General features: G+C 57.1%; 54 protein-coding genes and 2 tRNA genes (2 of these 56 only partly in view). 24 read left to right on the forward strand and 32 right to left on the reverse strand.

The window, feature by feature from the left end; translation table 11 throughout:
• The 6 genes from ACR0JE_RS00875 to ACR0JE_RS00900 all read left to right on the forward strand — a co-directional run.
• Positions 1 to 270: the 3' portion of an ABC transporter ATP-binding protein gene (locus ACR0JE_RS00875; protein ID WP_480862777.1), read on the forward strand. It extends 561 nt beyond the left edge of the window; only the last 270 of its 831 coding nucleotides appear in the window; its start codon lies off the left edge, out of view; it ends in the stop codon at positions 268 to 270.
• A gap of 2 nt (positions 271 to 272) precedes the next feature.
• Complete coding sequence (locus ACR0JE_RS00880; protein WP_480862335.1) at positions 273 to 659, forward strand: hypothetical protein; 387 nt, start codon at positions 273 to 275, stop codon at positions 657 to 659.
• A 234-nt stretch (positions 660 to 893) separates the two neighbouring features.
• On the forward strand, positions 894 to 1,223 hold the full coding sequence (locus ACR0JE_RS00885) for a hypothetical protein (RefSeq protein WP_480862337.1): 330 nt from the start codon (positions 894 to 896) through the stop codon (positions 1,221 to 1,223).
• Between the two features lie 257 nt (positions 1,224 to 1,480).
• Complete coding sequence (locus ACR0JE_RS00890) at positions 1,481 to 2,491, forward strand: branched-chain amino acid ABC transporter permease (protein ID WP_480549175.1); 1,011 nt, start codon at positions 1,481 to 1,483, stop codon at positions 2,489 to 2,491.
• Complete coding sequence (locus ACR0JE_RS00895) at positions 2,488 to 3,801, forward strand: branched-chain amino acid ABC transporter permease (RefSeq protein ID WP_480549173.1); 1,314 nt, start codon at positions 2,488 to 2,490, stop codon at positions 3,799 to 3,801. The genes ACR0JE_RS00890 and ACR0JE_RS00895 overlap by 4 nt, the downstream gene beginning before the upstream one ends.
• A gap of 190 nt (positions 3,802 to 3,991) precedes the next feature.
• Positions 3,992 to 4,246, forward strand: coding sequence for a hypothetical protein (locus tag ACR0JE_RS00900; RefSeq protein WP_480541429.1), 255 nt, complete (start codon positions 3,992 to 3,994; stop codon positions 4,244 to 4,246).
• A gap of 95 nt (positions 4,247 to 4,341) precedes the next feature.
• Here ACR0JE_RS00900 and ACR0JE_RS00905 read toward each other — a convergent pair whose 3' ends face one another.
• Complete coding sequence (locus ACR0JE_RS00905) at positions 4,342 to 5,889, reverse strand: helicase HerA-like domain-containing protein (RefSeq protein WP_480862339.1); 1,548 nt, start codon at positions 5,887 to 5,889, stop codon at positions 4,342 to 4,344.
• Positions 5,890 to 6,345: 456 nt separating this feature from the next.
• Between ACR0JE_RS00905 and ACR0JE_RS00910 the strand changes: the two genes are divergently transcribed.
• Positions 6,346 to 6,924, forward strand: a complete 579-nt coding sequence (locus ACR0JE_RS00910) for an invasion associated locus B family protein (protein WP_480862341.1) — start codon at positions 6,346 to 6,348, stop codon at positions 6,922 to 6,924.
• A 47-nt stretch (positions 6,925 to 6,971) separates the two neighbouring features.
• On the opposite strand, the gene ACR0JE_RS00915 is transcribed toward ACR0JE_RS00910, so the two are convergent.
• From ACR0JE_RS00915 to ACR0JE_RS00930, 4 genes are read right to left on the reverse strand one after another with little or no spacing between them, the layout of a single operon-like run.
• Positions 6,972 to 8,183, reverse strand: coding sequence for a beta-ketoacyl-[acyl-carrier-protein] synthase family protein (locus ACR0JE_RS00915; RefSeq protein ID WP_480862343.1), 1,212 nt, complete (start codon positions 8,181 to 8,183; stop codon positions 6,972 to 6,974).
• 9 nt (positions 8,184 to 8,192) lie between these two features.
• Positions 8,193 to 8,450, reverse strand: coding sequence for an acyl carrier protein (locus tag ACR0JE_RS00920; protein WP_170536685.1), 258 nt, complete (start codon positions 8,448 to 8,450; stop codon positions 8,193 to 8,195).
• Between the two features lie 32 nt (positions 8,451 to 8,482).
• Complete coding sequence (gene lpxD, locus ACR0JE_RS00925) at positions 8,483 to 9,574, reverse strand: UDP-3-O-(3-hydroxymyristoyl)glucosamine N-acyltransferase (RefSeq protein WP_480862345.1); 1,092 nt, start codon at positions 9,572 to 9,574, stop codon at positions 8,483 to 8,485.
• 36 nt (positions 9,575 to 9,610) lie between these two features.
• Complete coding sequence (locus ACR0JE_RS00930) at positions 9,611 to 11,218, reverse strand: L,D-transpeptidase family protein (protein WP_480862347.1); 1,608 nt, start codon at positions 11,216 to 11,218, stop codon at positions 9,611 to 9,613.
• A gap of 351 nt (positions 11,219 to 11,569) precedes the next feature.
• Between ACR0JE_RS00930 and mepK the strand changes: the two genes are divergently transcribed.
• Positions 11,570 to 12,139, forward strand: coding sequence for a peptidoglycan L,D-endopeptidase MepK (gene mepK / locus ACR0JE_RS00935; protein ID WP_480549165.1), 570 nt, complete (start codon positions 11,570 to 11,572; stop codon positions 12,137 to 12,139).
• Between the two features lie 110 nt (positions 12,140 to 12,249).
• Here mepK and ACR0JE_RS00940 read toward each other — a convergent pair.
• From ACR0JE_RS00940 to iscR, 9 genes are all read right to left on the reverse strand, one after another.
• A tRNA-Arg gene (locus ACR0JE_RS00940) sits at positions 12,250 to 12,326 on the reverse strand.
• Between the two features lie 66 nt (positions 12,327 to 12,392).
• Positions 12,393 to 13,613: a cysteine desulfurase gene (locus tag ACR0JE_RS00945; RefSeq protein WP_480862349.1), complete on the reverse strand. Its 1,221-nt coding sequence runs from the start codon at positions 13,611 to 13,613 to the stop codon at positions 12,393 to 12,395.
• Between the two features lie 12 nt (positions 13,614 to 13,625).
• Positions 13,626 to 14,192: a YIP1 family protein gene (locus ACR0JE_RS00950; RefSeq protein ID WP_480862351.1), complete on the reverse strand. Its 567-nt coding sequence runs from the start codon at positions 14,190 to 14,192 to the stop codon at positions 13,626 to 13,628.
• Entirely contained in the window at positions 14,189 to 14,674 is a 486-nt protein-coding gene (locus ACR0JE_RS00955) for a YIP1 family protein (RefSeq protein WP_480549161.1), read from the reverse strand. The genes ACR0JE_RS00950 and ACR0JE_RS00955 overlap by 4 nt, the downstream gene beginning before the upstream one ends.
• The gene (locus tag ACR0JE_RS00960; protein WP_480541384.1) at positions 14,674 to 15,954 is read right to left on the reverse strand and encodes a SufB/SufD family protein; all 1,281 of its coding nucleotides are present in this window, start codon (positions 15,952 to 15,954) and stop codon (positions 14,674 to 14,676) included. Before ACR0JE_RS00960 ends, ACR0JE_RS00955 begins: the two co-directional genes overlap by 1 nt.
• The gene (gene sufC, locus ACR0JE_RS00965; RefSeq protein ID WP_170536617.1) at positions 15,954 to 16,709 is read right to left on the reverse strand and encodes a Fe-S cluster assembly ATPase SufC; all 756 of its coding nucleotides are present in this window, start codon (positions 16,707 to 16,709) and stop codon (positions 15,954 to 15,956) included. Before sufC ends, ACR0JE_RS00960 begins: the two co-directional genes overlap by 1 nt.
• Positions 16,710 to 16,779: 70 nt before the next feature.
• On the reverse strand, positions 16,780 to 18,300 hold the full coding sequence (gene sufB / locus ACR0JE_RS00970) for a Fe-S cluster assembly protein SufB (RefSeq protein WP_480541382.1): 1,521 nt from the start codon (positions 18,298 to 18,300) through the stop codon (positions 16,780 to 16,782).
• Between the two features lie 18 nt (positions 18,301 to 18,318).
• Complete coding sequence (locus ACR0JE_RS00975) at positions 18,319 to 19,362, reverse strand: cysteine desulfurase family protein (RefSeq protein ID WP_480862355.1); 1,044 nt, start codon at positions 19,360 to 19,362, stop codon at positions 18,319 to 18,321.
• Positions 19,363 to 19,410: 48 nt separating this feature from the next.
• Positions 19,411 to 19,869: a Fe-S cluster assembly transcriptional regulator IscR gene (gene iscR / locus ACR0JE_RS00980; RefSeq protein WP_480862357.1), complete on the reverse strand. Its 459-nt coding sequence runs from the start codon at positions 19,867 to 19,869 to the stop codon at positions 19,411 to 19,413.
• Positions 19,870 to 20,046: 177 nt separating this feature from the next.
• On the opposite strand from iscR, the gene ACR0JE_RS00985 reads away from it, so the two are divergent.
• The 6 genes from ACR0JE_RS00985 to ACR0JE_RS01010 all read left to right on the forward strand — a co-directional run bounded on the left by ACR0JE_RS00985 (position 20,047) and on the right by ACR0JE_RS01010 (position 25,736).
• Positions 20,047 to 20,700: an alpha/beta hydrolase gene (locus ACR0JE_RS00985; protein WP_170536610.1), complete on the forward strand. Its 654-nt coding sequence runs from the start codon at positions 20,047 to 20,049 to the stop codon at positions 20,698 to 20,700.
• Complete coding sequence (locus ACR0JE_RS00990; RefSeq protein WP_480541377.1) at positions 20,700 to 20,945, forward strand: hypothetical protein; 246 nt, start codon at positions 20,700 to 20,702, stop codon at positions 20,943 to 20,945. Before ACR0JE_RS00985 ends, ACR0JE_RS00990 begins: the two co-directional genes overlap by 1 nt.
• Entirely contained in the window at positions 20,942 to 22,105 is a 1,164-nt protein-coding gene (locus ACR0JE_RS00995) for an HD domain-containing protein (RefSeq protein WP_480862359.1), read from the forward strand. Before ACR0JE_RS00990 ends, ACR0JE_RS00995 begins: the two co-directional genes overlap by 4 nt.
• Before the next feature lie 375 nt (positions 22,106 to 22,480).
• Entirely contained in the window at positions 22,481 to 22,816 is a 336-nt protein-coding gene (locus ACR0JE_RS01000) for a DMT family transporter (protein ID WP_480541373.1), read from the forward strand.
• A 76-nt stretch (positions 22,817 to 22,892) separates the two neighbouring features.
• Entirely contained in the window at positions 22,893 to 24,710 is a 1,818-nt protein-coding gene (gene typA, locus ACR0JE_RS01005; RefSeq protein ID WP_480549148.1) for a translational GTPase TypA, read from the forward strand.
• A gap of 462 nt (positions 24,711 to 25,172) precedes the next feature.
• Positions 25,173 to 25,736, forward strand: a complete 564-nt coding sequence (locus ACR0JE_RS01010) for a hypothetical protein (protein WP_480862361.1) — start codon at positions 25,173 to 25,175, stop codon at positions 25,734 to 25,736.
• A gap of 71 nt (positions 25,737 to 25,807) precedes the next feature.
• Here the strand turns inward: ACR0JE_RS01010 and ACR0JE_RS01015 are convergent, their stop codons facing one another.
• The 4 genes from ACR0JE_RS01015 to recA all read right to left on the reverse strand — a co-directional run bounded on the left by ACR0JE_RS01015 (position 25,808) and on the right by recA (position 31,000).
• Positions 25,808 to 26,431: a transglutaminase-like cysteine peptidase gene (locus ACR0JE_RS01015; RefSeq protein WP_480862363.1), complete on the reverse strand. Its 624-nt coding sequence runs from the start codon at positions 26,429 to 26,431 to the stop codon at positions 25,808 to 25,810.
• 361 nt (positions 26,432 to 26,792) lie between these two features.
• On the reverse strand, positions 26,793 to 27,080 hold the full coding sequence (locus ACR0JE_RS01020) for a DUF1330 domain-containing protein (RefSeq protein ID WP_480862365.1): 288 nt from the start codon (positions 27,078 to 27,080) through the stop codon (positions 26,793 to 26,795).
• 1 nt (position 27,081) lies between these two features.
• A complete protein-coding gene (gene alaS, locus ACR0JE_RS01025; protein ID WP_480862367.1) occupies positions 27,082 to 29,754 on the reverse strand; it encodes an alanine--tRNA ligase in 2,673 nt (890 codons plus the stop codon).
• 178 nt (positions 29,755 to 29,932) lie between these two features.
• A complete protein-coding gene (recA, locus tag ACR0JE_RS01030; RefSeq protein ID WP_480549140.1) occupies positions 29,933 to 31,000 on the reverse strand; it encodes a recombinase RecA in 1,068 nt (355 codons plus the stop codon).
• A 192-nt stretch (positions 31,001 to 31,192) separates the two neighbouring features.
• Here recA and ACR0JE_RS01035 point away from each other — a divergent pair, with 192 nt between their 5' ends.
• Positions 31,193 to 31,786: a sulfotransferase family protein gene (locus ACR0JE_RS01035; RefSeq protein WP_480862369.1), complete on the forward strand. Its 594-nt coding sequence runs from the start codon at positions 31,193 to 31,195 to the stop codon at positions 31,784 to 31,786.
• A gap of 5 nt (positions 31,787 to 31,791) precedes the next feature.
• On the opposite strand, the gene ACR0JE_RS01040 is transcribed toward ACR0JE_RS01035, so the two are convergent.
• The 3 genes from ACR0JE_RS01040 to guaB form a co-directional block, all read right to left on the reverse strand.
• Positions 31,792 to 34,083: an ATP-binding response regulator gene (locus tag ACR0JE_RS01040; RefSeq protein WP_480862371.1), complete on the reverse strand. Its 2,292-nt coding sequence runs from the start codon at positions 34,081 to 34,083 to the stop codon at positions 31,792 to 31,794.
• A gap of 111 nt (positions 34,084 to 34,194) precedes the next feature.
• Positions 34,195 to 35,352, reverse strand: coding sequence for an RsmB/NOP family class I SAM-dependent RNA methyltransferase (locus ACR0JE_RS01045; RefSeq protein ID WP_480862373.1), 1,158 nt, complete (start codon positions 35,350 to 35,352; stop codon positions 34,195 to 34,197).
• 16 nt (positions 35,353 to 35,368) lie between these two features.
• Positions 35,369 to 36,817 carry an IMP dehydrogenase gene (gene guaB / locus ACR0JE_RS01050; RefSeq protein WP_480862375.1) on the reverse strand — a complete coding sequence of 483 codons (1,449 nt, stop codon included), beginning with the start codon at positions 36,815 to 36,817 and terminating at the stop codon, positions 35,369 to 35,371.
• Between the two features lie 216 nt (positions 36,818 to 37,033).
• Between guaB and ACR0JE_RS01055 the strand changes: the two genes are divergently transcribed.
• Entirely contained in the window at positions 37,034 to 39,082 is a 2,049-nt protein-coding gene (locus tag ACR0JE_RS01055; protein WP_480862377.1) for an ASKHA domain-containing protein, read from the forward strand.
• Between the two features lie 46 nt (positions 39,083 to 39,128).
• Here ACR0JE_RS01055 and ACR0JE_RS01060 read toward each other — a convergent pair.
• A tRNA-Gly gene (locus ACR0JE_RS01060) sits at positions 39,129 to 39,202 on the reverse strand.
• Between the two features lie 63 nt (positions 39,203 to 39,265).
• Positions 39,266 to 39,637 carry a VOC family protein gene (locus ACR0JE_RS01065; RefSeq protein ID WP_480827480.1) on the reverse strand — a complete coding sequence of 124 codons (372 nt, stop codon included), beginning with the start codon at positions 39,635 to 39,637 and terminating at the stop codon, positions 39,266 to 39,268.
• 39 nt (positions 39,638 to 39,676) lie between these two features.
• Between ACR0JE_RS01065 and ACR0JE_RS01070 the strand changes: the two genes are divergently transcribed.
• Complete coding sequence (locus ACR0JE_RS01070) at positions 39,677 to 40,213, forward strand: winged helix-turn-helix transcriptional regulator (RefSeq protein ID WP_480862379.1); 537 nt, start codon at positions 39,677 to 39,679, stop codon at positions 40,211 to 40,213.
• An 85-nt stretch (positions 40,214 to 40,298) separates the two neighbouring features.
• Here the strand turns inward: ACR0JE_RS01070 and ACR0JE_RS01075 are convergent, their stop codons facing one another.
• The 4 genes from ACR0JE_RS01075 to ACR0JE_RS01090 all read right to left on the reverse strand — a co-directional run bounded on the left by ACR0JE_RS01075 (position 40,299) and on the right by ACR0JE_RS01090 (position 44,753).
• Positions 40,299 to 41,360 carry a methyltetrahydrofolate cobalamin methyltransferase gene (locus ACR0JE_RS01075; protein WP_480541346.1) on the reverse strand — a complete coding sequence of 354 codons (1,062 nt, stop codon included), beginning with the start codon at positions 41,358 to 41,360 and terminating at the stop codon, positions 40,299 to 40,301.
• A gap of 9 nt (positions 41,361 to 41,369) precedes the next feature.
• Positions 41,370 to 42,296, reverse strand: coding sequence for a methylenetetrahydrofolate reductase (locus ACR0JE_RS01080; RefSeq protein ID WP_480862381.1), 927 nt, complete (start codon positions 42,294 to 42,296; stop codon positions 41,370 to 41,372).
• 26 nt (positions 42,297 to 42,322) lie between these two features.
• Complete coding sequence (locus tag ACR0JE_RS01085; protein ID WP_170533008.1) at positions 42,323 to 42,619, reverse strand: virulence factor; 297 nt, start codon at positions 42,617 to 42,619, stop codon at positions 42,323 to 42,325.
• 247 nt (positions 42,620 to 42,866) lie between these two features.
• The gene (locus tag ACR0JE_RS01090; RefSeq protein ID WP_480549124.1) at positions 42,867 to 44,753 is read right to left on the reverse strand and encodes a PhoX family protein; all 1,887 of its coding nucleotides are present in this window, start codon (positions 44,751 to 44,753) and stop codon (positions 42,867 to 42,869) included.
• A gap of 180 nt (positions 44,754 to 44,933) precedes the next feature.
• Between ACR0JE_RS01090 and ACR0JE_RS01095 the strand changes: the two genes are divergently transcribed.
• Together ACR0JE_RS01095 and ACR0JE_RS01100 are read left to right on the forward strand one after the other, a co-directional pair.
• Positions 44,934 to 46,046, forward strand: a complete 1,113-nt coding sequence (locus tag ACR0JE_RS01095; RefSeq protein WP_170533002.1) for a Ppx/GppA phosphatase family protein — start codon at positions 44,934 to 44,936, stop codon at positions 46,044 to 46,046.
• On the forward strand, positions 46,046 to 46,762 hold the full coding sequence (locus tag ACR0JE_RS01100; RefSeq protein ID WP_480549122.1) for an RlmE family RNA methyltransferase: 717 nt from the start codon (positions 46,046 to 46,048) through the stop codon (positions 46,760 to 46,762). The genes ACR0JE_RS01095 and ACR0JE_RS01100 overlap by 1 nt, the downstream gene beginning before the upstream one ends.
• Positions 46,763 to 46,764: 2 nt before the next feature.
• Here ACR0JE_RS01100 and ACR0JE_RS01105 read toward each other — a convergent pair whose 3' ends face one another.
• Both ACR0JE_RS01105 and ACR0JE_RS01110 read right to left on the reverse strand, forming a co-directional pair.
• Positions 46,765 to 46,953 carry a hypothetical protein gene (locus ACR0JE_RS01105; RefSeq protein ID WP_480541336.1) on the reverse strand — a complete coding sequence of 63 codons (189 nt, stop codon included), beginning with the start codon at positions 46,951 to 46,953 and terminating at the stop codon, positions 46,765 to 46,767.
• Positions 46,954 to 47,061: 108 nt separating this feature from the next.
• A complete protein-coding gene (locus ACR0JE_RS01110) occupies positions 47,062 to 47,928 on the reverse strand; it encodes a YihY/virulence factor BrkB family protein (protein ID WP_480862384.1) in 867 nt (288 codons plus the stop codon).
• A 144-nt stretch (positions 47,929 to 48,072) separates the two neighbouring features.
• Here ACR0JE_RS01110 and ACR0JE_RS01115 point away from each other — a divergent pair, with 144 nt between their 5' ends.
• Complete coding sequence (locus ACR0JE_RS01115) at positions 48,073 to 49,143, forward strand: AI-2E family transporter (protein WP_480541333.1); 1,071 nt, start codon at positions 48,073 to 48,075, stop codon at positions 49,141 to 49,143.
• A 67-nt stretch (positions 49,144 to 49,210) separates the two neighbouring features.
• Positions 49,211 to 50,623 (forward strand): cardiolipin synthase, encoded by a 1,413-nt coding sequence (gene cls / locus ACR0JE_RS01120; protein WP_480862386.1) that lies wholly within the window; start codon positions 49,211 to 49,213, stop codon positions 50,621 to 50,623.
• On the opposite strand, the gene ACR0JE_RS01125 is transcribed toward cls, so the two are convergent.
• Positions 50,613 to 51,068 carry a potassium channel family protein gene (locus ACR0JE_RS01125; protein WP_480541330.1) on the reverse strand — a complete coding sequence of 152 codons (456 nt, stop codon included), beginning with the start codon at positions 51,066 to 51,068 and terminating at the stop codon, positions 50,613 to 50,615. The genes cls and ACR0JE_RS01125 overlap by 11 nt on opposite strands.
• Before the next feature lie 174 nt (positions 51,069 to 51,242).
• On the opposite strand from ACR0JE_RS01125, the gene ACR0JE_RS01130 reads away from it, so the two are divergent.
• The 3 genes from ACR0JE_RS01130 to ACR0JE_RS01140 are packed head-to-tail and all read left to right on the forward strand — an operon-like array spanning position 51,243 to position 55,331.
• Entirely contained in the window at positions 51,243 to 51,890 is a 648-nt protein-coding gene (locus ACR0JE_RS01130; protein ID WP_480862388.1) for an ABC transporter ATP-binding protein, read from the forward strand.
• A complete protein-coding gene (locus ACR0JE_RS01135; protein WP_480862390.1) occupies positions 51,887 to 54,301 on the forward strand; it encodes an FtsX-like permease family protein in 2,415 nt (804 codons plus the stop codon). The genes ACR0JE_RS01130 and ACR0JE_RS01135 overlap by 4 nt, the downstream gene beginning before the upstream one ends.
• Positions 54,291 to 55,331: a lipocalin-like domain-containing protein gene (locus ACR0JE_RS01140; RefSeq protein WP_480541324.1), complete on the forward strand. Its 1,041-nt coding sequence runs from the start codon at positions 54,291 to 54,293 to the stop codon at positions 55,329 to 55,331. Before ACR0JE_RS01135 ends, ACR0JE_RS01140 begins: the two co-directional genes overlap by 11 nt.
• On the opposite strand, the gene ACR0JE_RS01145 is transcribed toward ACR0JE_RS01140, so the two are convergent.
• Both ACR0JE_RS01145 and ACR0JE_RS01150 read right to left on the reverse strand, forming a co-directional pair.
• Positions 55,332 to 55,763: a universal stress protein gene (locus ACR0JE_RS01145; RefSeq protein WP_170532978.1), complete on the reverse strand. Its 432-nt coding sequence runs from the start codon at positions 55,761 to 55,763 to the stop codon at positions 55,332 to 55,334.
• On the reverse strand, positions 55,760 to 56,197 hold the final stretch of the coding sequence (locus tag ACR0JE_RS01150; protein WP_480862392.1) for a TRAP transporter permease. 2,175 nt of this gene lie beyond the right edge of the window; 438 of the gene's 2,613 nt are visible here — the last part of the coding sequence; its start codon lies beyond the right edge, outside the window — the gene reads right to left on this strand; its stop codon occupies positions 55,760 to 55,762. The genes ACR0JE_RS01145 and ACR0JE_RS01150 overlap by 4 nt, the downstream gene beginning before the upstream one ends.

Raw genomic sequence — 56,197 nt, forward strand, 5'->3', positions numbered from 1 at the left:
GGACGCGCTTTGATGACCCAGCCCAAGGTGCTGATGCTGGACGAACCCACCGCCGGTGTTTCACCCATCGTGATGGATGAGCTGTTCGACCGGATTATCGAAGTCTCACGCACAGGGTTGCCGATCCTGATGGTTGAACAGAACGCTCGTCAGGCGTTGGAGATTGCCGACAAAGGCTATGTTCTGGTGCAGGGACGGAATGCGTATACCGGGACGGGCAAAGAACTGTTGGCTGATCCCGAGGTGCGAAAGAGCTTCTTGGGGGGATAGCAATGAAAGTTCTAGCACTCTCAGTATTTTTGCCTTTAGTCGCGAATGCGGCAACCTCTCAAGAGATCACAAAGTGTAAATTGGAATACACTTGTGCCAACATCGCCGCCTGCCAATCGACAAAGACAGGTCTCGGTGTCGCTTTCGAGTTTGAGATTTTGCCCGACAATCAGCTTCGCCTTGATCTCGGAAATGGCGAATTGCCATTGCTGCAGGTTGAACAAGTGAGCGAAGACTTGATGACCGCTCATGGATGGGATTCCACACGCTCAGCCTCTTACACCTTCAGCTTGTTTGCCGACGGGATTGTCGCTTATACGACCCACGTGTTTGTGGGTAAAGGCATAAGCTTGACCGGCCTTGGCCGCTGCGAAACCAACAATCAATAGAACTGCTCGCAAGGTACTCTGATTTCCCCCTTATTTCGAGGCGTATGGAGTCGGTTAGTTTCAATATCAGCTTCTCCCAACCCACCATCCCAACAATTCCACGCGTCGGCTGTAATCCGGTCACATTCTACGATTAGCGCGGGCTCTGTGAAGGAAACAATTTCCCGGATAAGCCGATCCAGCTCCGTGAAATCAGCGAGCCTTCTGGATAAAAACTCTATTCAGGACCCTAAAATGAAAAAATGGATATGGGTGGCGGTAACCACCCTGTGCGCGACGACCGCAATGGCCGAGGAACGTCACTTTGTCTGTGTCTCGGACCGCGACGGCAGCGAAGTCCGTCTGGACCGCTCGGCTGAGGGTGACAAAGGCAGTATCGCAACCGACAAGGTTGCGGGGGATGCGATCGTCCTCAAAGGCATTGGCAACATGACCTTTGTTCACATCGAAGGCGCGGATGTGATGACCTTTGTCGTGCATATGGACGATATGAGCTATGATCTGTCGGTAAAAGGACCACATGCGGGAACCGATCACGGGTCGTGCACAGAAACTGGTGCTTAACCCGAATACTCATAAATATCAGAACGATACAAGTCAGTCCTGACCCCCGCGAGAATTAACATGTGAGCGAGGGTCGCCAATTGCGATTGATGGGCTGGATGTTGAATCCAGTATCTGTTCCACCCTGACTCTCAACTTGTGAACACAGGGTGGAATTCCCCAAAATAACGGGGAAATAGGATAGAAAACCGTCCTCTTGTGTTGTGTCCTGCGATGGCGTCGTGCCATAAGGCCGCACCCGGTCAGAGGGAATGAATATGGACCTGTTAAATGCGCTCGTGGCGCTTTCGAATTTTGTGATCGTGCCCGCGATTGCCTATGGCAGCCAATTGGCGCTGGGCGCGTTGGGGGTGACGCTGATCTACGGCATCCTGCGGTTCTCGAATTTTGCCCATGGCGACACCATGGCCTTTGGCGCGATGATCGCCGTTCTGGTCACATGGGCATTGCAGGCGGCCGGTGTCAGTTTTGGGCCACTGCCGACAGCGCTACTGGCCCTGCCCTTTGCTATTTTAGGCTGTATCGTTCTGGTGCTGATCACAGATCGGCTGGTCTATCGCTTCTATCGCGCGCAAAAGGCCAAACCGGTCATATTGGTAATCGTTTCGATGGGCGTGATGTTCATCATGAACGGGCTTGTCCGGTTTATCATCGGGCCGGATGATCAAAGGTTTTCGGACGGCGCACGCTTCATTGTCTCGGCACGGGATTTTAAGGCGATGACCGGGCTGCGTGAGGGGCTGGCAATCAAGACCTCTCAGGGCATCACCGTGATTGTCGCTATTCTGGCCGTGGCTCTGCTGTTCTGGTTCTTGAACAAGACCCGCACGGGTAAGTCGATGCGCGCCTATTCGGATAACGAGGATCTGGCGCTGCTGTCGGGTATCAATCCCGAACGTGTGGTGATGATCACGTGGATCATCGTGGCTGCACTGGCGACCACGGCGGGCGTGCTTTACGGCCTCGACAAGAGTTTCAAGCCCTTCGTCTATTTCCAGCTTCTGCTGCCCATCTTCGCTTCGGCTATTGTAGGCGGCCTAGGCAACCCGTTGGGTGCCATCGCAGGCGGCTTCATCATCGCGTTTTCCGAGGTGACGATCACCTATGCGTGGAAAAAGGTACTGACATATGTTGCGCCGGAAAGCCTTGCTCCGTCCGGTTTGGTACAGTTCCTGTCGACTGACTACAAATTCGCCGTCAGCTTTGCGATCCTGCTGATCGTGCTGCTGTTCAAGCCCACGGGCCTGTTCAAGGGGAAAGTGATATGAGCGAGTCCGTTAAAAACACCCTGCTCTTTATCGTTGTTGGCGCGCTGATCCTACTGACCGGGTTCACACAAAGCTGGAATGCGGCGATCCTGATCCTGAACATGGGGCTGATCTCGGCTATCATGTCGATCGGAGTGAACCTGCAATGGGGCTTTGCGGGCCTCTTCAATGTTGGTGTCATGGGCTTTGTCGCGCTGGGCGGCCTCGCGGTTGTGCTGGTCTCGACCCCTCCAACACCCGGTGCATGGTCGGGTGGTGGCTATGGTGTCATCCTTGCGCTTCTTCTGGGGGCCGCCACGGTGGTCGCCGCTGTGATGGTTGCGCAGAAGATGCCGAAGGGGCGCGCGCAGACCTTAGCCATCATCGGCATTCTGATCGTCGGCTTTTTTGTATACCGCGCGATCTTTGATCCAAATGTCGAAACGATCGAGGCGATTAACCCTGCCGTCGCAGGCAATATCGGTGGCCTGAATATGCCCGTTCTGCTGGCCTGGCCTGCCGGAGGTCTGCTGGCAGCTGGTGCTGCCTGGTTGATCGGGAAAACCGCGCTGGGCCTGCGCTCGGACTATCTGGCCATTGCCACGCTTGGCATTGCCGAGATCATCATTGCCGTGATGAAAAACGAAGACTGGCTGGCCCGTGGCGTCAAAAACGTCTACGGCATACCGCGCCCTTCGCCTGTCGTTGGGTACGAGGTCGATTTGCAACAAGATCCTGCATTTATCGCTCGGGCAGATTGGCTTGGGATTGACCCGGTCACGGCTTCGACACTGTCGGTTAAGCTAGGCTATTCGCTGCTGTTCCTGATCGTTCTTCTGGTCCTGCTTTGGATGGCGCAGATGGCACTCAAAAGCCCATGGGGCCGCATGATGCGCGCCATTCGTGACAATGAAGTCGCGGCCGAAGCGATGGGCAAGGATGTCACGCGCCGCCATCTGCAAATCTTTGTGCTGGGGTCCGCGATCTGCGGCATCGCGGGTGCTATGATGACCACGTTGGATGGGCAGCTTACACCGGGTACCTACAACCCCTTGCGCTTTACCTTTCTGGTTTGGGTTATGGTGATCGTCGGTGGGTCAGGCAACAACTTCGGTGCCGTTCTTGGCGCCTTCCTGATCTGGTTTCTTTGGGTTCAGGTTGAGCCGATGGGCCTTTGGCTGATGAACCTGATCACCAGTGGAATGGCTGATGGTAGCGCGCTGAAGACACATCTGATCGATAGCGCCGCCCATATGCGGCTGTTTACGATGGGCCTGATCCTGCTGATTGTTCTCAGATTCAGTCCAAGAGGGCTGATCCCCGAGAAATAGGCCGAAATCCTCTTAAATCAGATGGCCGCGTCGGCAGGAACCGGCGCGGCGTCTTGTTTCTTAAAGGTTTTTTGACTAAACCAGCCTACCATTACCAGTAACTGAAACTGTTCGTTTTGTTGACGCTCACTCACACCGTTCATCGGGCCCGCAAATGACCAGTAAACCAGTCTAAAGAGTAGTAAGAACCATGAAAAACCCGCTAACCAAAGCTATCGTCTTGTTGCCGCTTGTTGCGATAGTCGCGGCATGTATTCCCTCACCGAAAGATTTGGAAACGACACCAGTCCAGGTCCAGACGTCCAAGGGAGTCGTGACGTGCCAGCTGTATCGCCAAGATCGCGTGACTTGGGATCGCGCCATCGATTTCCCGGCTACCAAGATGTCGGTGCCCGAGGCGGATGCCATTTGCCAGCAGGAAGGCCTGCGCCGCATCGGCAAGTAAATTGTTGCATTTGACATGAGACGCTCATGCCCCGCCGAGCCGATGGCTTCCGCGGGGCACACGCTGCACATATTTGTCTGGTGAATTCGAAGGCCTTATCTATTCCGGAACAGGCCCCCAAGAATACCGCGCACGATACGGCGGCCAGTGGTGCCTTTGAGCTCTTTGATCACAGCTTCACCCATGGCCGTGGCAAACGTGTCTTTCTTGCGCGTCACGCGCGAGGAAGATCGCCCAACACGGCTACCAGAATATCGACGGGCCGAGGCAAACTCTCGCTCCTTCGCGGATTGCATCTCTACCACCTCATCAGCTTCGGCGGCTTCCGCCTCTTTGGCGGCGGTTTCGGCACGGGCCTGAAGGATTTCAAAGGCCGATTTCCGGTCGACCGGCGTGTCATATTTTGCCGCCATCGCCGATGCTGCCATCACCGTTTGACGCTCTGCCTTGGTAATCGGTCCAAGCTGAGACCCCGGAGGGCGGATCAACGTCCGCTCAACCATCCCCGGCACGCCTTTCTTTTGCAGCATTGATGTAACGGCCTCACCGACACCGACCTCTCGGATTGCGACTTCTGTATCGAAGGCCGGATTCTCGCGATAGGTCTCGGCTGCAAGGCGCAGGTTCTTGCGATCCCGCGCTGTAAAGGCGCGCAAGGCATGCTGAACGCGGTTTCCCAACTGGCCCAGAATGTCCTCGGGAATATCGGCCGGGTTCTGCGTGATGAAATAGACGCCAACGCCTTTGGACCGGATCAGGCGCGCGACCTGTTCGACCTTGTCGACCAGAACCTTGGGCGCATCATCAAACAGCAGATGCGCCTCATCGAAGAAAAACACCAGCTTGGGTTTTTCAGGGTCACCAACCTCGGGCAGTTCTTCAAACAGCTCACTCAGCAGCCACAACAGAAAAGTTGCATAAAGGCGTGGCGACCCCATCAGTTTGTCCGAGGCAAGGATGTTCACCGTGCCATGCCCGGCCTCATCGGTGCGCATCAGGTCTGACAAATCCAGAGCGGGCTCGCCAAACAGCCGCGTTCCGCCCTGGTTTTCCAGCACCAGCAACCGCCGTTGGATCGCCCCGATGGACGAGGTCGAGACATTGCCATAGCGCAACGACAGCTGTGCACGGTTTTCTCCAATCCAGACCAGCAGCGCCTGCAGGTCCTTTAGGTCCAGAAGCGGCATGCCTTCTTCATCCGCCACGCGAAAGGCGATGTTCAGGATACCCTCTTGCGCCTCGCTCAGCTCCATCAACCGCGACAGCAGCAGCGGGCCCATCTCAGTCACAGTTGTGCGCACGGGATGGCCCTGTTCACCAAACAAATCCCAGAAGGTGACCGGACATGCGTTGTAGGAAAAATCCGAGAAGCCAATACGCGTAGCGCGATCCATGAAAGCCTGATGCAACTTATGGGTTTCGCTGCCGGGCAGTGCCAAGCCGGACAGGTCACCTTTGACGTCGGACAGGAACACCGGAACACCCGCCTTGGAAAACCCTTCGGCAAGAATCTGAAGCGTCACGGTTTTACCGGTTCCAGTTGCCCCGGCAATCAGGCCATGCCGGTTTGCATATTTCAGCGTCAGCCCTTGCGGCTGCCCATACTCGGTCCCGCCACCGCCCAGAAAAATATCTTCGCCCATGTTTTCACTGCCTTAATGTCCATCGCTCTGGGGCCAGCATACAAAGTTAACCTTTGACTGCGATAGTCAATTTGCGCGCTTTGTGGTGCCAGCTGCAAAGGCGCACTTCCTCCCTGTCGACTGGCCGTGCCTTCGGGCACGGCTTTTTTTGTGCGTTTGGTCCGATTAAAAGTGAACTAAGGAGTATATTAAAAATTCAGGTTAGCTGTTGACCGCTGCGCCCCCCTCTCGTAACGTCTGCGCATAAATAAGTCGGCCAGTCCGACGGGGAGAACCAATTCGAGAAGGGAGCTGCATCACCAGCTCCCTTTTTCTTTGGATTTCTACGCAAAATTCCCATCTTTACGGCAAGAAATTGTTCACTTTACAACCTGTGCGACGCTTAGTGACTGACACTGAGGGCGAACGGTGCTAGAGGAAGAAAAAAACTCACTCAATCATCAAACCGAGGCATTCATGAACAAGAAACTCCTCTCGATCAATACGCTCGTCGCTGCGCTGATCTGCGGTGCGGTAAATGCGCAGGACACAACCACGACAGACGCAGAAAGCGGTCTGGATCTGGGCGAAACCGGCCCGCGAGTCGGCGAGCAATATGTCAAAGAAAAAAGCGGCGATTGGGATGTCTCCTGCCTCAAAGCGCAAGAGGGCGATGACCCATGCGCAATCGTCCAGGTCCTAAACGGCGAACAAGGTGAACCGATCGCCGAAGTGTCGATTGGCAAGCTGCCCGAAGGCGGCGCGGCCGTCGCCTGGGCGAATGTGATCGTTCCGCTGGAAACCCTGCTGCAAGCGCAGCTGGCCCTGTCCATCGATGGAGCGCCGCGCAAGCTGTATAACTACCACCATTGTGTGCCTGTTGGTTGCGTCGCTCAGCTGGGGCTAAGCCAGGGCGACATCGACGCCATGAAATCGGGCAGCACCGCGATCTTTTCCCTGGTGCCGGCACGCTTTCCCGATCAGATTCTGGACATGGAGATGTCTCTGTCCGGTTTCACATCTGGATTCGACGGCCTGTCCGTTAACTTGAACTAGACGACCAATGTGCATCGCCGCAGTGCATCAACTGCGGCGATGCTGATTTAATGAACTTTTTTCAACGCAAGCACAGCGTTCAAGCCTCCAAAGGCAAAGGCATTGCTGAGCGCTACCTCAACCTTGGCCTCGCGTGCTTCGTTTGGCACCACATCCAGCGCGCATTCCGGATCAGGTTCTTCATAGCTGATAGTCGGGGCGATGACTCCGTCCCGCAGGGCCATGATACAGGCCAACAGCTCGACCGCTCCTGTACCGCCGATCAAGTGGCCGTGCATGGATTTCGTGGATGAGATCATCAGATCATCCGCATGCGGCCCAAACACATCGGCAACGGCCGCGCATTCGGTTTTGTCATTCGCAGCCGTCCCAGTGCCATGCGCGTTGATATAGCATACGTCGCTGGCGTTCAGTTTCGCATCCGCCAAGGCCCCCGCCATCGCGCGGGATGCGCCCTGTTTGCTGGGCATGACGATATCGGATGCATCAGATGACATGGCAAAACCCACGACCTCGCACAGGATGTCGGCGCCGCGTGCGCGGGCATGGTCGTATTCCTCGAATACAAAAATGCCAGCGCCTTCACCCTGCACCATTCCGTTGCGGTTGGCGCTGAAGGGGCGACAGGCATCCTTGGACATGACCCGCAGCCCTTCCCAGGCTTTCACGCCGCCGAAACACAGCATGGATTCAGACCCACCGGTGACCATGGCAGGCGCTGCTCCGCTACGCACCATCTGAAAGGCCTGCGCCATCGCATGGTTCGATGACGCGCAGGCGGTCGAAACGGTAAAGCTTGGGCCCTTAAGGTTGTGTTCCATCGACACGTGGCTGGCCGCGGCATTGTTCATCAGCTTGGGCACAACAAAGGGGTGCACGCGGTTCTTGCCGTCTTCGTAGACCGACCGGTAATTGTCATCCCAGGTCGAGACGCCACCCCCAGCCGTACCCAGAACCACGCCAGACCGGGCCGCCAATTCACCATGGAATTCGATCCCCGATTGGTCGATGGCCTCTTTCGCGGCGGTCAGAGTGAATTGTGTAAATCGGTCATACAGAGACATCTGTTGGCGGTTAAAGCGCCCTTCGGCCTCGAACCCGCGCACCTGTCCGCCGATCTTGATAGCAAGGCGGTCCACATCGCGAAACTCCAGCTCAGAGATCCCGCAACGACCCTCGCGCATGGCTTCCAGAGTGTCGGGCACTGAATGGCCCAGCGAATTGATAGTACCTGCCCCGGTAATGACGACCCGTTTCATTGTTCCGGGTCAAACCTTTTCCGATACAAGCTTTTCGATGCCCGCAATGATTGCGGCCACGTTCGAGATGTCGAAATCATTCGCTTCGGGCTCATTGGCATTGAAGGGCACCGAAATATCGAACTCTTCTTCGATGGCAAAGATGCTTTCGACCAGGCCCAGGCTGTCGATGCCCAGATCCTCCAACGTGCTGTCGGGCGTCACATCCGATGGCTCCAGCACGGCCTGCTCTGCAATGATTGCGATGACGCGGTCGCTGATGCTCATGTCGATCCCCTGGTTATCAATCTGAGGATGATTTAATCACTCGGGGCCTGTTTGGAAACAGCCTTTTTGAGTGCCTCGACGTCGCGTGCCAAACGTGGCAACCGGCGTTGTGCTTTGTAGATCTCGGTATGGGTGTCCATCTTGATCCCCGGATAGCCCATGATGACGCGCCCCGCAGGCACGTTTGATAGAATTTTGGTGCCGCCCCCCGAGATCACGCCATCGCCGATGAATATATTGTCGACAACCCCGGTCTGCCCGCCCAAGACCACGTTGTTGCCAATCTCAACCGACCCCGAAACACCAGTCTGACCACAAAGAAGGCAATCGCGCCCCACGCGCGTGTTGTGGCCCACGTGAACAAGGTTATCCAGTTTCGAACCGTCACCGATGCGTGTGTTTCGGATCGTGCCATTGTCGACGGTACAGTTCGAGCCGACCTCGACATCATCGCCGATTTCAACCGCGCCGAGCGAGTGAATACGCAGCCAGCTTTGCGCCTTAGCCTCGCCCTGATCCCCCATGGTTTTGCGCGCGTTCTCGGCACCCGAAACCTCGGGCGTGACAAAGCTGAATCCATCCCCGCCAATCCGCGCACCTGGTTGGGCGATAAAACGATCCCCGATCTGAGCACGCGCGCCGATGCTGACCATTTCGCGTAGCAGTGCCTGTTCGCCAAGAACCGCGTCGATCCCAATCGTGCAATGAGCGCCAATGACTGAGCCTGCACCGATCCGAGCGCGGGCGCCTACAACTGTCAAAGGCCCGATTGAAACATCCGCACCAATCTCGGCAGTCGGGTCAATCACCGCAGATGGATGAATGCCTGGTTCAACCCCCTGCCCGCGATCCAGCATCGATGTGATCCCGGCCATGGCCATGCGTGGGCGTTTTACAAAGATTGCGGCCTGCAATTCCATTGCCTGCCAATCAGCGCCTTCCCAGAGCACCGCCGCGCGCGCCTTACCACCGGTCAGAGCGTCAGCATATTTTGGGGACATTGCCATAGCCAGATCCGTGGATCCGGCATCGCCCGGCTCGGCCGCTTTGTCGATCGTCAAGCTGGTGTCGCCCTGACACTCCGCACCAAGGCTGTCGGCGATTTGCTGGATGGTATATTGCATGACGGGCGTTCCCTTTGGCAGGATTTGCCCCTGTGCTTATCCCTGAACGTCCGGCAGGACCACCCCTGCCTTTTGCAGCGCCGCCCAAATCTTGGCATCACGGTTATAGACGTCACGGCGATACTGAACCTCGCCTTTAGGGCCAACATAAGCCGTGCGGTAGATCAGATGCACTGGAACTTTCTGATCCAGGTCCACTTTCGTCTCTTTGCCGCTGTTCAGCACACGGTGGAAGAACGCCTTTGGGTCTTCCTCCTGTATAGCCAGCAGCGCATAGGCGAACTCGAAAGGTTGCGCCAGTCGGATACACCCGTGTGAGAACGCCCGCACTTCACGCGCGAACAGAGATTTCTGAGGCGTATCATGCAGATAGATGTTGTACTTGTTGGGGAACATGAACTTCACCAGCCCCAAAGCGTTGCTCTTGCTCGGGGGTTGCCGCATCGCAAACGGGAAGTTGCGTGCCGTGAATTGCGTGAAATCCACGGCCCCACGGTTGACCTGACGGCCACTGCGATCTGTGATCTGGATATGCCCGACAGCATTCGGGTTTGATTGCAGCTTGGGCAGATATTCCTTGGTGATGATCGAGCGTGGCACATACCAGCTGGGGTTGATCACCATATGCTCCATCTCGTCCGAGAACTCGGGGCTGCGGCGATCATGTACGTTTTTGCCGATCACGGCGCGGGTTTCGAACGTCACCTGCCCGTCATCCACGATCTTGGCTGAGAAATCGGCCTGATTGACAAGAATATGACGCTCACCGCGCTCGCGTGGCAACCACCGCTCACGTTCAAGCGCGACATGAACGGCTTTTAGCCGGTCTGATACCGGGCGGTTGATCTCGGAGATGGTACCCTTTCCGGCAACCCCGTCGGGTTCCAACCCATGATCGGTCTGGAACGCGCGAACGGCAGCAAGCATGGCATCGTCATAGCTCGGGCTCGCGGTTGGCTTCAGATACCCCATGGTCACCAAGCGGTTGCGCAGTTTGACCACTGTGGCACCCGTGTCGCCAAATTCCAGCTTGGTTACGGGAACAGTTGGCCCCCAACCGCCCTGATCCAGCAGAGCTTCCAACGCCAGTTTCTGTTTCATCAATGACCGGTATTGACGCGTTTGGGGTGCAAGCTGATCAAAATAGTCAGCCCCTTGGGCGTTTAACTGTCGCAAATGCGCTTCGGGGCTGCGGCGCTCGACCTTACGAACAAGTCCGTCATCAATGCTGGCCGGGCGCAGTGCCCCGGCATAAAGATCGTCGGCATAGTCCAAAAATAGGGTGGTTAATTCAGCTTCAAGCGCGCCAAGATCCCGCACCGAACGTGCCGTGCGCATCTGGTCCATCAGAGCGTCGACATCATAGCTTGCTGATGGCAATCCATGCATATGACTGCTTGACAAAGCCTCAATCAAAGCGGCGCGGCGATCGGCATGATCTTGCGAAGGACCCACCCAAACCGGCGCATAGCCGTTGGACCGGTAAAACACAGCGATATCGTTTGACGTTGGCATATGTTCCGCCACCGCCATTTGAAAAGCGGTCCCCTGCATCGCGTCAGAGGCGGTATTGGCCATCGCAGCCGTTGCTGCGAAACAGGTTGTCAAAAGGATACTGGTACTGGTCCGAAATACAGAGAACATGGGATGCCCTTGGTTATTCAATAGCTTGCACAGATGGGAATGTGCCGAACCAATATGATTTTGGGAACAGGTCGTTGTCTATTCACAAATACCTTATCCTTGGTCTTCTTTTGCGGCTGATGCGCGATTGCATCGCGGCGATGCCAAAACCCCTCAGTCGTGCGAAAAATATGCGAAAAATCTCAGTTGCGCGAAAAACTGCCGAAAATTCCCCCTTGTTCTGCTGAAAATCAAACAAAACTTGGCCCTCGAATCTGTTTGTGCCATAAATTCGCCATCTGGGATGGGAAATATTAAGACAGCGGACGTAACATCGTTCGCAGGCAGGATACAGTACGGGACGAAACTGAAATGACCAAGAGCAGTACATCGGGCTTGACCCGGCGTGCCCTATTGGGCGCATTCGCGGCAACGGCGGTCGTAGCCGCACCGACCTATTCCAATGCAGCAGGATTTCTTCGCGGTGGTGGCGATGTTCGTCGCATTCGCATGTATTCCGGTCGCACAGGCGAACGGATCGACATGATATATTGGGTTGACGGCAAATACATCAAGGATGCTGTCAAAGAAGTGAACCACTTCATGCGCGACTGGCGCACCGATCAATCCAAAAGCATGGACCTGCGTACCATCGACATCATGGCGGCTTCACACAATCTTCTGGATGCAGACGAGCCCTATATGCTTTTATCGGGTTACCGCTCCCCTCAAACCAACGCAATGCTGCGCTCAAAATCCCGTCGTGTGGCCCGGAATTCGTTGCACATGCAAGGCCAGGCCGCCGATTTGCGCCTGTCGTCCCGTTCGGTATCGCAAATGGCCAAGGCCGCGATGTCCTGCCGCGCTGGTGGCGTAGGGCAATACTACCGGTCGAACTTCGTACACATGGATTGTGGTGTCGTTCGAACCTGGCGCGGTTAGTCTACCTGCCAAACCCAAACGTCCCGAACCCCCGCAGATCGTCTGACGGGGGTTTTGTTTTGCCAAAACTTTCGGGCGGATTAACCCGCTGCCTAAATCTCAATGAAATATGGCGCACCTGAGAGGATTCGAACCTCTGGCCTCTGCCTTCGGAGGGCAGCGCTCTATCCAGCTGAGCTACAGGTGCCTTGGCCGTTAGCTAACGCTGATCCGGTCCGGGTGCAACTGGAAATCTTTGTCCCCGGGGATCGTTTCAGGCAAACAAATCATGCGCCAGTTCAAGTGCTTCGATCAGAGTATCGACTTCATCGGTGGTGTTATAGAGGCCAAAGCTCGCCCGACAGGTTGCCGTTACACCCAGATGATCCATCAGCGGACCCGCGCAGTGATGACCGGCGCGCACAGCAACGCCTTTTTTGTCAAGGATGGTCGAGACGTCATGCGCATGCCCTGCCCCGTCCAGCGTAAAGCTGAAGATCGCAGCCTTTTCCGGACGCGTTCCCTGAACCTGTAGCCAGTTCAACCCGTTCAAACGCTGCATGGCGTAATCGCGTAAGTTGGCTTCGTGGGCGGCGATGTTCTCCACCCCCAGATCCATCATATACTCCAACGCTGCACCCAGACCGATGGTTTGCACGATACCAGGGGTTCCAGCCTCGAATTTCATGGGCGGATCATTGTAGATGACCTGATCTTTGCTGACCTCTTTGATCATGTCACCGCCGCCGATGAAGGGGCGCATCTCGGCCATGCGGTCGGATTTGATGAAAATCGCGCCCGATCCTGACGGACCGTACAGCTTGTGGCCGGTGATAGCATAGAAATCACAACCGATCTCATCAATATTGACCTGCATATGAACCGCGCTCTGGCTGCCATCCACCAGCACCGGAACACCTTTGGCATGGGCGCCTTCGGTGATCGCTTTGACATCCACCACCGTGCCCAAAACGTTCGAACAATGCGTGATCGCAACCAGTTTGGTCTTTGGTCCAATCGCATCGAGCACCGCCTGCGGGTCCAGCCCGCCATCCGCATCGACATCAACCCATTTCAGAACAACGCCCTGCCGTTCACGCAGGAAATGCCAGGGCACGATATTCGCGTGATGCTCCATCACGCTCAGGACAATTTCATCCCCAGCCTCAAACCGGGGCATAGCCCAGCCATAAGCCACCAAGTTAATCCCCTCGGTGGTGCCCGAGTTCAGAACGATTTCATCCTCATTGGCGACACCCAGAAACCGCGCGATGGTGCCGCGCACGTTTTCATATTTCTCGGTAGCCAGATTCGACAGGTAGTGCAGCCCGCGATGCACGTTCGAATACTCATGCGCATAGGCCTGTGTCACCGCATCGATCACGACCTGCGGTTTCTGCGCTGAGGCGCCGTTGTCCAGATAAGTCAGCGGTTTTCCGTTCACCTCGCGTGACAGGATCGGAAAATCAGAGCGGATTTTCTGCACATCATACATGTGGTGATCTTTCTAAACAGGCGCCGCAGGGGCAAACATCAGGACAAAGGGGACCGCAACCAAAGCGGACAGCAGCACGACAGCAAAGGATTTCCAGAGCGAGTCAAACTGATGCGCGACGTTCAGGAAATGCAGCGTGATGTAGAGGCTCAGGATCGCCGTGGCGAACAATAACAGTGCCATGAAGACCGGAACAGTCAGGCTCAGGAACAGTGTCCCCATCAGGGCGGCGATCTGAAGGTATTGCAGCCAGATCGTCAGGATCATCATGTCGTCAAATGTGGCTGTTCCCCCCAGCAGGCGGCCGACGAACAAAAATGCCAAGATGCTCAACATCATCGCGCCGGCCGATCGGATCAGAACCAAAGGTACGCTATCGATCACCGGGCCGGATTCGCCGTCGCCCACGGGAACGGACAGATCAATACCCAGCTGGATCAGGCAGTTGAGGACAACCGCCAGAAAGAAGGTCAGCCACAGAACCTCTCGCCCCGGTTTCAGAACCAATAGCTGTTTTGCCGCTTCGGCGGGTTTTCTGATTGTCAGAACCGCCAGTCGACCCAGATGAGGAACATTCATTCTGCTGACCTTTGCACTTGCCTTAACCCGGATAACCAGAACCAGAAAAAGACAGCAACCCAAATCAGCCCAACCAAGGTCAAAGCCGGGCCTGGACCGATGAATCCGGCGACCAAGCCATTCAACAACACCAGCGGAGCCGAAGATAGCAATGCCCAGAATAACGCCAACCGCGCGCCATAGGGCGTGCCATTGCCGCCCATCATGCGCGCCGCCCAATGCGACAACAGCGCAATCGTGTAGAAACACAGTGGCAGAATAAAGACAGAGCCCATCAAGGCCCCGCCCAGAAGCATATTCAGTTCGACACCTTCAATATGGGCACGGCGCGCAAGGCTGGGCATCTGCGCGATGAAGGCGACAATGCAGAAGGCCATGACGAAGATCAGCGCTCGGTCTTCGCGCGGTCCCATATCCAGAAGCCGGCGCACAACGCGCCCCGGCCCCCGATATGTGGCAACGATATCTGATGACACCGGCATCAGCTGCGGCGGGCCAGCCACCCTTCCAGCCGGCTGACCAAAGCCTCAGCCAGGGCGCTGTCTTCGACCTCGTCCACGGCTTCGGCCAGAAACGCCAGCGTCAACATGTTGGTCGCGTCTTTCTCTGGAACCCCGCGTGAGCGCAGGTAAAACAGCGCGGTCTCGTCAATCGCGCCCGAGGTTGACCCGTGCGAACAGGCCACATCGTCGGCATAGATCTCAAGTTCGGGTTTCGCGAGGAACTGACTGTCATCATCCAGCAGCAGCGATTGGCTGATCTGGTAGCCGTCTGTCTTCTGGGCCCCTTCCTTGACAAGGATCTTGCCCTGAAAAACACCGGTCGCGCCGTTGCGCAGCACCTTCTTGAACACCTGACGACTTTCGCAATTCACCGCATCATGGGTGATGAACACCGTGTCATCATGGTGGAAATCTCCATCACCGACACAGGCCCCGGCCACATGCGCAACCGCATCATCGCCCGTCAGTTCGATGATCTGTTCATTGCGCGTCAGAACGCCGTTCACGGTTAAGGTGAAGGATTTGTAGACCGATTCCTGCCCCAGCCGAGTGAACATATGCGTCGCCGCGCGACGTTCATGGTCACGACCCTGTGCACGGACATGGTGCAGGGTGCCGGTATCTGCAATGTCGATTTCCATACATTTGTTAAAGCGCGAGGCCGCAGGACCCGTCTCCAGGATGGTCGCCTCGGCCCCGCTCTCGACGCGGACCACGTGATGTAGGATCGCGTCCGATGTCGGCGATGCATGACGATAGATCAAGTTGATCGGCTTCGACGGTTTACCTGTCACATTAATGGCCACCCCGTCCGAGGCAAAGGCCGTGTTCAAAGCGGCCAGAGGGCGCTGTACCGGCGCCTGACCACGCGCTTCCAGAACGCCATACTGATCCTTGGCCCAGTGGATATCTTTGCAACAAATGTCTTCTAGCCGGTCGATGCTGACACCTTCCAGCGACAGAACATCGGACTCTTCAGCGCTGAACACACCGTCGATGAATACGATCTTCAGGCTATCGAACTCATCAAAGATCAGCGCTTCATCATCTGCAAAAACAGCCGCAGGCAGCGCCGCTGCCGCGACCAGAGTATCGGGCTGTGTGTATTTCCAGTACTCGTCGCGGCGCCCCGGCAGACCTGTTTCCAAAACACGTGCCAGCGCATCTTCGCGGGCCGCGCGGGTGCAGCCTGCATCGGGCATGGTCAGCGCGGCCAGCCGCGCCTCGGTTGCGGATTGTTTGACTTCGGGCAAGGCCATCAGTTCACCTCGGCAAGAATGTCGGAATAGCCGTTGTTTTCGACCTCAAGCGCCAGCTCGGGCCCGCCGGTTTTGACGATACGGCCGTCTGCCATGATGTGCACGACATCGGGTTTGATGTGATCTAGAAGGCGCTGATAGTGTGTGATGACCAGGAAACCACGGCCCTGATCGCGCAGCGCATTCACACCTTCGGCCACCAGTTTCATCGCATCCACGTCAAGGCCCGAGTCGGTTTCATCCATGATGCACATCTTGGGTTCAAGCATCGCCATCTGCAGGATTTCGTTGCGCTTTTTCTCACCACCCGAAAAGCCCACATTGACCGGACGTTTGAGCATGTCGGCGTCGATCTTGAGGGTTTTCGCCTTGGCGCGCACCTCTTTCAGAAAATCTGCGGCGGACAGCTCCTCTTCCCCACGCGCTTTGCGCTGGGCGTTCACGGCGGTGCGCAGGAAGGTCATGTTGCCGACGCCCGGGATCTCAACCGGGTATTGGAAGGCCAAAAACACACCCGCAGCGGCGCGCTCTTCGGGTTCCATCTCCAGAAGATCTTCGCCATCGAGTGTGGCAGCGCCTTCGGTGACTTCATAGCCATCCTTGCCCGACAGCACATAGCTCAGCGTCGACTTGCCCGAGCCGTTCGGCCCCATGATCGCGTGTACCTTGCCAGCTTCAACCGTCAGGTCCACACCTTTGAGGATTTGCTTGTCTTCTTCTTCAAGCTGTACGTGCAGGTTCTTGATTTCCAGCATGTTTTGTCCTTTTGCGTATCGCAAGGGGTCGCAAGACCCGAATTTGTTCTGAATTCTGTGAAAGGCGGGATTAACCCACTGATCCTTCGAGGCTGATGGCCACCAACTGCTGGGCTTCCATCGCAAACTCCATCGGCAGCGCCTGCAGGACGTCTTTGCAGAACCCGTTGACCACCAGGGCCACGGCCTCTTCTTCGTCCATGCCGCGCTGACGGCAGTAGAACAGCTGATCGTCATCCACCTTGGATGTCGTCGCCTCGTGTTCCACACGGCTGGAGTTGTTCTTGACCTCGATATACGGAACCGTATGCGCCCCGCATTTGTCGCCGATCAGCAAGCTGTCACACTGGGTGTAGTTGCGGCTGTCCTTGGCCTTCGGGTGCATCGAGACAAGCCCACGATAGGTGTTCTGCGCCTTGCCCGCGCTGATGCCCTTGGACACGATACGCGATTTGGTGTTCTTGCCCAGGTGAACCATTTTGGTCCCGGTATCAGCTTGTTGATAGTTGTTGGCAATCGCGATCGAGTAGAACTCACCCTGGCTTTCCTCGCCGCGCAGAATGCAGGACGGGTATTTCCACGTCACGGCCGAGCCAGTTTCTACCTGCGTCCACATCACCTTGGAGCGATCCCCACGGCAATCCGCGCGCTTGGTTACGAAGTTGTAGATGCCGCCCTTCCCGTTCTCATCCCCGGGGAACCAGTTTTGAACGGTCGAGTACTTCACCTCGGCATCTTCTTCGACGATGATCTCGACCACGGCCGCGTGCAGCTGAGCAGTGTCGCGCTGAGGTGCAGTACAGCCTTCCAAGTAGCTGACATAGCTGCCTTTATCGGCAATGATCAGGGTGCGTTCGAACTGACCAGTGTTTTCAGCGTTAATGCGGAAATAGGTGCTCAGCTCCATTGGGCAGCGGACACCCGGCGGGATGTAGACGAACGAACCATCCGAGAACACGGCTGAGTTCAGCGTGGCGTAGAAGTTATCCGAGACCGGAACCACGGTGCCAAGGTACTTTTTGACCAGCTCAGGATGTTCTTTGATCGCCTCGGAAATCGAACAAAATATGACGCCCGCGTCCTTCAGCTCTTTCTGAAAGGTTGTCCCAACCGAGACGGAGTCAAACACCGCGTCGACAGCAACTTTGCGCCCCTCGGCTGGCGCGTTTTCAGCGCCTTCAACACCCGCCAGAATCATCTGTTCTTTCAGCGGGATACCAAGCTTTTCGTAGGTAGCCAGCAGTTTGGGATCGACCTCATCGAGCGACTTGGGTTTTTCCTCCATCGATTTCGGACGGGCATAGTAGTACTGGTCCTGAAAGTCGATCTCAGGATAGTTGACCATGGCCCATTTCGGCTCATCCATCTTGGTCCAACGCTCGAAGGCCGACAGACGCCATTCGGTCATCCATTCGGGTTCTTCGTTTTTTTCAGAGATAAGCCGCACGATATCGGGGTTCACGCCTTTGGGTGCGTATTCCATCTCGATATCTGTATCCCAGCCGTATTTATATGTGCTGACCTCGCGCACCGCATCCACGGTTTCCTGATCGACACCTTCTTTCACCTGGGTCTGGTCCAAAGCGGCCATTGCTTCCTCTCCATCAGATCACGCGGCGCGCGCGCGATGCTTTTTCTCTTTATCCAGCCACGTTTCAGCAAACCGCAGCACATCTTCATTTGTGGTCCGAGGGCCAAGCGAAACGCGGATTGCGCTTGCTGCTGTTACCTCGTCATATCCCATCGCCGTCAGCACAGCACTGGCGCGCACCTTGCCGCTGGAACAGGCCGAGCCCGCGCTGATCGCAAAACCCGAAAGATCCATTTGCATGACCTGTGTTTCACCTTTCCAACCGGATGAGGCGAAACACAATGTGTTTGGCAGGCGCTTCTGGCCTTTCCCGACAAAAATAGGTGATTTATTTCCGGCCTCAAGAGCATTTTCTAGAATATTTCTAAATTCTTCGACCTGCTCCCAAACACCATTGGCCAGATCATGTGAAGCAGCTACAGCTGCGGCCCCGAACCCTGCGATTCCAATGACATTTTCCGTGCCTGAACGCCGTCCCATCTCTTGCCCGCCACCTTTGATCTGGGCTGCAAGATCGGTGCCGCGCTTCATGACAACAGCACCAACACCCTTGGGCCCGCCCAGCTTGTGCGCCGAGATCAACGCCAACTGAACGTCCATCCAGTTAAATGCCACCGGCAGCTTTCCAAAGGCCTGTGTGGCATCCGTCACGGCAAGTCCCGAAGGAAGAGTCTGAACAATACCCGTTTCGGAATTGGCCAACTGAAGCGTTGCGACGGCTGGATCGGGTAGATCAACAAGACCCGTTTCATGAACCGGAACATCTTCTTTGATCCAAGACCTTACGGCATCATGCTCGATTGCTGCCCCGTGTAGTCCCCGACCAGCAAGCGCCAACGCAGCGCCTTCGGTCGAGCCTGAGGTAAATACAATATCCGCCCCATCGGCCCCAAATGCGGTGGCGATCTGCGCCCTTGCACGTTCGATCAACGCTTTGGCTGCGCGGCCCTCGGCGTGCACCGATGACGGGTTCCCGCAGACCTCCATCGCCGCAATCATCGCGTCCCGAGCCTCAGGGCGCAAAGGGCTGGTGGCGTTATGATCGAGATAGACGCGAGTCATGGATACATCTTTTGTCAGACACTAAACGGGCAACTGAGGATCGAAGCTCTATTCATCAACAAGAGCAAACAAGCTGGGCACAGCGGGACATGGGGCGAGATCGTTCTTGATCACATCCGACAACCGGGTCTGATGTAGGAACACATAGACATGCGCACTCATGCTTTCCCAAAGACGATTGGTCAGGGATTGAGCGCGGCTGCCAGAAGATGCCCCAGAGGCACCCGCGCCCTTGGATAAGGCGTCAACTGTTTCATCAACAGCCGACAGAACCTCGGCGACACGGATTTCGGACGCGGGCCGCGCCAGACGATAGCCACCGCCGGGTCCTCGAACAGACGCTACAAGTTCAGCCCGGCGCAGTTTGACAAATAACTGCTCGAGATAGGGCAGCGAAATGTCCTGTCGTTCAGATATTTCGCCCAGCGTCACCAACTGATCCGAGGGCTGCAGCGCGATGTCAGCTAGCGCAACCATGGCATAACGGCCCTTCGTCGACAGCTTCATTGGCATTTCCTCATCGCAAGATACACGCGAAATCATTGACGCCGCCGCCGCCAGTGCGTATCTCCGACGGGCAGCGACAATACGCGCCGCTATTAATTAGAACCGTTCTAAGGTGCCCGACGATTATCGTCAAGTATATCCGGGCTCGAAGAAGAAAAAGACAGGACCAAAGCACACATGCCCGAGGTGATTTTTCCCGGACCCGAAGGCCGCCTGGAAGGCCGCTACCACCCGCAAAAGGAAAAAGACGCTCCGATCGCCATCGTGCTGCACCCGCACCCGCAGTTCGGCGGGACCATGAACAACAAGGTCGTCTACAACCTGCATTACGCATTCTACAACATGGGCTTTACCGTGTTGCGCTTTAACTTCCGCGGCGTGGGCCGAAGCCAGGGCGAGTATGACCAGGGTGTAGGAGAATTGAGCGATGCTGCATCGGCACTGGATTACCTGCAGTCGATGAACAACAACTCGAAACACTGCTGGGTGGCAGGGTTCTCGTTTGGCGCATGGATCGGGATGCAGCTGCTGATGCGTCGACCCGAGATCACGGGCTTCATCAGCGTATCGCCCCCAGCCAATATGTATGACTTCTCGTTCCTGGCACCCTGCCCGTCGTCCGGTCTGATCATCAACGGATCGTCTGACCGTGTGGCACCGCCGGCTGACACAACATCGTTGGTGAACAAACTGCACGAGCAAAAGGGCATTACCATCACCCATACCGAGGTTGAAGGCGCCGATCACTTCTTCCAGGATCGCCACATGGACACCCTGATCACCGATGTCAGCGACTATGTGAAACGCCGCCTGACCGAGAACACGCGCTGATGTCGGACACCATCACGACCCTCGCGGCCAAACTGGCAGAGGATACGATGAAGGTTATGGATGAAACCGGTGATGACCGATTCTTTGTTGAAGTTGGCGAAGTGCTTGGTGCGGCCTCTCAATCTCTGGAAGAGGCGTTTCTGACTGAAATCCGCGTGCGTCTGGCCGAACGCAAGGCCCGCGCCTTTGTCATCAAACGTCTCAGCACCCACCGATCCAAAGTGAAAGCCATCGAAAAACAATGACGGATCGACTGTCGGCTCAAATCGCGTTTCTAAAACAGGCCGACAGGTTGAAAACGGTAGAACGCGCCAATGTTTTGCTGGATCAATCCCGCCCTGAAAACTCGGCCGAGCACAGCTGGCATCTGGCGCTTTGGGCTTTGGTAATGGCGCCTTTGGCTGCGCCTGAAGTGTCGATTGACCGGGTCATCCGGATGCTGCTGCTGCATGATCTGGTCGAGATCATCGTAGGCGACCATCCTATCCATCTGGATACCGACTGGCAGGCGGTGGCGGAGGCCGAAAAACGGGCGGCGTCACAGCTCTTTGGCCTATTGCCACCCGATCAGGCACAAGAGTTTCAGGCGCTATGGCAGGAATTTGAAGGTGATCAGACAGCCGATGCCCGCTTTGCCAAGATACTGGACCGCAGCCAGCCCCTGTTTCAGGTTCTCTGCGCAGATCAGCCCCAGGCGGCACATATTGAGATTGCAAAGGACAATATGGACGGCGGGCGCGTCGCCTATCTGGCCCAAGCGTTTCCTTTGGCCTTCGGCCACGCAAAGGCACTGTTGGCAGGCACAGCCCCAGACACAAACGCATTTACCACGCGGCTAACGTTCCTGACGGAGGCCGATCAGCTGAAAACCGTTTTGCGCGCCTCACGTCTCATGACATCGGACAGGTTCGAAAACTCAGCCGAGCATTCCTGGCACATCATGCTCTATGCTTGGGTGCTGTCGGAACATGCCGAAACCGATATTTCGGTTGCGCGGGTGCTGCGTATGCTTTTGCTGCATGACATTGTAGAAATCGACGCCGGCGATCACCCCATTCACGGTCACGTGGATCACACGGCACAGGCCGCAAAGGAAGAGGCTGCCGCACAGCGGCTTTTCGGCTTGTTGCCCGCAGCGCAGAACGCCGAATTTTCTGATCTGTGGTATGAATTCGAAGCGGCTGAAACAGCGGATGCGGTATTTGCCAAAGCAGTTGACCGCTACCAAACGCCCATCGCCAATCTGGAAACTGGTGGTGGATCGTGGGTCGACTATGACGTGACTTATGCGCAAATCGAAATGCGGGTTCGGCCTGCAATTGAGACTGGCGCACCCGCCCTATGGCGCTGGCTGCAGCCTCAGCTAGCCGCGTATTTCCAAACCCAAGTTACAGTGGACGCCTGACACATAACGGAAAAAAGGAGCCCAAAGGCCCCTTTTCTCCCTACCGGATCAGATCGGCGCTCAAATCACGCTACCATCCAACTTTTGAACCATACTGGCTGCATCAGTATCGACGGACCCCCCGCCAGCAAGCCACCCAAGCGCCACAATAAGAAACGCGGCAAGAATCATAGTTTTTGCAAATAAAGTCATAAAATACACTCGGTAACAAAACACCAACAACGGCGCAGATGTTACACGATCACGTGTTTACCTAAAGTCAGGTATACCTGACCCGGTAGTCAGCACCATAATCAGCCTGCCTGAATCCCCTTGCCTGCCAGCCTGATTCCGTGCTCAAGCTGGCCCGGCCCGTGCAAGATTAAGGTTATGACAATGCCCAAAGCCTACCTGATCCTGTTGATCGCGGTTTTTGCAGAAACGGTTGGGACAACAGCATTGCAGGCCAGCCAGCAATTCACGCGATTTTGGCCTTCGGTTCTGGTCGTGATTGGCTACGGGTTTGCATTCTACCTGCTGGGGCTGACACTGAAATATATGCCTGTGGGCATTGTTTATGCCATCTGGTCCGGCCTTGGCATCTTCTTTATCGCCATTATCGGCTTTTTGGTCTTCGGGCAGAAACTGGACGTCTGGGCGATCCTTGGTCTGTCGTTGATTCTGGCCGGGATTTTGATCATTCACCTGTTTTCGAAGACCGCAGGCCACTGAAGACCGGTTAGGGCTGGTATATTTCGGCGTGCCGCGTTATGCGCGCGGCAACTTCCCGTTCAAAGGCTGACCTCTCATGGACCTGCGCAATATCGCAATCATCGCTCACGTAGACCACGGCAAGACAACGCTGGTGGATGAGCTGCTCAAACAATCCGGCGCGTTCCGGGAAAATCAGGCCGTGGCCGAACGCGCCATGGACAGCAATGATCTGGAACGCGAGCGCGGCATCACCATTCTAGCCAAGGCGACCTCGGTCGAATGGAAGGGCACGCGCATCAATATCGTCGACACCCCCGGCCACGCCGATTTCGGGGGCGAGGTCGAGAGGATCCTCAGTATGGTGGACGGTGTCGTCCTGCTGGTTGACGCTGCTGAAGGCCCGATGCCGCAGACCAAGTTCGTCACCTCCAAGGCACTGGCCTTGGGCCTGCGGCCGATTGTGGTGCTGAACAAGGTCGACAAGCCCGACGCCGAACCCGACCGCGCGCTGGATGAGTGTTTCGACCTCTTCGCCAACCTCGGCGCGGATGATGATCAATTGGATTTCCCGTCCATGTATGCCTCGGGCCGGTCCGGCTGGGCTGATATGGAGCTGGACGGGCCGCGCAAGGATCTGACCGCACTGTTCGACCTGATCGTCGATCACGTCCCCGCCCCAAAGCAGGCCGAAAAGAAAGACGAACCTTTCCGTATGCTGGCCACCACGCTAGGCAGCGATCCGTTTATCGGGCGCATCCTGACGGGCCGTGTGGAAAGCGGGACACTTAAAGCGGGCGACAGTCTCAAGGCGCTTAGCCGCGATGGAACACTGATCGAGAATTTCCGCGCCTCCAAGATTCTGGCCTTCCGTGGTCTGGCGCAGCAACCGATTGATGTGGCCGAAGCTGGTGACATCGTCACCATCGCCGGGATGAGCAAAGCCACCGTCGCTGACTCGTTGGTCGCGCCGCAGGTGGAAGAAGCCCTGCCCGCGCAACCCATCGACCCGCCAACCATCACCGTGACCTTCGGCATCAACGACTCGCCTCTGGCCGGTCGTGACGGCAAAAAAGTCCAATCGCGCGTCATCCGTGATCGCCTGATGAAAGAAGCCGAATCAAATGTCGCCATTCGCATCACCGACACCCCGGGAGGCGAAGCCTTCGAGGTAGCAGGCCGTGGTGAATTGCAGATGGGTGTTTTGATCGAAAACATGCGTCGCGAAGGATTCGAACTCAGCATCTCTCGCCCGCAGGTTCTGTTCCGCGAAGAAGATGGTCAGCGCCTGGAACCGGTCGAGGAAGTCACGATCGACGTGGATGACGAATATTCCGGGTCGGTCATCGAAAAGATCACCGGCGCCCGTAAGGGTGAGTTGGTCGAGATGCGCCCGGCAGGCGCTGGCAAGACCCGTATCATCGCCCATGTCCCCTCGCGCGGGTTGATCGGCTATCACGGAGAGTTCCTGACCGACACGCGCGGTACAGGTGTTCTGAACCGCGTGTTCCATGACTGGGCCCCGCATAAGGGCCAGATTCCTGGCCGCCGTGCAGGTGTTCTGATCTCGATGGAGAAAGGTCAGGCTGTCGCCTATGCGCTTTGGAACCTCGAGGAACGTGGCCGCATGTTCGTGGGCCCACAGGCCGAGGTTTATCAGGGCATGGTGATTGGTGAGCATTCACGCGACAACGATCTGGAAGTAAACCCGCTGAAAGGTAAAAAACTCACCAACGTTCGCGCCAGCGGCTCGGATGATGCAGTGCGCCTGACACCGCATGTTCAGTTCTCATTGGAAGAGGCGATCGCCTATATCGATGACGACGAACTGGTCGAAGTTACACCCAGCGTTGTGCGCCTGCGTAAACGATATCTGGACCCGCACGAGCGCAAGCGGATGGCGAAATCTGCCTAAATTGTGGCAAATTCAGGGTTTCAAAATTAGAAACAATGACACGAGTGTGACATTTTTTCATCCATCGCAAAAATGGTGAACTGGGGCCGGTTTGACCTAAGGTCAGGTTTAGCCCCTGTTTTTCATGGCTGATCAACTTTAAGTAAAGTTAAGAATAACTCTTTCACCAAGAGTCCCTCTTGTAAATTCGGCCTAACAAAGGTGTATTCTGGGCCAAAGTGTGACGTCGTTCATACAACGCACGTTTTGATTGGTGCATAAGATCGACGCAGTTGGTAATGAGTTTTGAGGAGTGGCGCTATGCGCATTAAATCCCGTTTGTTTTCCCTTGTTTTTGCATCTGCATCTGCGTCTTTTCTTGCAGCAGGCCCAACCTTTTCGGACGGGACCTGCACGATCCGCACTGCAAAGCAATCGGTTTCAACAGAAACCCTTTGCGCTTGTAAGGTCGTGGACGCCCGAATGCTGCGATACATTCAGCGTCGGGCTGATTTCGAAGAGATTCTATCCCGCACGCTTCAAACCTGCCCGGCTTTCGCAGCAGTTCTGACTGACTTCCCCACAGCGTCGATTACAAATCCTCAGCGCACGGGTGACGGCCCCGCTGATGAGAGCGGTGGCGGATCTGGAGGTGGTTCCAGCTCTGGTGGCGGCTCAAGCTCTGGTGGCGGCTCAAGCTCGGGCGGTGGCTCGGGTGATGGTGGCGGCACCGGCGGTGGTTCCAGCTCGGGCGGTGGCTCGGGTGACGGCGGTGGCACTGGCGGCGGTTCCAGCTCGGGCGGCGGCTCGGGTGACGGCGGTGGCACCGGCGGCGGTTCCAGCTCGGGCGGTGGCTCGGGTGACGGCGGCGGCACTGGCGGCGGTTCCAGCTCGGGTGACGGCGGCGGCACCGGCGACGGCGGTGGCTCGGGCGGCGGCTCCGGTGATGGCGGCGGCACCGGCGACGGTGGTGGCTCAGGTGGCGGCACTGGTGACGTGGGCGCCACCGGCACAACAAACGACCCTGCCCCGAACAACAACGTTTGATACGGCTTCAAAAAAACACCAGCTGCGTAAATCGCGGCTGGTGTTCTCTATTTCACAACAAACAAAAGCGTTTAGCTGCTTCCGAATACACCTACCCAACGACGGGGTTGCTTGGGATCCTGCATGCGAAGGAAAAGATACCGTGTCGATGCCCAAGGCTTGATGCTATTTGTCAGGTTATCCAAAACAAGATCGCCGCTGTCAGAACGATAGACCAACACCGCATGAGCGTTGCGACGTGTATCCAACACAGTTGCAATCAGCAGCCTTCTGGGGTCAATGCCTGCAGCGATCAGATCGCGTTTTTTCAACAGAGCAAAATCTTCGCAATCACCGCCACGAGACGTGGGAAGCGCCCAACGTTCACGGGTTTTGTATTGAGATTGATCCGTCACCTCACGAATGGTCGCGTTTACATGACGATTTACACGCTGGACGATCTGCATTTCCTGCTGGCTAGTCAACGAGCCAGACCGCTTAGTGGCACAAGCCCAGTCATACTGACGGCACAGCTGTCGCGCCCCGGATGGCGGAGGAGAGGCAGAAACGATTGTGATAAACGCACCCTCGGATGCCTGCGCTGCTGGCGCGGCCCCCAAAGTGCCAAGTAAGAGAGCGGCTGCACATATAAGATGCCCTGACCCTAAGGTCGCGCGCCCCAAGACAGGCATGAGTTTCGTGCCGATCGATTTCATTCCTGATCCCCAATCCGTGTTCAACCATGCGATTGCAGTCAAACCGGACACTGCCCTGTTTTTAGAAAATATCCGTAAACATGGCCCGCGATGCAATCTAGGACGAATTTGACGGGGAAAAAGGGCGGAAATTCGTCACTTACCATGACAAAGTTGGGCAAGAATTGGGGTCAGATTGCCACAATTATAACGGGAATTCTGAGTTTCAACCTTAGGTTATCGAGATAACTCGATGTAATTAAACATATTTAGTCAAGAAGTGATAGTCGGCGCGAAGAGTCTCAGATTCATCCTTCGCGCCTTGGCCGATTTTCGCTTATAAACCGCGAGCTTGCGCAAAAAAGATCGCGCAAGATGATTCTCACTCTGTGATTTCGACGACAACCAGCTCGCGCTCACTCGCGCCGCGCGCATGATTCAAGGCTGCCTGGTAGTCGTCTGAGTTATAACACTCAACCGCCGCTTCGACCGAAGGAAAGCGCGCAACCACATTTCGGGGGCGCTCTTTTCCTTCCAGTTGAACATAGCGGGCCGCACGCGCGATGAACTCACCGCCATGTTTTGCAATCGCAGGCCCTGCCAGTTCTGCATATTTCCCATAGGCGTCGGCGTCATTCACAGTCACATGTGCAATCCAAAGTGCAGCCATCTTATCCTCCCAATACCTGCTCGGCGGCCTTGATCGCAGCGTCTGAATTCGAGGTGTCCTTACCACCGCCCTGCGCCATGTCCGGGCGCCCACCGCCGCCCTTGCCACCCAATTCGACAACGGCTGCTTTGACCAGGTCCACTGCAGAGACTTTGCCGATCAAATCAGGGGTAACACCGGCGGCCACAGCCGCCTTACCGCCTGTATCCGCGATCAGCAAAACCGCACCCGAACCAAGACGCGCTTTGTGTTCGTCGATCAAAGCCGGCAGGTCCTTGCCCGACACACCGCTGAGAACCTGGGCAAGAAAGCTGACCCCGTTTACATCACGGGCCTCAGCCCCACTTCCCTGCCCCGCGCCACCAGCCATTGCCAGATCGCGGCGCAGCTGCGCAACTTCGTTTTGCAATGCCTTCCGCTCATCCAGCAAGGATTTCACGCGCGTGACGACATCATCCGGCTGCGCCTTCAGTTCCAGCGCAACTTGCGACAGACGTTGATCCTGCCCGGACAGATAGCGGAACGCTTCATCTCCGGTCAGGGCTTCGATACGCCGCACGCCAGCGCTGCTGGCACTATCGCCAAGTACCACAAAAGTTCCGATGTCACCGGTCTGGCGCACATGGGTACCGCCGCACAGTTCGATCGACCATGTCTCGCCATCCTGGCCCTTTCCAGTCGGCGCCTTGCCCATCGACACGACGCGCACTTCGTCACCATATTTCTCACCAAACAAGGCCTGAGCACCCAATCCGCGCGCGTCATCCGGCGTCATGATCCGGGTTGCAACGGTTGAGTTCTGGCGAATGAAGTCGTTCACCTCGCGCTCAACCTTGTGAATTTCCTCAGATGTCAAAGCCTTTGAATGGCTGAAATCGAACCGTAAACGATCCGCTGCATTCAATGACCCACGCTGCGCGACGTGATCACCCAACGTTTCGCGCAGGGCTTCATGCAACAGGTGCGTCGCCGAGTGATTGGCTCGGATTGAGGACCGGCGCGCGTGATCAACCTCAAGCTCGACCGCATCGCCCTTGGATAGCACGCCGCGCTCTATGGTCACTTTGTGAGCATAGACTTTGCCATCCGCGAACTTCTTAGTGTCTTCCACGCGCGAGACATCTTCGCGTTCTTCCAAACGTCGAATCTCACCCATATCGCCAACCTGACCGCCGGCCTCACCATAGAACGGGGTCTGGTTCACAACGGCCCAGCCGCTGCCACCCTGCTCGATTGTGTCGACTAGCGCACCATCGACGATCAGCGCCGCGATCTGCCCTTCGGTCTTTTCCGTGTCATAGCCCAGGAAATCGGTCGCGCCAGCGGTATCGAGCACATCGAACCACACCGCCTGATCCGCTGCCTCACCTGAACCGGCCCAGGCTGCGCGCGCTTTGGCCTTTTGTTCGGCCATGGCTGCATCGAAGCCATCGGTATCCACGGTCCGACCCTTTTCACGCAGCGCGTCCTGTGTCAGGTCCAATGGGAAACCATAGGTGTCATACAGCTTAAACGCGGCGTCGCCAGGTAAGGCCGCGCCTTCGGGCAGGCCTGCCACTTCGTCATCCAGCAGTTTCAGACCACGGTCCAGAGTTTGCTTGAAACGAGTTTCTTCCAGCAACAGGGTTTCTTCGATCAGCGGCTGCGCCTGTCCCAACTCGGAATATTGCGCGCCCATCAACTGCACCAATGATGGCACCAGACGGTGCATAACCGGATCTTTCGCACCCAGCAGATGCGCGTGGCGCATGGCCCGGCGCATGATCCGGCGCAGCACATAACCGCGCCCGTCATTGGATGGCATTACCCCGTCGGCGATCAGGAATGAGGTCGAACGCAGGTGATCCGCGATCACCCGGTGATGCACATTCTCATCTCCGTAAGGATCAACTCCGGTTGCATCTGCCGAGGCTTCGATCAGGGTCTTAAACAGGTCAGTGTCATAGTTGTCATGGCTGCCTTGCAGCAACGCGCCGATCCGTTCCAAACCCATGCCCGTATCAATCGACTGCATATCGAGTTCGACCATCGAGCCGTCCTCGAACTGCTCGTTCTGCATGAAAACGATGTTCCAAATCTCAATGAACCGGTCGCCATCTTCCTCGGCAGATCCCGGAGGGCCGCCCCAAATATGATCGCCGTGATCATAGAAAATCTCGGTGCACGGGCCGCAAGGGCCGGTCGGGCCCATCTGCCAGAAATTGTCATTGGTAGCGATGCGGATGATCCGGTCTTCGGGCACGCCGACCTTTTTCCAGATCTCAAACGCCTCATCATCCGTATGGTAAACCGTTGTCAGCAAACGGTTCTTGTCGATGCCGAATTCCTTGGTAATCAACTCCCAGGCAAAAGGGATAGCCTCAGGCTTGAAATAGTTACCGAATGAGAAGTTTCCCAGCATCTCAAAGAACGTGTGATGCCGTGCGGTGTAACCCACATTATCCAGATCGTTATGCTTGCCCCCGGCGCGAACGCATTTCTGCGCCGTTGTGGCGCGTTGATAATCACGAGTTTCAACGCCGGTGAACAGGTTCTTGAACTGCACCATGCCTGAATTCACGAACATCAGCGTCGGGTCGTTGCGCGGCACCAAGGGGCTGGACGCCACCACTTCGTGCCCTTGCTTGGCGAAGTAGTTCAGAAAGGTCGATCGAATATCGTTCAGCGTGGGCATTTGGGCTCTCTCAGCGCGCAATCAGAATGGTTTGCGCAGGTTTACCGCCGCACCTAAGGAGTGTCCACAGCATAGGCTGCCCGAAAACGAAACAAGGCGGCACTATGGGCCGCCCTGTTCCTAATATTCTCAGCGCCTTCGGGATGCAGGGGTATTTCTGCAGCCCTCCAAGCGATTACTAAGCCTCGAGGATATCGTCATCCTCGGCGGCACCTGGTGCCATGTCGAAATCCAGCCCATGTGCTGCGCGAATCTTATCTTCAATCTGCAGCGCAATCTGGCCGTTATCTCGCAAATATTGCTTGGCGTTTTCACGCCCCTGCCCGATCCGTTCATCGCCATAGCTGAACCAGGATCCCGATTTCTCGACCACACCGGCCTTCACACCCAGATCAAGCAGTTCACCCATCTTGCTGATGCCTTCGCCATACATGATGTCGAATTCCACCTGTTTGAACGGCGGTGCCACCTTGTTCTTCACAACCTTGACGCGGGTCTGGTTGCCGACCACCTCGTCACGATCCTTGATGGCACCGATGCGGCGGATGTCCAGCCGGACCGAGCTGTAGAATTTCAGCGCATTACCACCGGTCGTGGTTTCCGGGCTGCCGAACATAACACCGATCTTCATCCTGATCTGGTTGATGAAGATGACCATACAGTTCGAACGGCTGATCGAGCCGGTTAGTTTGCGCATCGCCTGGCTCATCAATCGAGCCTGAACGCCGACATTGCTGTCACCCATGTCGCCCTCAAGTTCGGATTTCGGCGTTAGCGCCGCCACCGAGTCGACCACGACCATGTTCACCGCACCCGACCGCACTAGCGTGTCGGTGATCTCAAGCGCTTGTTCGCCGGTATCAGGTTGCGAGATCAGCAATTCATCCAGATCAACACCAAGCTTGCGCGCATATTGCGGGTCCAGCGCGTGTTCGGCGTCGACAAAGGCGCAAACCCCGCCGCGTTTTTGCTGTTCTGCAATGCAATGCAGCGTCAGCGTGGTTTTACCGGAGCTTTCTGGCCCGTAAATCTCGACAATCCGGCCCATGGGCAGGCCGCCAATTCCCAGCGCAATATCCAGACCCAGCGACCCGGTCGAGCTGGCCTCGATATCCTGTTTGCTGTCTTCACCCAGCTTCATGATCGAGCCTTTGCCGAACTGACGTTCGATCTGGGCCAGCGCACTGTCGAGCGCCTTTTGCTTATCTGCGTTTTTCTTGTCGCTCATCGTCAGAAGATCCGCCATTGTCCTGTCGCTTTCCCTTTTGTCACACCCTTTGCCGGGCGGCAATCGCTGCTTTGTTCGCCTCTTGTTCCTTATGGGACCAAAAAGAGAACATTTCAACTAAAACTTACAGAACCTACTCTTCGGCAATTGTGTTAAAGAGTGGTTTACGACAATCTGCAATCGTAACGGTCCAAGTCTCGGAATTGATAAATGCTTGTTTTTTATAAAGAACGCCTTGCGTTTTTATCTGTACCCAAGACAGGTAGCACCGCCTATCACATGGCGCTCGGATCACGCGCGGATCTGGTGATCACGGGCCCGCCCGAGTTGAAACACGCCCCAGTGCGCCGGTTTGATCGTTTTTTTCAAAACATGTACCGAAAAATATATGACACCGAGATGGAGATCATGGCTGTCGTGCGCGAACCCATCGACTGGCTGGGCAGCTGGTATCGCTTTCGCAGCCGCGATGACCGTATCGGGCATCCGCATTCAACCCGTGATCTAAGCTTCGATGAGTTTGTCCGCGCCTATATGCAGAACCCGCGCCCGGAATTTGCGGATGTGGGCAGCCAGAACCAGTTCTTTCGCACCCGCAACAACGGCGTCGGCGCCAGCCACGTTTTTAAATATGAACATCAGGACAAAATCCTGAACTTCCTGCAAGAGCGGCTGCAAATGGACATCACCCTGCCACGCGAAAATGTCTCTCCGACCCGGAACATGTTTCTGACACCCGAGACCGAGACCATGTTTCGTAAGAGACACGCCGAAGAATTTGCGACCCATGACGCAGCGCAATAAGCGCGTCAGTTGAGCTTTTCGAACACGGCTTCGGTCAGTTGGGTCAATGAGAACGGCTTAGGCAGGAAGGTCGAGTTGGCGATCTGCGGTCCGGAATCGCCAAACGCGCCTTCGGTGTATCCAGACACAAAGACAACGCGCGCATCGGGCCGGGTTTCCAGGGCTTTGCTAACCCATGTCGGACCATCCATGCCCGGCATCACCACATCGGTTACAAAAACATCAACGACCAATTCAGGGTCGTCCAATATGTTCAGGGCATCCTCTGCAGACTCGGCCTCCAACACGGTATAGCCTTTCAGGCGCAAAGCGCGGGTTGCAAAGGCGCGGACCGGAGCCTCGTCTTCGACCAGCAAAACGACCCCCTCACCTTGACGATTGGTCTGCGGGCTATGCGATACGTCTTCGATCACCTCTGGTTCAGAGGCGGTTTTGCAAACCGGGAGCAAAAGGGTGAAGTTCGTCCCGTGCCCAACAACGCTGTCAACAAAGATAAAGCCGCCTGTCTGTTTCACGATACCGTAGACGGTTGACAGGCCCAGACCCGTCCCCTCCCCGGTGCGTTTGGTTGTGTAAAACGGCTCGAACACTTTTTGTAGCTTGTCGGCCGGTATTCCGATACCGCCATCCTTGACCTTGACGGTGACATATTCGCCCGGCTCGACCGTGGCTCTGTCCCGCATCAATGGGTTCGTCAGGGTTAGAACCTCAGTCTCAATCCGAATTTCACCGCCTTCGGGCATGGCATCGCGGGCGTTGACCACCAGATTCATCAGCACCTGTTCGAGCTGACGTTTGTCGGCGCGAACGGGTTTGAGCACGGGGTCATGGCTCAGCGTCAGATGTACCTTTTCCCCGACCAGACGATTCAGCAGGTGAATCAGATCTGAGATCGTATCCCGCATATCCAGTACCTCGGGGCGCAAGGTTTGTTTGCGCGAAAAGGCCAACAACTGGCTGACCAGCGCCGCCGCGCGGTTGGCGTTCTGGTTGATCTGCACCAGATCCGCATAGTCGGGATCATTCTGATCGTGCCGCAGCAACAGCAGGTCGCAATGGCCTGAGATGGCGGTCAGCAAGTTATTGAAATCATGCGCAACACCGCCCGCCAACTGGCCAACAGCCTGCATCTTTTGCCCCTGCACAAATTGCGCCTCAAGCGTTTTTAACTCGGTCGCATCGTTGAGAACCGCGATCAAACATACCTGACCATCTTTGTGAACACGGCTGAGTGTAACTTGTATGAATATCTCTTTGTCATCACGGCTAAGCCGCAGAAACTCGGACCGATGCGCTTCTTCTTCCGCTGCCGTCCGAGCCAGCCACTCTAACACAGGATGGTTCAAGCCCTGCATGATGGTGCTGATGTTGGTTTTGGTGAGTTCACCGCCACCCAACAGCTTCAACGCCAGCCGATTGGCTTGCAGGATCGTCCCGTCAGGGGACAGGCACAAAAGCGGCACGGGAAGATCATTGAAATGCGTCCCGATCCCCTGTTTAGGGGGGGCGGCCAGCGGAACCAGCGCCAGATTGCGCCCTGTGCTCGAGTTGGACAACTCGGACACGACCGCAGTTTGATCCCCGGCTTTGGTACAGAGCCGCATGATACCGATTTGTTCATTGCCAACTTCGGGCAGTACCTGATCCATGGTTTCTGGCAGAAAACCCAATAGACGTTCAGCGGCGCGGTTCAGTCGCAAAACATCACCGTTTCGCCCTTCGGTCAGAACCGGCAGAGACACTGAGTCCCAGGGTCCGCTCTCTTCAAATCGAAAACGCCAACACAACAGCCCGTCACATAGCCGGAAGACCGATACCGGGATTGTTGTATCAAGCGTCACCACATGTTCGTGCGCCCGGCCCTGTGATTGCGCCCGCGATTGCAGGCGCAGTAAGATCGCCGCCGGATTGGCAAAGACGGGGCGCAGACAATGGGTCAGTGCCTCACCTGGCATCGCGCGGAGCCTTTGATAGGAAGCCGCATTGGCAATCAGGATTTCGCCCTCGGCATTGGCAATCAAACAGGGGTACGTGTCCTGCTGCGCAAAGGCTGCCATCACGGCGGTCGATCGCTGTACAGATCGGTTGCTCAGCGCCACCCTGAGAACCGCAATCAGCGCAATCACTGCCAGCGATCCACCTGAAACCCAAAGTCCCATGGCCCAATCCGGGGATACAAGTTTCGTGCTGGGTGCCAAAACAAGTGCGAGCGCCAGCAGGGCCAGTGCAGCAATACGTTGTATAGAAGGGACCGTATCAGAACGCGGTTGATAGGGTAAATCGGCAATGTCGGACATCAATGGCTCGGTCAAAAGGGCGTTGGGGCATCTGGAACTTAAATTGGTTAAAACCCGCTTAACGAATCTAGTCGCACGAGCCTCTACCTAAAGTTGCTAGAACCCACCTTGCTACCGCGTCAAGTGTGCCGTAAAGAAACCGTCCACACCGTGTGTTACCCGCCACGATTGGCGCAAAGACTGCTGCCAGCCGGGGTTGGACTGTAAGAACGCCTCGACAATGTCACCATTTTCACAGTCAAGCATCGAGCATGTGGCATAGGCCAAAACTCCATCGCGCTGCACAAACCCCCGAATGCCATTTAGTATTTGGGCCTGAACACTCGTCAATTCGTGTAAACGCGTCCCGGTCAAGGCCCATTTCCCCGCCGGAGCACGCCGCCAGGACCCGCTGCCAGAACACGGGGCATCGGCAAGCACGATGTCAAACGGCCCATGGTCTGCAAGCTCACCAGAGCTGAGCAAGGTGATATCAGCCCCCGCCCGCTCCGCTCGATTGGGCAAATCCCGCATGCGGCCTGCATTCACGTCATGGGCGAACACGGTGACATCTCTGTGCGCAGCAAGAGCCAGCGATTTACCCCCGCCGCCGGCGCAATAGTCCAGAACACGCATACCCGGCTGCACATCCAGCGCCGCCACAACGGCTTGGCTCGCAGCGTCCTGCAATTCAACCAGCCCGTTTGTATAGGCACGGCTTTGTCCGATCTTGCGCGCACCGTCCGTGACATCAAGCGCCGTTTCACAAATTGGATGCGGGATTGCGGCGATGCCCTCCGCAGCCAAGGCCTCGGTCGCCAACGCAAGATCGGCTTTCAGAAGGTTCACGCGCAGATGAACACCCGCACGGCTCTGCAAAGCTTCTGCAGCGGCTTCCGTATCCGCGCCCAACGAGGCACAAAACTGCGGCCACAGCCATTCAGGGATGTCCAATCTTTCCGCATCGCTTTCAAAAGCACGCGCGGTTTCGGAGGCACTTACAGGCGGCGGAGCATGCCTGTCGCCCGCAAACACGGAGCTTACATCACCACCCTGCGCCCGCACGGCCCCGATCATTAGGCCGCGCCCGGTACATGCACCGCCAAGCGCGGCAAAAGATCGTTTGCGGCGTAACGCGTCAAACACATGATCCCGCACCGCTGCACGATCCTTGGACCCGGCAAACCGACTGCGGCGCGCCCAGCCGGTCAGGGCCTTTTCAACGGGTGCTCTGCCCAGTATCTCATCCAGAATCTCGATCGAAGCCTGGACGCGCGCCGCAGGTGTCATGTCTTAACCTGCAACCTTACATCACCCGATAGTTCGGGCTTTCGCGGGTGATCTGCACGTCATGCACATGGCTTTCTTTCAGACCTGCCCCGGTGATTTTCACAAAGTTGCAGTTCTTGCGCATCTCTTCAACGGTTGCACAGCCGGTATAGCCCATCGCTGCTCGCAGGCCGCCCACCAACTGGTGCACAACAGCCCCGGCTGACCCTTTGTAGGGCACCTGCCCCTCAATCCCTTCGGGCACCAGCTTGTCATTGGCGGCATCCTTCTGGAAATAGCGATCCGCCGAGCCACGCGCCATGGCTCCCAAGCTGCCCATGCCGCGATAGGATTTGAAAGACCGGCCCTGGTAAAGGATCACCTCGCCGGGGCTTTCATCGGTCCCGGCGATCATCGAACCGACCATGGCGCACGACGCACCCGCCGCGATGGCCTTGGCGAAATCGCCTGAGAACTTGATGCCGCCATCAGCAATCACCGGAACATCACCGGCTGCCGCCGCACAATCCATGATCGCTGTCAGCTGGGGTACGCCAACCCCAGCCACCATGCGCGTGGTGCAGATCGAGCCCGGCCCGATGCCAACCTTGATCGCATCTGCGCCTGCGTCGATCAGCGCTTTGGTCGCCTCGGACGTGGCAACGTTCCCTGCGATGATCTGAACCTCGTTCGACAGGGTCTTGGCGCGTTTCACCGCATCCAGAACGCCTTGTGAATGGCCATGCGCGGTATCAACCACAATGATGTCGACACCTGAATCGACTAGCAGTTCCGAGCGTTCAAATCCGGCATCGCCAACCGAGGTTGCAGCCGCCACACGCAGACGGCCAAGGCTGTCTTTACAAGCGGTCGGGTTCAGCACGGCCTGTTCGGTGTCTTTCAAGGTCAACAGGCCGGTTAGCTTGCCCTCACCATCAACGACCAGCAGTTTTTCGATCCGGCGGGCACGCATCAAGCTTTTGGCTTCTTCCAGATCGGCAGGCTCTTGCAGCATCGCCAGATTGTCCGCGGTCATCATCGCGTGGATCGGTGTATCTTCTGAGGTCGCAAAGCGCATGTCCCGATTGGTCACGATGCCGACAACGCGCCCTTGATCATCTACCACAGGGAACCCGGTGAAATTGTAGCGCTGTACCAACGCCTGCGCATCGGCCAGTGTCTGATCGGCGCGCAGCGTGACCGGGTTGTAGACGATCCCAGATTCGAATCGTTTGACCCTGCGCACTTCGCGGGCCTGTTCTTCGATCGAAAGGTTCTTGTGGATCACCCCAATGCCCCCTGCCTGGGCCATGGCAATGGCCATGCGCGCCTCGGTCACGGTATCCATGGCCGAGCTGAGCAGCGGGATGTTCATGGTAATCTGACGTGTCACACGTGTCGTGGTATCTGCCGTGGCCGGCAGCACCGTTGATGCCCCTGGCACCAAAAGAACATCATCAAAGGTAAGCGCCTCACGAATCTGCATCTGATCACCCCATGCAAAAGCCCGTTTGGCGGTGACCCTATTGCATGGATCAACTCCAAGGAAAAGCCCCTGAACCGAAGTTGTTGCCAAAAGCATCAGAACACCGTGCCTTAAAACGACGCTTGTTGTTGAAAACCTGCCGCTGAATGGCCTTTCCCTTTCTCAGGAAATTCATATCTTGCGCGGGACACGCGCGAATACAAAGGCAGGCCATTCATGACCACCGACCCTCTTGTCGTCTTCACCCCATCCGGTAAACGCGGGCATTTCCCGGTTGGTACGCCAATTCTGACTGCAGCGCGGCAATTGGGTGTTGATCTGGATTCGGTCTGTGGCGGGCGTGGTATCTGTTCGAAATGCCAGATCACACCCAGCTATGGTGAGTTTCCTAAACACGGCGTGACGGTGAATGATGGCGCGCTGAGCGAATGGAACGCGGTCGAGCAGCGCTATGACGACAAGCGGGGGCTAAAGCCCGGCCGCCGTCTGGGCTGTCAGGCCACGGTACAGGGCGATGTCGTGATCGACGTGCCCCCGGAAAGCCAAGTACACCGTCAGGTGGTGCGCAAAGCGGCCACTGCACGCGCCATCACCATGGACCCGGCCACGCGTCTGTATTTCGTCGTGGTTGAAGAACCTGACATGCATTCGCCGACCGGTGATCTGGAGCGGCTGGAACGCGCCCTGCGCGACCAATGGAAGATCGACGCCATCACCGCTGATCTGTCGCTTATGTCCAAGCTGCAACCCGTTCTGCGCAAAGGCAAATGGGAGGTCACGGTTGCCATCCACAAAGGCCACAAGGACTCTGTCGCGCGGGTTGTTGAAATTTGGCCCGGCCTGCACGAAGGCGGGCTCTATGGTCTGGCTATTGACCTTGGCTCTACCACCATCGCGGCCCATTTGACCGATCTGGATACGGGCGAGGTCAAAGCCTCTTCCGGCCTGATGAACCCCCAGATCCGTTTTGGCGAAGATCTTATGAGCCGCGTGTCCTATGCCATGATGAACCCCGGCGGCGATCAGGAAATGACCAAAGCGGTGCGCGAGGCGATCAACGATCTGACCACCTCAATCGCTGATGAGGCCGGAATTGACGCCGCGCTGATCGTTGAAACGGTGTTTGTCTGCAACCCGGTCATGCATCACCTGCTGCTGGGTCTGGACCCGGTCGAGTTGGGGCAAGCCCCATTTGCGCTAGCCACATCCGAGTCGATGTCCCTGCCCGCATGCGAGATGGACCTGACCAACATGAACCCACGCGCGCAGGTCTATATCCTGCCGTGTATCGCAGGCCATGTGGGTGCGGACTGCGCCGCTGTGGCCTTGTCGGAAGAGCCCGGCAAATCCAAAGATCTCGTGCTGATCGTCGACGTGGGCACCAATGCGGAAATCCTGCTGGGCAATACCAGCCGCGTTCTGGCCTGTTCCTCGCCCACCGGACCGGCCTTTGAGGGTGCTCAGATCAGTTCCGGCCAGCGCGCCGCCCCCGGAGCGATTGAGCGGATCGAGATCGACCCCGTGACCAAAGAACCCCGGTTCCGTGTCATTGGGTCCGAGAAATGGTCGGACGAAGAGGGCTTTGACGTCGATATCGCCACCACCGGCATCACCGGCATTTGCGGGTCTGGCATTATCGAAGCCGTCGCTGGAATGCGCATCGCGGGCCTGTTGGATGAAAGTGGCCTGATCGGATCGGCCGAGCAAACCGGCACGCCGCGCAGCGTGCCCGAGGGGCGCACCCATTCCTACCTGATCCACGATGCCAGCGCCGATGGCGGCCCGCGGATCACCGTGACCCAAGGCGACATCCGCGCCATTCAACTGGCCAAATCTGCGCTTTATGCAGGCGCACGTCTTCTGATGGATGAGATGGAAGTCGACCGGGTGGATCGCGTGGTCCTCGCAGGTGCGTTCGGCGCGCATATCTCGACCAAACACGCGATGGTTCTGGGCATGATCCCGGATGCCCCGTTGGACAAGGTGTCCAGCGCCGGGAACGCCGCAGGTACTGGTGCCCGGATAGCGCTGTGCAACATCGGTGCACGGGCCGAAATCGAGCGCGTAGTTCGCGAAATCACCAAGGTCGAAACCGCCATAGAGCCGAAATTCCAGGATCACTTCGTCGCAGCCAACGCGATCCCGCACAAGACGGACCCGTTCCCCGAACTGGCCCAGGTCGTCACCCTGCCCGCGCCCTCGTTCAATACAGGCGGTGGCGAGTCCGACGCTGGCGGAGGTCGGCGCCGTCGCCGCAGGGGATAACTGGATCAGCGCTGGACCTAGTTTTCCGGATCTAAACACGGAAATCTGGAGCGGGTAGCGGGAATCGAACCCGCGCGTTCAGCTTGGGAAGCTGACAGGCTACCATTACATCATACCCGCCGCGCAGATGTGGATAGCACCCCCTTTGACCGGGGTTCAAGAGGGATCATGCGGGGCCAGGATCTACTTGGTCAGGTCCTGCGCCAGCATCAGCGCATTGTTGTCTGGATCGAAAAAGGTTGCCGTGCTGACCATGCCTTCGATGGTCTCGGTTTCGCCATCAAACCGTACGCCAGCGGATTCCAGCGCCTTGCGGGCTTCTGATATATTGGCCACGCCGAATACGGGCACGCAGTTGCCGGGATTGGGCTCTGCCTGCTCACCCAGACCCAGAGTCACGCCCTTGGTGTTGGTCTGCACCTCGCTCCAGCCTGCTTCGTCCATATGGTATACAAGCGAGAAACCCAAGTTTTCCTGATACCACGTCGCGCTTGCGTGGCGGTCGCGTACGGACAGGGCAAGTGTGATCGTATCATCAAGAGAAACGCGTGCCATGTGCTTTACCTTTTTTCATAATACTAGTAACTATACTTTATGGACATTCCGACACTTGTCAACCTGACATCACGGGCCTGGTCACTCAGCATTCTGGCGCTGTTGGATGCGGGTACGCCGGGACGTCAGGCCCCCTTGCTGGCAGCGACCAACGCAAGCCGGACCTCCTTTCGTGCCAGCCTTGATCACCTGATTGCGCTGCGTCTTCTCGAAAGAAATCCGGGCCACGGCCATCCTTTGCGGCCCGAGTTTCGGCTGACACTAAAGGGTGTTGAGGCCGCGCAGATGGCCAGCAAGATTATTAAGGCCGTACCTGATGAAAGTGAATTTGCCCTGCTACGTAAAAGCTGGTCAGTCCCAGTTTTAGCGTTGACCAACTCGCCTCAGCGATTTTCAACTATGAAAACGGCCCTGACTACAATCACGGACAGGGCGTTGTCCGAGTCGTTGCATAGACTCGAAGATCATCAACTTATTCAAAGGGATATCAACCTCTCTGAACGCACGCCCTACCCGACTTACTGCGCGATCAATACCGGTTTGGCAGTGAACCAGGCCATCGGCTTGGGTATCTGAGGCCTTCCGCTGATCTGACCTTTCTCAGAATGACAACAAAAAAAGGCCGGGCAAGTGCCCGGCCCGTGATCAAGTTGCGTTCAGCTTAGGCGCGGCGGCGGCGACCGCCTCCGCGACGTCCTCGCCCTTCGCCCTCGGCTCCGGGTGCCTCGGGGGCTTTGTTGAACCTGATCCACTCACCACCATGGGGGTCGTTGTTGGTGAGCAAATTGGCGGCGCGGATGGCCTCCATTTCTTTACCGGCGCGCGGCAGGGTCGAGCCCAGACCGAACATCTGCACGAAGGTTTCATCATCCATACCTTCGGGCAGGATGATGCCAGCAGCGGCTACGGCCTCTTTCTTCTCGGCAATCTTTTTCTGAGTTACCGGCAGAGCCACCGGGTTCATGATGGCCGAGGTCATGCCAGCACCCATCGCCATTGGCAGAAAGGCATTGTTGATGCCGTGACGGTTCGGCAGGCCAAATGAAACATTGGACGCACCGCATGTCGTATTCACGCCAAGCTCCTCGCGCAGACGACGGACCAGAGCGAACACCTGCTGACCTGCGGTTGCCATCGCGCCGATGGGCATAACCAGCGGATCAACCACGATATCATGAGCTGGGATACCGTAGTCAGCAGCGCGTTCGACAATCGTCTTGGCAACCGCAAAACGCACGTCGGGATCTTCGGAAATGCCAGTATCGTCGTTCGAGATGGCAACAACCGGCACGTTGTATTTCTTCACCAGCGGCAAAACCAGCTCCAGACGCTCTTCCTCGCCGGTGACCGAGTTCAGCAGCGGACGGCCTTCAGCCGCCTCAAGGCCCGCTTCCAACGCACCAGGGACCGAGCTGTCGACGCAAAGAGGTACATCGACCAAGCCTTGCACCAGCTCAACGATCTTGCGCATCAGCGGCGGTTCGGTCTCGTTCGGATTGGGGTTCGAGTTGTAGACAACACCCGCATTGATATCCAGAACGGTCGCGCCTGCAGCAACCTGCGCCAGCGCGTCTTTCTCGACGGTCGAGAAATCGCCCGCTTCCAGTTCGGCGGCCAGTTTCTTGCGGCCTGTGGGATTGATCCGCTCGCCGATCACGCAGAACGGTTCGTCAAAGCCCAGAACGGCAGTTTTTGTTTTTGATTCTACGACTGTACGGGTCATGTCCGTTCCTTAGGAATTTGCGGGCTTTGCCGAAGCGCCGCCGTTATTGATCGCCCAGTTGGCGTTGGTCTTAATCCCGCCCAGCGGGAAGAAGTGGACGTTGGTGATGTTGAAATCCGGGTTGGCCGCTTTGTGGTTGGCCAGTTCGGTGATCACATCGGTCGGCTCATAAGGCAACAGCAGCTTGGAGACATCCATTGCGCGCTTCTGCAGAACCTTCAATGACGGACCAACGCCACAAGCGATGGCGAACTTGATCAGGGTCTGCAGTTTGGCAGGGCCAGCGATGCCGATATGGACCGGGATGTCGATCCCCGCCTCTTTCAGGCTGTCAGCCCAGGCAATGATCGGCTTGGCGTCAAACGCGAATTGCGTGGCCAGCGCCATTTCGGCATCCGTGGTCTCAGAGAACTTCTGTTTCCAACGCAGTGCGTCATCGACATTCTTGGTCGAGCCGTCCGGGTCGATGTCTTTGTTGCCCTCGGGGTGGCCTGCGACGTGCAGACGTTTGAAACCAGCCTTGTCGAACAGACCGCTCTCCAGCAGCTGCATCGAACTGTCGAACTCACCATGGGGCTTTGCAACACCACCGGCCAGCAGCAGCGCCTGCTCAACACCGGCTTCACCCTGATACATCGAGATCCAGTTCTCAAGCGTCGCCGCGTCCTTGATGATCCGCGCCGGGAAGTGTGGCATCACCGGATAGCCATCATCAGCGAGGCGCTTGGCGGTCTTGACCATATCTTCGATGGGTGTGCCCTCGATATGCGCGATGTAGACGCGGGTGCCTTCGGGCAACAACGCGCGGAAATCTTCAACCTTTTCGGCGGTGCGGGGCATCACCTCGATCGAATAGCCCTGCAAAAAGGCTTCGACGGTCGGATTAACCGGCCCGTTTTCGACCGCATCACGTTTCTTGAAGTTCAGCAAAGCCATTGCGGCCTCCCATAGCTGTCTCGGGCTCATGCCCAACCGTCATTGGCGATCAGCGCTTTGATGCGGTCCTGATCGTATTCCGTTTCCAGACGCACGGCCTGTGCCTCCGCAATCTCGGACGGGTCGCCCTCAACTGCAAAAGGCGCGGCTTTGCGCCATTCCGCAAGGTAGGCATCACTGTCCTTGGCATTCACCTTCATAGCGGCGCGGTCGATGGCTTGTTCAAACCGTTCTTCCAATTGCCGCTTGGCGCCGCGACGGCCTTTGCCGACGATGACCTGAGCGGGAATGTCGCGCCAGTAAACGATGGTGACGTCAGGCATTGCTGTGATTCCTCCTAACCCGATGGGGCGGTTCTAAACATCTATATGGGCCTGGGTCGGTCGGTTTTCGACACAAGTGGTATTTCAAGCGACTTTTTGGCCTACGGTTGTGTACCGGCGCTTGTAGCTGAGTTCCCAGCCAATCCGCATATCAAAATTCTCATTGTCACTATGAAACTACTGCATGAAACAGAAAAACCCCGGACGAAGCTATGCGTCCGGGGTCGTCGTTCAAAGATCAGCGATGTTAGCCGACCAGACCACCGTCTTCGCGGGTCACCGCGATGATTGCAGAGCGTGGAACCGCGTCACCGCCTTCGGGCCAGTGGCTGTTGCCGTCCTCACCCGGGTGCTGGACGCCCACGAACATGGTGCGGCGATCAGGCGACCAGCTGATACCCGTGATCTCACACTCGTTCGGGCCAACCATGAAGCGGCGGATTTCGCCGGTGACCGGATCGCCGGCCAGCATCTGGTTGTTACCCTGTCCGGCGAAATCGCCTTCGTTGCCATAGTTGCCGTCGGTCTGGATCCACAGCAGACCATTGCTGTCGAACTTCAACCCGTCGGGCGAGTTGAACATGTTATCCGCATTGACGTTATCCGAGCCGCCATAGGCGTCTTGATGCACAGTCGGGTTACCGGCCAGAACATAGAGGTCCCATCCAAAACCTGCCGCGGTGTGATCGCCACCATTCGGGGTCCAGCGCACGATTTGGCCATAGTTGTTTGCCTCACGCGGGTTTGGTCCGTTGACCGATGTGTCATCTCCACCGGCATTCGGCTTGACGCCCCGGTTCTTGTTGTTGGTCAGACAGCAATAAACCTCGGGCGAGTTGGGGTTTGCGGCAACCCATTCCGGACGGTCCATCGTAGTCGCGCCAACCGCTGAACCGGCCTGACGTGTGTGGATGCTGATTTCAGCCTGCGAGGCCAAACCCGTGGTTTCTGGCGTTAATTCCAGCCACTCACCCGTGCCGTCGTCGTTGAACTTCGCAACGGACAAAGTGCCATTTTCCAGCAGCGCATTGGTGTCAACGCCTGCCGCATAAACGCCGTCCGATACAAAGCGATACAGGAACTCGCCCCGTTCATCATCGCCCATGTAAACGACGACGCGACCATCGTTGTTTACAACCGCTTCAGCGTTCTCATGCTTGAAACGACCCAGCGCGGTCAGCTTGCGTGGGGTCGAATTTGGATCGGTCGGGTCAATCTCAACCACATAACCTGCGCGGTTCGGCTCATTGGGGTTTTTCGAGACGTCAAAACGGTCATCGATCTTGGCCCAGCCATAGCCCCAATCCTTGGACGAGACGCCGTAGCGCTTCAGTTCAGGGCTGACCTCGTGGTTCTCATCAGCTGCCGAGAAGTAGCCGTTGAAGTTTTCTTCACAGGCCAGATAGGTGCCCCAGGGCGTCATGCCGTTGCCGCAGTTGTTCCAGGTGCCCTTCGAGGTGGTCCCTGTTGCATCAGCTGCTGTTTTCAGCAGATCGTGCCCAGCCGCCGGGCCGGTCAGGGCCATATCGGTCTGTGGCGTAATACGACGGTTGTAAGGGCTGTCCTTGACAATCGCCCATGTGCCATCGGTGTTGGCGATCTCGACCACGGTGACACCATGGGCCATCATGCCCTTGGCAACATCATCGTCCGAGGCCGCCTTGGCATCGGGGTTATTGCCCCAGAGGATGTCACGGTTGGTGTATTCGTTATTCACAACCAGCAGCACATGACCGTCATGCAGGAACACATCCTGACCGTCGGTATTGTCGCCGAAGGCACGTTCTTGGCTTGCAGCCGTACCGCGCGTTGCATGGTCGAATTCGGGTGCATCGGACCAAAGCGGGTCCCCCCAGCGCACCATGACCTCGGCCTTGTAGCCCGCAGGCACAACAACGTCATCTGCGGTGGAAACCGGGATTGCATCAAACGCAAAACGATCCGCAGCCGCGCGTGCACCTGAGGGGACAAACGAGCCCGCGACAGCCGTAAAACTGCCCATCGCCAGAACACCGCCCAAAAAACCGCGTCGCGACAAGGCGCGTTCAACCACACGGTCAAATTCGCATTCTTCGGGGCGGGGATTTACGACCTCATCATATTCATCAAAAGAAAGGGTGTGCTCGTCTTTCATGGCAATCTCCATATCTGGCTGAAAGCTGGTAGAGAATCCCGTATCGGGGCTCGGCCACGGGATCGCACCCCAGTATGAACGCGGTGTGACACTCACGTTAAATTCAAAATTGAAATCACTTGCGCGTCGGCGATCCCCCGCCTAGGGTCAAACTAACTCGAAAATCGGAGGGCGTGACGAATGGCGCCCAAGCGTCCCAAAGGTGCGGGCGCGTTCCCGAAGGCGGTCGAAAGCCCCGCGCCGGCAAGACCCGATCCAGATGCGCTCTATGCGGCGTTGGATCTGGGGACAAATAGTTGCCGCATGTTGATCGCCCAGCCCAAGGGCAGCGGGTTCCATGTGGTCGACAGCTTCTCCAAATCCGTGCAATTGGGCGCGGGTCTGGAACGGACGGGGCGACTGTCTCGGGCCTCGATGTCGCGCACGGTTCAGGCCCTGCGCATCTGCCAGCAAAAGCTGAAACGCAACAAGGTCAAACGGATGCGTTTGGTCGCGACCGAAGCGTGCCGCCGCGCCAAAAACGCGCGCGAGTTCATCCGTCAGGTGAAGCGCGAAACCGGCCTGACGCTGGAGATCATCCAGCCCGAGGAAGAAGCACGCCTGGCCGTTATCTCCTGTGCGCCTTTGGTCTCCACCAAGACCGAACAATTGCTGGTTGTTGATATCGGCGGCGGTTCGACCGAACTGGTTTGGATCGACATATCTTCGATACCTCGCCGCGATCGCCCGGCCGCGATCATGCGGCTTCACAATGGCTTTCACACAGCTGACAGCCCCTTCCCCGCCGCAAAGGTCGTGGATTGGATCAGCGTGCCCCTTGGCGTCGCGACGTTGCGCGATCAATTCCACGATGTCGAAGATGATGCAGCCCGATTTGCGCTCATGAGCTGGTTTTTTGAAGAAAATCTGGCCGATTTCGCCCCCTACAAGGACGAACAGACCCGCGAAGGCTTTCAGATCGTCGGCACCAGCGGCACGGTCACAACCGTTGCCGCGTCGCATCTGGGGCTGAAGCGCTATGACCGAACCAAAGTGGACGGTCTGCGCATGACCAGCGATCAGATTGACAAAGTCATCCGCGGGTATTTAGAACTCGGCCCTCACGGGCGCCGTCGCGACCCCCGGATTGGGGATGACCGGCAGGCCCTGATCATGTCCGGCTCGGCCATTTTGCAGGCCCTTTTGCGTTGCTGGCCCACCGACCGCTTGTCTGTAGCGGACCGGGGGCTGCGCGAAGGTCTGCTCTATGCGCAAATGAGTGCGGACGGCGTATTGGAAGACGGACCGTTCTGATGGCGAAGACACCGAGTGGAAAGAACACCTCAGGCCGCGGGCAGCGCGACCTGAAGGTAAAGGTAAAGACGGCGCGTGGGCGTAAGCTAAGCTCAACACGTTGGCTCGAGCGGCAGCTGAACGACCCCTATGTCAAACGCGCAAATGCCGAAGGGTATCGCGGGCGCGCGGCGTTCAAGATATTGGAACTGGACGAGAAATTCCGATTCCTCGTACCCGGTGCGCGCGTCGTGGATCTGGGTTGCGCCCCCGGTGGCTGGCTGCAGGTTGCGGTCAAGCGGGTGAATGCGCTGGGCGAGAAGAGCGGCAAGCGCATTGGCACTGTACTGGGCATTGATCTTCAAGAGGTCGAACCGGTTGCTGGTGCGACGGCTCATGTACTGGATTTCATGGAAGATGACGCCGATCAAAAGGTCAAAGACTGGCTGGGCGGCAAGGCCGATGTGGTGATGTCGGACATGGCCGCCGCGTCGTCAGGCCACAAACAGACCGACCATTTGCGGATTATGGCCCTGTGCGAAACGGCTGCGTATTTTGCCTTTGACGTGTTGGAAGAAGGTGGCACGTTCGTCGCCAAGGTTCTGGCCGGAGGCGCCGAGGGAGATTTGCAAAAGCTGTTGAAACAGAAGTTCGAGAAGGTCGCCAACGTCAAACCGCCCGCATCCCGGTCGGACAGTTCCGAGAAATTCGTTGTGGCGACAGGGTTTCGCGGCTGAAGTTAATCTTCTGTCGTCAACTGCACTGCAAGCGGATGCTCCTGAAAAGACGCGGCTGCAAGGTTCTGCATCTCAACAACCTCTGAATGGTTCAGATAAACCGGCTTACGATCCCGCAACTGCGCGATACGCTGCTCCAATGACCCCTTCACGTCCCCTACACAGGGATGTTTCTGCATCGTTTCTGACATACGCCACCTGCAAACAAACCTGAGGCTGATGCCCCTAAGGCTGTCTACAAGTGAATTTTGCCGGGATCATGGCCCAATACTGGCAAGCGCGTGCCGATCCATCGGCACCTAGGCCTGCACGCCCGTATCGTCTTTTGATAGATCAATCAGCGCGCTGTTGTATTCGGCCCCCAAAATCACAATCGCAGCGCAAAGGTACAGGAAGATCAGCGCGGCCATGGCCCCGGCCAAACCGGCGTAAGTGGCGCTGTAGCTGGCGAATTGACCGACATAGATCGAAAAACCCCATCCCCCGGCCCCCAATAGCGCAAGTGTTAGAAACACGCCCGGCAGGATCTGCATCAGACTGTGACGTCGCGTGGGCAGAACAAGATGCGCCATCAGAATCGTCACTACAGGCACGGCCACTGCAAAGGTCCACCGCAGGCGATCCGCCGACAACCAAGTCGCGACATCTAAGTCTGTGTGCTCGGAAACCAGCGCCGTGTAGACGGGCAAACCCACCTCGACCGCTGCGACGATCAGGATGGCTGCACCGCCCAGAATGACCAAAGCGATACACAGCAAACGCGTTTTCCAGAAGGGCCAGCTGTCATGGTCGTGGTAGGCGTGATTCATAGCTGTCCGCACCGCTGCAACCCCGTTTGAGGCAAAGTAGACAGCTAGCAAACCGCCAAGCGTAATTGCCCCGGACCCGGATCCATCCAACACAGCCCGCAGCTCGGCCACGATGGGTCCGGCCACATCCTGCGGCCATGCACCAAAGATCAGATCGACCAGTTCATCCGTCACATAGCCCTGCGAAAGTGCCCCTGCCAGCGCGACGGTGAACAGTACAAAGGGAAACAGCGCCATCATCATCGACATGGCGACATGGCTGCTCATGACAAAGCCGTTCTTGGCATTGAACCGCCGCACCGCCAGAAACAGCGCCTTGACCGGACGGGCAGAGAACAGAATCGATGCACCAGACATGGTGCAACCCTAGCCCGCCGACGGCCAACGTAGAAGTCGCTCGATCACAAATCTGGAATTATAAACAGCTGACAGCATTGCATAAACCTATCGGGCTGTGCAGGATCGTGGCACGCGTGCGCCCTGCCCCAAGTCAGGTTCTTTATGACATCCGATCCAAACACACCCACAACGCGCCGCCGCCTCAGCCTGTCTGCGGTGCGCGACAGCTGTATTGTTGCAGCTTTGGTGGTGCTGGGGCTTTATGCGGGTGCGACCTTTCTGATCCCATTGACGCTTGCCCTGCTAGTTAATGTTCTGATCATCGCGCTCAGCGACCGAGTCATCGCCCTGACCCGATCACCGGTATGGCTGGCAAACCTGGCCGGAGTGACAGTTGTGTTGGCCGGTTTGTTTACCATAATGTACATATTGGGCAGCCAGGCGACCCAATTCGCACGCGGCATCACCACCTATGAAGCCCAGTTCGATAGCGCAATCAACCGTATTGCGGGATTGGTGGGCAGCGATGTGACAACGTTTATCCGGGACAACCTTGTCAGTATCGACATGTCCTATCTGGCGCGGCTGTTGCTGGGCAGCGCAACATCGCTGCTGAATCAGTTCTTTCTGATCAGCCTCTATGTTTCGTTCCTTATGGTCGAACGTTTGGCCTTTCGCAAAAAGATCCAGCTGGCTGCGGGAAGCCCGGAAACCGGGAAAGAGCTGTCGGCAATGCTGGATGCAATCTCGTTCAGCCTGCAGCGGTATGTCGGTGTCAAAACCCTGATCAGCCTGATCACGGCGGGTATCAGCTATAGTGTCTTCCGCATGCTTGGCCTGGAATATGCCGAGACATGGGCAGTTCTGACCTTTGCCTTGAATTTCATCCCTTCGATTGGGTCGATCATTGCCGTGGTGTTTCCGGCCATGATCGCTTTGGTTCAGTTTGAAAGCATCGGCCCGTTTCTGGTGGTGGTTCTGGGCTGCGGCACGATCCAGTTCCTGATCGGTAATTTCCTGGACCCTGCGATGCTGGGCCGATCGCTCAACATGTCCACATTCCTAGTCATTCTGGCGCTGACTTTCTGGACGACGGTATGGGGTTTGATCGGAGCCTTTCTGAGTGTTCCTTTGACGGTCTGCATCTTGATCGTTTTCAGTCATATTCCGGCGCTGCGCCCAGTCGCAATCTTGATGTCTTTGGATGGGCGATTAGGGGACGACTCCAGATGAAGAAGAACGCAGTATCGTTCGCCTATCGCCCCTAAAGCAAAGCAAAAAGACGGAGCCCTGAAAACAAATGTGGACAGTGTTGGTATCTGCGGCCGTCTTTGCACTTTATGTTACAGCCGCTATCTTCTCGCTCAGGGCAGCGCAGACAGCTCGCACACCGCAAGGTGCGGTTGGCTGGGTGGTCTTTCTAATTGCCGCCCCTTTCTTTGCCGTACCGATGTATCTGTTTCTGGGCCACCACCGTTTTCACGGCTATCGTATCGCCCGGCAAGAAAGTGAGCGCGTGGTCGAAGGGATCAAAACATTCGCCGATCACTCCAAGCCAGATCCTGAGAAAATGTCGATCAATCCCCGGCCGTTCGAATTTCTGGCCCATCTACCCGTTTCGCGCGGCAATGGGGCGGAGCTATTGATCGATGGCGATGCCACATTCGATGCGATTTTCGAAGCCATTGATGCAGCAAAGAACTACATCCTGATCCAATTCTACATCGTGCGCGCCGATGAATTGGGATTGAAGCTGCAGGAACGGCTCATCGCGGCCTCAAACCGCGGGGTGCATGTGCGGTTCATGACCGACGCGGTGGGCAGCTATGGCTTGCCGTCCGACTTTCTGGAAACCATGCAGAACGCCGGGATTGATGTCGCCGACCCGAAGGAACAGCGCGGCCCGAATTTTCGCTTTCAGTTGAACTACCGCAACCATCGGAAAACAGTGGTGATCGACGGAGAGACCGGCTTTATCGGCGGACACAATGTTGGTGTAGAGTATCTCGGTCAGGGCGAAAAGTTCGGCCTCTGGCGTGACACTCATGTAAAGATCACCGGCCATATCGTTCGCCAGCTACAGTTGATTTTCACCGAAGACTGGCACTGGGCCCGTGGTGAGGACCTGATCGATGATCTGGACTGGGCTGGCAGCGAATCTGATCAGGACATGAACGCGCTACTCGTCGCAACCGGGCCCGGCGATGATACCGAAACCGGCGCTATGATGTTCTTTTCGGCCATAGCCGAGGCAAAAGAGAGGTTCTGGATCGCCTCGCCCTATTTTGTGCCCGATATCGACGTCATGACCGCGCTTCAACATGCGGCGATGCGTGGAGTGGATGTGCGTATCCTTGTGCCCGAGGTGATCGATCACCGCCTGCCCTGGCTGGCCGCCTTTGCCTATTTTGATGAGGTTCGAAACTGTGGTGCGCGGGTGTTTCGATACACCGATGGTTTCATGCATCAAAAGGTGTTTGTGGTCGATGATACTCTGGCTGCGATCGGGACAACTAATCTGGACAACCGATCATTCCGGCTGAATTTTGAAGCAATGGCGTTGTTTTTTAATGCTGAGGCCACACAGGCGGTGGAACGGATGCTTCTGGCTGATTTCGATAAAAGCTATGAACTGACGCGATCCTTGTTCCAGCAACCGGTCTATATTCGATTTGGTGCGCCCCTGGCCCGTTTGTTTGCGCCTATTCTTTAGGGGGTTGGCCCAAGGAAAAGAACCGTTCCTGAAACACCCGGGACATCAGCGCAACCATATAGGCCGTTGAAAGTCCAAAGGCCAAAAGCCCAGTAACCGACGCAAAAGATCCAAAAATCCTTAGCGCCTCACCCAAAACGATATCGCCATAGCCCAGCGTGGTGAACGTCACCAACGAGAAATACAGAGCCGTATTCCAATCCGGCAGCACCTCAAGCAAAACCCAAACGATCGCCCATATCCACACCTGAATTGTGTGTGTCAAAACGATAAACGCCAATGCGACGGCAATCGGGGCGGCAGTGGCCAGAAACAGCCCATGTTTTGACCATTTCGGCTCCATTTTGATTACAAAGATCGTGCACCAGGCCAGAAAGAATATCTCGACCACAAAGCAGAGCCCCAGAAAGGCACTGCCCCAAACAATCTGGTGCAGCAAGCTCATGTTTTTCCACCCTGTTCCGCGATGATCCCTTGAGTATTAGAATGGACTCTGCGGCGGAAAGGCACAAGACCGGCGTGCCCTCAATGTACCTGCGGCGAAACGCATCGGAGGGCGTTCGGCACTGGACATGGGTGAGTTCCGTTGCACATCCTGCATGAAAAAGCGGGGCAGATCATGCTGTTGACGATCGACAAGGTGCAGAAATCCTATCCTGGTGGGCGACCTGTCCTGCGTGATGTGTCGCTGACTCTGGATCACGGGCAGACACTGGCCCTGACCGGTGAAAGTGGCAGCGGCAAATCCACCTTGCTGAACTTAGCCGCTGCTTTGGATAGCTTCGATGCGGGTGAGATCACACTGGATGGCGTTGCCCTGACAGCGCTTGATGACGCAGGGCGTGCAGGGCTACGCCGTACTCAGGTCTCGCTGGTGTTTCAACAGTTTAACCTGATCCCGTCGCTCTCGGTGTCGCAAAACCTCTCCTTTCACGCCCGCCTAGCTGGCTGTCATGACCCGGCCTGGAGCACCCATCTGGCTGATCGACTGGGGTTGTCCGATTTGCTGGATCGTTTCCCCGAAAACCTCTCTGGCGGCCAGCAACAGCGCGTTGCCATTGGCCGCGCCATGGCTGCGCGGCCCAAACTGCTGCTGGCGGATGAGCCTACGGGTAGCCTGGACGAAACTGCCAGTGCCAATGTTCTGGACCTGATGCTGTCCCTGGTTGCCGATACCGGGGCCGCTTTGCTGTTGGTGACCCATTCGGAAAACATTGCCGCGCGACTTGACCGGCGCGTGCATCTGGCCGGTGGTCGCATCGAATGACCAAGGCCGTCATACAGGCGCTGCTATCACATTGGCGCGCGCATTGGCTGCAGCTGGCGACGCTGCTGATCGGCATCGCCTTGGCAACCGGTCTGTGGTCTGCTGTGCAAGCAATCAACGCCGAAGCACGCGCAAGCTATGCGCGGGCCAATGCACAACTGGCCTTGGGGCAGTTTGATGAACTGCGCGATCCAAGCGGCCCAATCCCTTTGTCCCGATATTCCAAGCTGCGCCGGGCGGGCTGGCAAGTCGCCGCCGTTCTGGAAGGTCCTTATCGCGCCCAAGGTCGCACCCTGCGGGTGATGGGCGTGGATATGGTGGCCTACCCGACCTTGCCTGCGGTGATGGAAACCGAGCAGAGCGCTGATCCACCAGACCCGGCCGATATCTTGACGGCTCCGGGCCGCTTGTTTGTTCATCCGGACCTTGCGCCACTATTGTCTTCGGTCGAAGGACTGCCGCCGATCATCCTCAGCACATCGTTGCCTGCCGATGTGATTTTGACCGATATAGGCGTCGCCGAAACCCTACTGGACCAACGCGGCAAGATTTCCCGGCTTGTGGTTTTGCCAAACCAACCCCGCGGACGCCCGCCCCTGTCGCAGATTGCACCTGAGCTACAGCAAATCAGCCCGGCCTCGCAGGTCGATACGGCGCAGCTGACGGATAGTTTTCACCTGAACCTGACCGCCTTCGGATTACTGTCATTCGCCGTCGGGTTATTCATTGTGAACGGTACCGTCGGGCTGGCCTTTGCCCAACGGCGCGGCATGATCCGAACCTTGCGTGCCTTGGGCGTTTCAATGAGGCGGCTGGTGTGGATGGTGCTGGTCGAACTGACGGCACTTGCCTGTATCGGCGGGGCTTTGGGCCTGATCCTAGGTTTCTTTCTCGCAGGCGCGTTGCTGCCGGACGTGGCCGCAACCTTGCGCGGGCTCTATGGTGCCCCTGTCACCGGACAGCTGAGCCTGCAGCCAAGCTGGGCGCTGGCCGGTATGGCCATGGCGCTTCTTGGCACCTTAGGGGCCAGTGGTCATGCACTGTGGCGTCTGTCACGTATGCCACTGCTCGAAGGGCCCGGCATTCAGGCCTGGAGCGGGAGCGGGCGATCACACAGCCTGACTGGGATTGTCGGAGTTTGCCTGATCGCCTGCGGATGCGCCCTCTATTTCGGCATGAGTGGTCTGCTTGGGGGCTTTGCATTGCTCGCTGGGCTGCTGACCGGTGCGGCACTGGTTTTGCCGTGGTTCCTGTCGCTTGTCCTGACGATCTTTGCCGAGAAAGCACGCGGGCCGGTGTCTCAATGGATTTGGGCAGATATGCGGGCGCAGCTGCCTGGTCTTTCCTTGGCACTGATGGCCCTGTTGCTGGCGCTGGCGGCCAATATCGGTGTCGGTACAATGGTCTCGAGCTTTCGGCTGACCTTTGTCGGTTGGCTGGATCAACGCCTGACTTCGGAACTGTATGTGACTGCCGAAGATGATCAGCAAGCGCAAGAGATCATGGATTGGCTGACCCCGCAGGTGGATGCAATTCTGCCCATCCGCAGTGTTGAACTGGCCCATGAAACCGGCCCGCTGTTCCTGTATGGCGTGGTCGATGATCCGGTCTACCGGGATCATTGGCCGTTGATCGCGCGATCAGATGGCGATTGGGATCGGGTGATGTCAGGACAGGCAATCCTTATTAACGAGCAACTGGCCCGGCGCGCGGACCTTTGGCCCGGAGATGCTCTGGCGCTTTCTGCAACGGCCTCTCTGCCCATTGCAGGCGTCTATTCCGACTATGGCAATCCAACCGGACAGGCCATCGTGTCGATGTCCCGTCTGGACCAAATCGCGCCGGGGGCCGAAGCAAGACGGTTCGGCATTCGTATGAACCCAGATCAAGCTACCGAGATGGCACAATCCCTGCGTACGCAGTTCGATATGCCTCCGCGCAGCGTGGTTCAGCAGGCGGCGATGAAGGCGCAATCCCGGGCGATATTCGAGAAAACCTTTGTCGTGACCTCAGCCCTGAATATCCTGACCCTTGGGGTTGCCGGATTTGCCATTCTGACCAGCCTGCTCACCCTTTGGACGCAGCGCCTGCCCCATATCGCGCCGGTCTGGGCCTTGGGTCTGAACCGTGCGCAACTGGCCAGGCTCGAGCTGTTGCGCAGTGTCCTGCTGGCCGCATTGACCGCCTGCCTGGCTTTGCCCTTGGGGCTGGTTCTGGCTTGGGTCTTGCTGGCCGTCATCAATGTGCAGGCTTTCGGTTGGAGGCTGCCGATGTTCCTGTTTCCGTGGGACTGGCTGTATCTGTTCCTTCTGACACTACTGGCCGCTTTCGTTGCCGCAGCCCTGCCCGCTTTGCGATTGCTGCGCCTGCCCCCGGCCAGCCTGCTGAGAGTGTTTGCCAATGAACGTTAGAGCGTTTCTTCTATTCCTGCTGGTCTGGCTACCGACACCCTTATTAGCGCAGGGCTATGCCGGTCTGGGCGGATCGGCAGACGGGTTTGACGTGCCACAGCACGGGGTTTTGTTCGAGTTCCCGAGAGATCACGGACCGCATCCCAGCTACCGGATCGAGTGGTGGTATCTGACCGCCAATCTCAAAGGGGATGACGGGCGCGACTATGGCATCCAGTGGACCTTGTTTCGCTCGGCCCTCAAACCCTTTGAGACCGAGGGTTGGCAAAGCCCTCAGATATGGATGGGCCATGCCGCTGTCACCACGCCTGAACGACACTACTTTGCCGAACGCCTGTCACGCGGCGGCGTAGGTCAGGCAGGCGTCACGAGCGAACCCTTCGCCGCCTGGATCGACGAATGGCGCATGAGCGGTCCGGATTTCGACACGCTGTCCCTGACCGCAAACGGAGAGGATTTCGGGTACACCCTGTCCCTAAATGCCCAAGGCCCATTGGTGTTTCACGGCGAGGATGGTTATTCCGTCAAATCCGCCGATGGGCAAGCCAGCTACTATTATTCTCAACCCTTTTATGCGGTCGAAGGCACGTTGCACCTGCCTCAGGGCGATGTCACCGTCAGCGGTTCGGCGTGGCTGGATCGCGAATGGTCTTCGCAACCCTTGGCCGAAGATCAAAGCGGATGGGATTGGTTCTCGCTGAGTTTTGACGATGGCGACAAGCTGATGGCTTTTCGGCTACGCGGGGATCGCGGCGATTTTACGGCTGCCACTTGGATCAATGCGGATGGCAGCACCGAGGCACTGCCAAACGGCTCCGCCACCTTCACACCGCTTGAGGCCGCGCAAGTGGCCGGGCGAGATGTGCCAATCCGATGGCAGGTCAGCCTGCCGGATCGGGGGCTGGACGTCGATGTCGCTGTCCTAATCCCGGACGCCTGGATGGCAACACGATTTGAATATTGGGAAGGCCCGGTCATTGTCTCAGGCAGCCACGCGGGACGCGGCTATCTGGAAATGACCGGGTATTGATCAGCGCACCACGTAGACCGAGGCTGTGGCGTGACGTACAACGCGCGCAGCATTGGGGCCCAATAGATAGTCTTTGAAATCCGGTTTATGAGCACCGATCACGATCAGGTCGGAGCCGGCGCCCTCTGCTGTTTTCAGGATTTCCTGATAGGCCGTGCCAGTGGCCACCACGTGGCGCATAGCGGCGTTGCGTTCCGCACCAAGTACAGAGACGCAAAGGTTTGCCAGCTTGTCATGCGCCTCGGCCAGCGCCTTATCGTGGAAGTCGGGCTCGAAAAAACCCGATACCCAGCTTTCGCCGAAATCAGGAAGCACGGTCACAACATCAAGCTGCGCCCCGTCCAGATCCGCCAGCCTAGCGGCCTGTTTCAAAACCGGACTATCCAGATCGCCATTGCTGATATCGACAGCGCAAAGAACTGATTTGGTCATGCTGTCACCTCTTCTTGTCTGGCGGCCCGGCCGCGTTGCAGGAAGGCGATCAGAGCCAGCAGGATCATCGCCGGTATATAGACCAACTGCTTCGGGGGCTGGCTGGACGGCAAGCTGACCGAGGTCAGGCGTACCGGCTCATCCCCATAATAGTCGAAGATACCCAGATCATCGGCCACAGGCGTGCCAAACAGAGGCTCCTCAAGCTTGATCAGCCCATCTTCGGGGATCAGGATCAGCCCCATCGCCTCGACCCGCGCCGCGCCACCCTCTTCGTCGCCAACAGTGACAACAACGGTGGTGTCGGCCATTTCGAGCGTGTCGAAATCCGGGCCGGATATGACCAGTCGCACTTCAGAACCTGGCGGTGCTTGACCTATCGTTTCTTCAAACGCAGCGGGTTCAACCGACTGGAACGGTGGCGAGATGCGGTC

This window comes from Ruegeria sp. H3 (assembly GCF_056533095.1).

Excerpts from the sequence above, each read along its gene's own strand:
- ACR0JE_RS01020 (WP_480862365.1), bottom strand. The coding sequence starts at position 27,080 with ATGGCTGCACTTTGGATTGCACATGTGACTGTGAATGACGCCGACGCC.
- ACR0JE_RS01140 (WP_480541324.1), top strand. The coding sequence starts at position 54,291 with ATGAACGTTAGAGCGTTTCTTCTATTCCTGCTGGTCTGGCTACCGACA.
- ACR0JE_RS01145 (WP_170532978.1), bottom strand. The coding sequence starts at position 55,763 with ATGACCAAATCAGTTCTTTGCGCTGTCGATATCAGCAATGGCGATCTG.
- iscR (WP_480862357.1), bottom strand. The coding sequence starts at position 19,869 with ATGAAGCTGTCGACGAAGGGCCGTTATGCCATGGTTGCGCTAGCTGAC.
- typA (WP_480549148.1), top strand. The coding sequence starts at position 22,893 with ATGGACCTGCGCAATATCGCAATCATCGCTCACGTAGACCACGGCAAG.
- ACR0JE_RS00930 (WP_480862347.1), bottom strand. The coding sequence starts at position 11,218 with ATGTTCTCTGTATTTCGGACCAGTACCAGTATCCTTTTGACAACCTGT.
- ACR0JE_RS00960 (WP_480541384.1), bottom strand. The coding sequence starts at position 15,954 with ATGGCCTTGCCCGAAGTCAAACAATCCGCAACCGAGGCGCGGCTGGCC.
- ACR0JE_RS00955 (WP_480549161.1), bottom strand. The coding sequence starts at position 14,674 with ATGCCGGTGTCATCAGATATCGTTGCCACATATCGGGGGCCGGGGCGC.
- ACR0JE_RS01045 (WP_480862373.1), bottom strand. The coding sequence starts at position 35,352 with ATGACACCTGCGGCGCGCGTCCAGGCTTCGATCGAGATTCTGGATGAG.
- ACR0JE_RS00950 (WP_480862351.1), bottom strand. The coding sequence starts at position 14,192 with ATGAATGTTCCTCATCTGGGTCGACTGGCGGTTCTGACAATCAGAAAA.
- sufB (WP_480541382.1), bottom strand. The coding sequence starts at position 18,300 with ATGGCCGCTTTGGACCAGACCCAGGTGAAAGAAGGTGTCGATCAGGAA.
- ACR0JE_RS01015 (WP_480862363.1), bottom strand. The coding sequence starts at position 26,431 with ATGAAATCGATCGGCACGAAACTCATGCCTGTCTTGGGGCGCGCGACC.
- ACR0JE_RS00985 (WP_170536610.1), top strand. The coding sequence starts at position 20,047 with ATGCCCGAGGTGATTTTTCCCGGACCCGAAGGCCGCCTGGAAGGCCGC.
- ACR0JE_RS00945 (WP_480862349.1), bottom strand. The coding sequence starts at position 13,613 with ATGTATGATGTGCAGAAAATCCGCTCTGATTTTCCGATCCTGTCACGC.
- ACR0JE_RS00885 (WP_480862337.1), top strand. The coding sequence starts at position 894 with ATGAAAAAATGGATATGGGTGGCGGTAACCACCCTGTGCGCGACGACC.
- ACR0JE_RS01110 (WP_480862384.1), bottom strand. The coding sequence starts at position 47,928 with ATGTCTGGTGCATCGATTCTGTTCTCTGCCCGTCCGGTCAAGGCGCTG.
- ACR0JE_RS01055 (WP_480862377.1), top strand. The coding sequence starts at position 37,034 with ATGACCACCGACCCTCTTGTCGTCTTCACCCCATCCGGTAAACGCGGG.
- ACR0JE_RS01040 (WP_480862371.1), bottom strand. The coding sequence starts at position 34,083 with ATGTCCGACATTGCCGATTTACCCTATCAACCGCGTTCTGATACGGTC.
- ACR0JE_RS01085 (WP_170533008.1), bottom strand. The coding sequence starts at position 42,619 with ATGCCTGACGTCACCATCGTTTACTGGCGCGACATTCCCGCTCAGGTC.
- ACR0JE_RS01095 (WP_170533002.1), top strand. The coding sequence starts at position 44,934 with ATGGCGCCCAAGCGTCCCAAAGGTGCGGGCGCGTTCCCGAAGGCGGTC.
- ACR0JE_RS00975 (WP_480862355.1), bottom strand. The coding sequence starts at position 19,362 with ATGACTCGCGTCTATCTCGATCATAACGCCACCAGCCCTTTGCGCCCT.
- ACR0JE_RS00995 (WP_480862359.1), top strand. The coding sequence starts at position 20,942 with ATGACGGATCGACTGTCGGCTCAAATCGCGTTTCTAAAACAGGCCGAC.
- recA (WP_480549140.1), bottom strand. The coding sequence starts at position 31,000 with ATGGCGGATCTTCTGACGATGAGCGACAAGAAAAACGCAGATAAGCAA.
- alaS (WP_480862367.1), bottom strand. The coding sequence starts at position 29,754 with ATGCCCACGCTGAACGATATTCGATCGACCTTTCTGAACTACTTCGCC.
- ACR0JE_RS00895 (WP_480549173.1), top strand. The coding sequence starts at position 2,488 with ATGAGCGAGTCCGTTAAAAACACCCTGCTCTTTATCGTTGTTGGCGCG.
- ACR0JE_RS00915 (WP_480862343.1), bottom strand. The coding sequence starts at position 8,183 with ATGAAACGGGTCGTCATTACCGGGGCAGGTACTATCAATTCGCTGGGC.
- lpxD (WP_480862345.1), bottom strand. The coding sequence starts at position 9,574 with ATGCAATATACCATCCAGCAAATCGCCGACAGCCTTGGTGCGGAGTGT.
- sufC (WP_170536617.1), bottom strand. The coding sequence starts at position 16,709 with ATGCTGGAAATCAAGAACCTGCACGTACAGCTTGAAGAAGAAGACAAG.
- ACR0JE_RS01035 (WP_480862369.1), top strand. The coding sequence starts at position 31,193 with ATGCTTGTTTTTTATAAAGAACGCCTTGCGTTTTTATCTGTACCCAAG.
- ACR0JE_RS01070 (WP_480862379.1), top strand. The coding sequence starts at position 39,677 with ATGGACATTCCGACACTTGTCAACCTGACATCACGGGCCTGGTCACTC.
- ACR0JE_RS01010 (WP_480862361.1), top strand. The coding sequence starts at position 25,173 with ATGCTGCGATACATTCAGCGTCGGGCTGATTTCGAAGAGATTCTATCC.
- ACR0JE_RS00920 (WP_170536685.1), bottom strand. The coding sequence starts at position 8,450 with ATGAGCATCAGCGACCGCGTCATCGCAATCATTGCAGAGCAGGCCGTG.
- mepK (WP_480549165.1), top strand. The coding sequence starts at position 11,570 with ATGACCAAGAGCAGTACATCGGGCTTGACCCGGCGTGCCCTATTGGGC.
- ACR0JE_RS00890 (WP_480549175.1), top strand. The coding sequence starts at position 1,481 with ATGGACCTGTTAAATGCGCTCGTGGCGCTTTCGAATTTTGTGATCGTG.
- ACR0JE_RS01075 (WP_480541346.1), bottom strand. The coding sequence starts at position 41,360 with ATGACCCGTACAGTCGTAGAATCAAAAACAAAAACTGCCGTTCTGGGC.
- ACR0JE_RS01130 (WP_480862388.1), top strand. The coding sequence starts at position 51,243 with ATGCTGTTGACGATCGACAAGGTGCAGAAATCCTATCCTGGTGGGCGA.
- ACR0JE_RS01090 (WP_480549124.1), bottom strand. The coding sequence starts at position 44,753 with ATGAAAGACGAGCACACCCTTTCTTTTGATGAATATGATGAGGTCGTA.
- ACR0JE_RS00990 (WP_480541377.1), top strand. The coding sequence starts at position 20,700 with ATGTCGGACACCATCACGACCCTCGCGGCCAAACTGGCAGAGGATACG.
- ACR0JE_RS01135 (WP_480862390.1), top strand. The coding sequence starts at position 51,887 with ATGACCAAGGCCGTCATACAGGCGCTGCTATCACATTGGCGCGCGCAT.
- ACR0JE_RS01100 (WP_480549122.1), top strand. The coding sequence starts at position 46,046 with ATGGCGAAGACACCGAGTGGAAAGAACACCTCAGGCCGCGGGCAGCGC.
- ACR0JE_RS01125 (WP_480541330.1), bottom strand. The coding sequence starts at position 51,068 with ATGAGCTTGCTGCACCAGATTGTTTGGGGCAGTGCCTTTCTGGGGCTC.
- ACR0JE_RS01105 (WP_480541336.1), bottom strand. The coding sequence starts at position 46,953 with ATGTCAGAAACGATGCAGAAACATCCCTGTGTAGGGGACGTGAAGGGG.
- ACR0JE_RS01115 (WP_480541333.1), top strand. The coding sequence starts at position 48,073 with ATGACATCCGATCCAAACACACCCACAACGCGCCGCCGCCTCAGCCTG.
- ACR0JE_RS00880 (WP_480862335.1), top strand. The coding sequence starts at position 273 with ATGAAAGTTCTAGCACTCTCAGTATTTTTGCCTTTAGTCGCGAATGCG.
- ACR0JE_RS01080 (WP_480862381.1), bottom strand. The coding sequence starts at position 42,296 with ATGGCTTTGCTGAACTTCAAGAAACGTGATGCGGTCGAAAACGGGCCG.
- ACR0JE_RS00910 (WP_480862341.1), top strand. The coding sequence starts at position 6,346 with ATGAACAAGAAACTCCTCTCGATCAATACGCTCGTCGCTGCGCTGATC.
- cls (WP_480862386.1), top strand. The coding sequence starts at position 49,211 with ATGTGGACAGTGTTGGTATCTGCGGCCGTCTTTGCACTTTATGTTACA.
- ACR0JE_RS01065 (WP_480827480.1), bottom strand. The coding sequence starts at position 39,637 with ATGGCACGCGTTTCTCTTGATGATACGATCACACTTGCCCTGTCCGTA.
- ACR0JE_RS00905 (WP_480862339.1), bottom strand. The coding sequence starts at position 5,889 with ATGGGCGAAGATATTTTTCTGGGCGGTGGCGGGACCGAGTATGGGCAG.
- ACR0JE_RS01000 (WP_480541373.1), top strand. The coding sequence starts at position 22,481 with ATGCCCAAAGCCTACCTGATCCTGTTGATCGCGGTTTTTGCAGAAACG.
- guaB (WP_480862375.1), bottom strand. The coding sequence starts at position 36,817 with ATGCAGATTCGTGAGGCGCTTACCTTTGATGATGTTCTTTTGGTGCCA.
- ACR0JE_RS00900 (WP_480541429.1), top strand. The coding sequence starts at position 3,992 with ATGAAAAACCCGCTAACCAAAGCTATCGTCTTGTTGCCGCTTGTTGCG.